This window comes from Vibrio inusitatus, assembly GCA_024346935.1.
Taxonomy (GTDB): Bacteria; Pseudomonadota; Gammaproteobacteria; order Enterobacterales; family Vibrionaceae; genus Vibrio; species Vibrio inusitatus.
This window is the reverse complement of the sequence record AP024878.1, coordinates 692,056-749,726: the sequence shown is the minus strand read 5'-3', so window position 1 is coordinate 749,726 and position 57,671 is coordinate 692,056. Positions and strand designations below refer to the sequence as shown.

Below are 57,671 nucleotides of genomic sequence, written 5' to 3'. Positions count from 1 at the left end.
GAGGGAACTCCGGCTCAAATGTGGCAGTCTCTACAAAAACTGGCTGCTCTACCCGTAGAAACCAAAGTGTATAGCGCTCATGAATACACTTCTAGCAATCTCTCATTTGCAATGGCCATTGAACCCGGTAACCCGCAGTTACAAATTTACAGAGAAAAAGTAAATCAGCTCAGAGCTCACCAAAAACCAACATTACCGACTACTATTGAACAGGAAAAATGGATTAACCCTTTTTTGAGGGTCGAAATACCAGAGGTTGTCAATTCTGTGTCACATCGTACAGAAGATCTTAGCCCACAAGGCGTGTTTACCGCCCTGCGTAAATGGAAAGATGGCTTCTAATTAAGTAAACTCGGACAAGTTTTTATATTCAGCACCAAAGGAAAGGCTTTTTAATGAGATTGAAACATAGTTGGATACTGGCTCTGCTCCTTGCAGGTTGTCAGGCTCCACAGCAGCCCACGGATAAGGACGTCTCAGAGCTTCCTCCTACTACAGAAGACAGTCAAGCTGAACAGACACAGCCCATTGAAGGCTCTACTGAAGCAGAAACGTTACCAGTAGAAGAAACTGAAAAAGCACCAGAGCTCACCGCCCAACAACAAGATGATCTTTGGAAGCGTATTGGCATGCAACTAGAGCTGCCTGTAGCTGACGATAAGATGGTTGAATACTACCGCAATTGGTATATCAAGCACCCTAGCCATTTAAGAACGGTATCTAAAAGAGCGGAGCCTTTTCTTTATCTGATCATCGAAAAGATTGAAGAGAGAAACATGCCACTAGAGCTGGCACTACTTCCTGTTGTAGAAAGCTCTTACGATGCCTTTGCATACTCTCATGGCAGCGCAGCGGGTCTATGGCAGTTCATTCCAGGGACAGGAAAAATGTACGGGCTTGAGCAAGACTATTGGTACGATGGTCGTCGTGACGTAGTTGCCTCAACCGATGCAGCTCTAAACTATCTGACTTACCTAAACGAAAGGTTTGATGGCAACTGGAATCACGCTATCGCGTCATATAACAGTGGCAGTGGTCGTGTTAGCAGTGCTATTCGCAAAAACCGCCGTGATGGCAAGCCAACTGACTTTTTCTCACTTCAATTACCAAAAGAAACCAGCGCTTATGTGCCTAAATTGATGGCAATTGCAGATATTGTGGCAAACCAAGAGAAATACGGTGTAAAAATCCCACCGATTGCCAACAAGCCAGTATTGGTCGAAGTAGATCCTAAAGAGCAACTTGATCTTGGCATCGCTGCGCAATATGCCGATATTCCAGTAAAGGAACTGCAAAGCTACAACCCAGCTTACAATCAATGGGCTACCGCTCCAGATGGGCCACAAAAGCTATTAATCCCTGCTGATCAGAAAGATCAATTCTTAGCCAAGGTCGAAGAAAATCGAGGCAAAGGTGTCAAACTGGTTCGCTACAAAATTCAGTCGGGTGACAACTTAGGCGCTATTGCTCAAAAGCATAACACCACCATAAAAGTCATTCAAAATGCCAATGGCATGTCAGACTCTAATATTAGAGCTGGACGCTACTTGTTAATTCCAACGTCTACGCAATCAGACAGTACTTATGCCCTAAGTGCAGATAACCGTCTAAAGCAAACCCAATCGCGTAACAGAGGTGACTACAAGGTCTCTCATACAGTAAAATCTGGTGAGAGTTTCTGGACTATAGCTAAAAACCATAACGTCTCTGTGCAATCATTAGCAAAGTGGAATGGCATGGCACCTAAAGATACACTACGTGTTGGCCAAAAATTGGTGGTATGGAAGCAAGGACAACAAGGCGCTGTAATGCGCACCGTTTACTACAATGTCCGCAGCGGAGACAGCATTAGCACTATCGCCAATCGCTTTAAAGTGAGCTCTAGCGATGTAATTAAATGGAACAACCTTAATGAGTCTAACTACCTACAGCCAGGACAAAAGCTCAAGCTGTATGTCGATGTAACTAAGGTTAGCGTTTAACCTCTACAATAGAAAAACTTGCTATCATAGGGTTATGATCGGAGGCGCCACTGATGGGCGCCTCTGCTTTCTTTAGCTCCAAGCCGCGGTAATAAAGATGGTCCAATACATGGCCACCCATAAATTGTGTTCGTTGATCGGGTTCAAATTGTACTTCTTCAAGATTTGCCGACGATACAATCTCTGTCAATTGTTCAAGCCTTGCATCACTCCACGTATTAAAGTCTCCGCCAAGAATGACTGGCCCATTATGTTGCTCAAGCTTACTCGCTAACAGTTTTAGCTGCTTTGAGTACGCCTTAGTACCTATGGTAAAGTTGATACCATGCAGGTTACCTACCGCAAGCACTTCCCCATTAGACAAAGGATAGGTAGCAAATAACGCTGACTTAGGGATCTGAATCCAAGGTTCTGCATCTAACTGAGCACAGACTCGGATGGGGTAAACTTGGGTAATATTGAACACACCCGCACTCACATCAAATGACTCAAACGCTTTCACTTGTTGCCCTACCCAATCCAGTTGATATAACCAGTCTTTAAATTCATCCGTAAAGCTGACTTCTTGTAGAAGCCCAAGTTGTTTTCCTTTAAGTAGCTTGGTCAATTCAGGTTGCCAAGTTTCTTTGTTTTGCTTGTAGATATTCCAAACCAATACATCAATGCGCCCTTCATCATCAATAGCTTGACCACTTTTCTCAAATACCGAACATTGAAAGACACTTTCCATCTCACTATCGGTGATCCCATCTGCGATAATCAGATGTTCGGAATCAGGCACACTAATGGGAAATTCAATCGCTAAAACGGCTGTCGTAAAGAGTACAGCAATAACGGGAGCAAGCAGCCACCTTGTTGAGCGTGATGTCATGTTGGAGATACCTAGCTAAGAGCCCATGAGTAGTTGAATTGTATAACCTTATACTATTTCCTGCCCCATAGAAAAGAAAAGCCCCCGCACAATGGCGAGGGCTTACAGTACTTTTGTAGCGAGATTAAATCGCGTCTTCGTCTTCTTCGCCGGTACGGATACGAACAACACGCTCTACGCCAGTCACGAAGATTTTGCCGTCGCCAATTTTACCTGTTTGAGCGGTTTCAACAATCGTATCAATGCATTGCGCTGCAACATCTTCTGATACAACAATTTCCAGCTTAACCTTAGGAAGAAAGTCGACCATATACTCAGCTCCACGATAAAGCTCAGTGTGGCCTTTTTGACGACCGAAGCCTTTCACTTCAGAAACCGTCATCCCTGTAATTCCAACTTCAGCTAGCGCCTCGCGCACATCATCAAGTTTAAAAGGTTTAATGATCGCTTCAATCTTTTTCATTCCTACTCCCTAATTTGGTCAAGCCTATGACAAGTCCAAGTATTATCAACGATTTCCACCAAATTACCATATAGGAATTGCGCATTCTTGAGCTTAAGAGAGTAAAAAGTGTTGCTATTATTTCATCGAAGAATAATAAGCCGCAAGATTCTCCATATCTTGATCGCTTAGCATCGACGCTTGCGCCTGCATCACGGCCGCCAGACCGCCATTGCGTTGCTTCGCCTTGTACGCTTTCAGAGAAGTCACGATATATTTAGCATTTTGACCATTCAAGTTAGGATAGCCATCAATAGCAGCCTTGCCGTCAGCACCATGACAAGCAGCGCAAATTTTCGCTTTTGCTTTACCTGCTTCAACATCAGCTGCCTGTGCTGTTACTCCTACCAACGACGTTAATAGAGCCGCAACAATGAGAGTCTTCTTCATAATTACTCCTTGTTAATTATGTTTCTTCCAATTAAAACGGTGACTTGAGCCAGTATAACCTCTGCATACAAATGAATCGCCGACCGCAACTACCTCTTCGTTATACATCAAAATCGGCGTCTGCGATCGTTTCCAAGGCGGAATTTGATACTCCTGAAACAGTTTTTTTAGTTTTCGACTCCCAGAGCGCTCTTCGGGGTGAGCCGTTAAACCTCCTGGATTAAACTGAACCCATACTTTTTCGTCTAGCTTCGGTGCTCGCACAAGCAAACCGCTATGACTATGACTATGACTATGACTACTAATCTCTACAAGACCTAAGCCGTTAGGCAACTCTATAGCTGTATCTATAACAATAGCGGATTGCCAATACGGTGCTTCCTTGCTCTGTTCAATAAGAAATAGGCTTTTTTGGAAGCGCCTTACGCTCACTTTACCGATAATTAATTTAGGATTGGCATCTTGTGACGCCTGTATTACCTCTTGGTAAATCAATCCTAGTTGTTTCTTGCCTGGCATAGGTAAGCCATATTGCGCAAACCAACGCCGCAACAGGCGATTGCGTATAGCATCGGATAGCTTGGATAAAACGTCCGCATTCAGGCTATCATCGATATTAAGAGCGCTTTGATAATGCGGTTCTAAAAGCTCATCTAATAGCTGCTCTTGTTCAAAACAAAGTTGTGCACTTCGCAATGCAGCAGCTTGTATTTCAGGCCAACGCGCAGATAGAACAGGAATGACTTGGTGTCGAAGAAAGTTTCGATCAAATTGCGTATCTTGGTTACTTTCATCTTCTACCCATTCAAGTTGTTGTTGCTTGGCAAAAGCTTCTAACGCCTCTCTCTTCAACGATAAAAAGGGTCGCACTAATACAGCTTCACCAAAGGCTGATTTCGCCCCCATTGCAGCCAAACCCCGGGGTCCACTGCCACGTTTAAGTGCCAACAGCAGAGTCTCTAACTGGTCATCTACATGCTGAGCCGTAAGAAGTAAGTCATTCTTGTTGAGGTGTTTAGACAACAAGGCATAGCGTGCTTCTCTCGCTTGAGCTTCAAGGCTTTGCTTGCTATTAACGTCTAGACTGGCAAATTCAACATAAAAAGAGATGTTGGCTTCTTCACACCATAACCGGCACTGTTCCACCCAATGGTCAGCGTTGTGACTCAATCCATGATGAACATGTACCGCACGAACTTCGAGTGTTGGATTCTGCAATTGATAATGAGATAAGCACTCTAGCATCACTCTAGAGTCTAAGCCGCCACTCAACGCCAGCACCAGTCGGCTAGCATCCTCAGTAAGACAAGCATTGGTCACATCTGAAAAGATTTCAATAACAGACTTCACGGTATTCCTTAGCAATACCCATCGTACTAAATAACGGGTCATTCTAGCTTGTTAAAATGTTCGATAACGACGTTAGAATTTTTGATTGTAGAATAACTATTTATCGAAAAATTCTGCCTTGTTCTCGAGCATTTTTCCTACGCTATTTCTGATCACTTACTTAGTGTAATTGGTATAAACACAATCAAAAAAGGTGAGCCAAGCTCACCTTTAACAATAAATCATTCGTTATCTAGTTGCCTAGATTAGCAATAACCGTAACTCATTAAACGGTCATAACGACGCTCTAGAAGCTCTTCATTATTTTTGCCTTCGAGCTCTTTAAGCTGAGCAATCAGTGTGCTCTTCACATTTTCAGCAGTATGAACAGGATCACGATGTGCACCACCTAGAGGCTCAGAAATGATCTCATCAATCAAACCTAGCTCTTTCAAGCGAGGAGCCACTAGGCCCATAGCTTCAGCAGCTTGTGGTGCTTTGTCTGAATCACGCCATAGAATTGAAGCACAGCCTTCAGGAGATATAACCGAGTAGGTTGAGTATTCAAGCATGTTGACATAGTCACCCACGCCAATAGCAAGAGCGCCACCAGAGCCCCCTTCACCAACAACGTTACAGATAACTGGTACTGTTAAGCCTGCCATCACTTTTAGGTTAGTTGCGATAGCTTCAGATTGACCACGCTCTTCTGCACCAACACCAGGGTATGCACCCGCGGTATCGATAAAAGTAATGATTGGCATTTTGAAGCGCTCAGCCATTTCCATCAGGCGCAATGCCTTGCGGTAGCCTTCTGGTTTAGGCATACCAAAGTTACGGATAACTTTCTCTTTGGTTTCACGACCTTTTTGATGACCGATTATCATCACAGGGCGGCCATCTAGACGAGCCATACCACCAACAATAGCCTTATCATCAGCAAACGTACGATCACCACACAGTTCATCGAACTCAGTGAACACGTTCTCAATGTAGTCATAAGTGTAAGGACGAAGCGGATGGCGAGCTAGCTGAGCTACTTGCCATGCACCTAAGTCACCAAAGATTTTTTTCTTCAGTTCTAGGCTCTTCTTTTCAAGAGAAATAATCTCCTTATCCAGATCAACTCCCTCTTCTCCACCGTGTAGACTTACATCGCGCAGGGCTTCAATCTTTGCTTCTAGCTCTGCAATTGGCTTTTCAAACTCTAGAAAGTTCAAACTCATCTAGCATTCCTTCATTCATTGAGCTGAAGACAGCGTGTTCTGTCATCAGTTAAATTCGAGTTCCACTTGGTCATTACCAAGCAACTGCTTTAAATCGTCAATCAACGTATCGGTTGGCGTAACTCTCCATTCCACTCCCAAAGAGAGCTTAGCTCTTGCGTCGCTACGTTGATAATAAATATTGACTGGAATAGTACCAGCGCGATGCGGTTCCAACACTCGACTAAAGCGTTCGAAGAACTGGGCATCGATTTGAGACTCAGATATCGAAATACTGAGTCCTGAGGCGTATTTTTCGCGAGCATGGCCAAGATCCATCAACTCACGCGCCGTCATTTTAAGGCCACCATTGAAATCATCAAAGCTGACCTGTCCAGAAACCACTACAATTCTATCTTTTTCTAGCAATTCTGCATACTTTTCTAACACATCTGAGAAAAGCATCACCTCCATTCGGCCTGAACGGTCATCAAGAGAGAGAATACCGATACGCGTTCCTCGCTTAGTTGTCATTACTTTAGCCGCAATAACAAGTCCCGCTAAGGTAACCGACTGATCTCGCCGTGTAGGCGTTGCATTGTTCAATCGGCAACTGGTGTATTTGGCCAACTCACGAAGATACAGATTTATTGGATGTCCCGTTAGATATAGGCCAAGGGTTTCGCGCTCCCCTTCTAGCCATACCTTTTCTGGCCACTCAGGTACTTGGGCGTATGCCTGCTCAACATCAGAGTGAGTATCGGTTAATACACCAAACATGTCACTTTGACCAAAAGCCTCAGCTTGATGGTATTGACCTGCAGCTTTCACTGCAGCATCCACCGAAGCCATCATAGCCGCTCTGTGTGGTCCTAATCGGTCGAGTGCACCAGCCTGTATAAGCTTTTCAATGACACGTTTATTACATTTTTTAAGATCGATACGAGCACAGAAATCGAACAGGTCTTTAAAGTGTCCGTCTTTATTACGAGCTTCGATGATACTTTCAATAGGACCTTCACCCACACCTTTGATAGCACCGATACCATATACAATGGCTCCAGTATCATCGACATTGAAGCGATAAAGGCCTGAGTTAACATCCGGAGGAAGCAGTTTGAGCCCCATACGAATACACTCATCGACAAGCCCAACGACTTTTTCGGTGTTGTCCATATCGGCAGTCATTACTGCGGCCATGAACTCTGCCGGATAATGGGTTTTCAGCCACAGAGTCTGATAAGACACCAGAGCGTAAGCGGCTGAGTGCGACTTGTTAAAGCCGTAGCCTGCAAACTTCTCTACCAAGTCGAAGATTTTCATCGACAACTCGCCATCAACACCGTTGTTCTCTGCACCTTCTTTGAAAATAGATCGTTGCTTCTCCATCTCCTCAGGTTTTTTCTTACCCATCGCACGACGAAGCATATCTGCTCCACCTAGCGTATAGCCTGACAAGATCTGTGCGATCTGCATGACCTGCTCTTGATAGAGAATGATGCCGTAAGTTGGATCAAGTGTTTCTTTTAGTGATTCATGTTGCCAAGTTTCATCTGGGTAAGAGATGGCCTCACGGCCGTGCTTACGATCGATAAAGTTATCTACCATTCCCGATTGCAGTGGACCGGGACGGAACAACGCCACCAATGCGATGATATCTTCAAAACAATCTGGTTGAAGACGCTTGATAAGGTCTTTCATACCTCTGGATTCTAGCTGGAATACCGCTGTTGTTTCGGAGTTCTGCAGCAGCCTAAACGAGGCCTGATCGTCTAATGGAATTGACTCTATACGAATAGGTTGTTGACCACTTTGCTCTAAGCGTGGGTTCACTAACCCAAGAGCCCAGTCGATAATAGTCAGTGTACGCAAACCCAAGAAGTCGAACTTCACCAAGCCTGCGGTTTCTACGTCATTCTTATCGAACTGAGTAACAGGGAACTGCCCCTCAGCATCTGCGTAGATAGGCGCAAAGTCAGTGATTGTGGTTGGTGAGATAACTACACCACCAGCGTGCTTACCGGCGTTACGAGTACAACCCTCAAGGATACGACACATGTCGATAAGGTCTTTTACCTCCTCATCCGCTTCGTACAATTCACCCATTTGCGGCTCAGCATCAAAAGCTTTAGCGAGTGTCATACCAGGATCTGGCGGTACCAACTTAGAGATTCTATCAACAAATCCATACGGGTGACCTAGCACACGACCTACATCGCGGATAACCGCTTTTGCAGCCATAGTACCAAAGGTAATAATCTGCGATACCGCATCTCGTCCATACAACTCAGCGACATGGTCAATTACCTGATCGCGTTTATCCATGCAGAAATCGATATCGAAATCAGGCATTGAGACACGCTCAGGGTTCAAGAATCGCTCAAACAGTAAGTCGTACTCCAAGGGATCAAGATCGGTGATCTTTAGAGCATAAGCCACCAATGAACCAGCACCTGAACCACGACCAGGACCGACAGGAATATCATTATCCTTAGACCATTGGATAAACTCCATTACGATCAAGAAATAACCAGGGAAACCCATCTGGTTGACAACGTCGAGTTCAATCTGCAGACGCTCATCATATTCCGGGCGCTTTTGTTGGCGGATAGTCGGGTCAGGAAATAGAAACTCTAGGCGCTCTTCAAGTCCTTCTTGGGACTTGTGAACCAAGAAGTCTTCAATGGTCAAATCACCCGTTGGAAAGTTCGGTAGGAAATACTCTCCAAGACGCACCGTAACGTTACAACGCTTGGCGATTTCCACACTATTTTGCAATGCTTCTGGAATGTCGGAGAAGAGTTCACACATCTCTTCTTCGGTACGAAGATATTGCTGAGCGCTGTAGTTTTTAGGGCGACGAGGGTCTTCTAGCGTATAACCATCATGAATAGCGACACGTATTTCATGAGCATCAAATTGGTCTTGATTAACAAAGACCACTTCATTGGTTGCTACAACAGGCAACTGATATTGATCTGCGCATTCAAGAGCAAAATGGAGGTAGCTTTCTTCATCAACGCGACCTGTTCGCGTCAATTCCAAATAAAATCGTTCTGGAAAATGCTGCTGATAAAAACCAACGCTTTGCTCAGCAAGGTCATGATTTCCCTTTAGTAATGCCTTACCCACTTCGCCACTTTTACCACCTGAAAGGATTATTAACCCTTCATTTAGTTCAGCAAGCCACGCCTTATCAATGACGGGTTGGTGCTGAATATGCCCTCTGAGATAAGCCTTTGATATCAACAAGGTCAGGTTTTTATAGCCTTGATTGTTAGTAGCAAGAACCGTTAGACGTGTGAGTTCATCACCAAACTCGTCCGACTGCATTGTGAAGTCAGCACCAATAATGGGTTTAACGCCAGAGCCATGCGCGGTGTTATAAAATTTCACCAAACCACAAAGGTTAGTGAAATCCGTAAGCGCCATTGCAGGCATGCCTAGTTCAGCTACCTTCTTGACCAAAGGTGGCACTTTAGACAAGCCATCTACCATGGAAAAGTCACTGTGGACGCGTAAATGTATAAACCTAGGCTCTGTCATAATTACTCTGTTGTTCCGTTAGTCCATTAATCTCTATTTGGGAGAAGGAATGCAAATTTTAGGATTAAGTTATGTTGAGTTGGGATTAATCTAAGCCCAAAGCTCGTTTAACGGGTTTAAAACTCTTTCTATGCTCTGCAATCACACCATGTTGCTCAATAGCATCAAAATGTGCCTTAGTCGGATAGCCTTTGTGCTTTGCAAAACCAAATTCAGGGTGCTTCTTATCAAGCTCGACCATTTCTTCATCGCGCACTACCTTAGCAAGGATAGAAGCGGCACTAATCTCAGCAACCCTTAAGTCACCTTTAACCACTGCCAGCCCTGGCATAGCCAGATCGGGAACCCTATTACCGTCAATCAAGGCAAAGTCAGGTTGCACAGAAAGACCTTCAATGGCTCGTGTCATGGCCAACATCGTCGCATGAAGAATATTGAGCTGGTCGATTTCTTCTGGCGAACAGCGACCAACAGACCAAGCTAATGCTTTTTCTTTTATCTCAGGAAAGAGCGCCAATCGTTTTTTCTCAGACAAGGCCTTTGAGTCGGTTAAACCTTGAATAGGGTTATTAGGGTCGAGGATCACGGCAGCGGTAACCACATCACCGACTAATGGCCCTCGCCCAACCTCATCCACACCAGCAAATAATTCATACCCTTGCGGATATTCAAACGCTGGTAATTCTACTTTTGCTTTAACCATATTACTTGCCTATCAAATTCAATACTGCGGTAGCTGCCTGAGTATCAGCATCACGCTTGATCCAAGAGTGCATCTCTGTAAATTTATCCGTCATGTAAGACGTATCACCATCAATAATATTCTGCATGGCCTCGAAGATGTTCTGCGCATTACACTCTTCCATGATCAATTCTTTCAGAAGCTCTTCATCAGCAAGAAGATTGGGCAAACTGTAGTACTTGTTAAGCATCATACGCTTGGCGATAAACCCACTAAGTTTGTTCACTTTATAAGCAGTCACCATTGGGCGATTGACCAGCATACCCTCGAGTACAGCAGTACCGCAGGCAAGTAAGATATAGTCAGCAGCGGCCATAATATTGCGAGCAGAATTCTCTTCTATGATTTGAAAATCCAGCTCAGGCGCTATCTGTTGCCAAATTTCTTCAAACTGCGCTCGTCTTGCTGGGTTTACAGCCGAAACAATAAAGCCTATGTCTGGGTACTTTTCTTGTAATAGTTTACAGCCACTAATAAAGTCTTCTGCCATTAGCTTAATCTCGCCGCGGCGACTTCCTGGCAAAACCGCTATCCAGCGCTTATCTTGTTGCAAACCAAAGCGTTCGCGAGCCTCTGATTTACTCGAATGTAAAGGAATCGCATCGGCTAATGTATGTCCAACAAACTCACAAGCTACATTGTATTTATCGTAGAAGGCCTTTTCAAAAGGCAAGAATGCTAAGACCAGATCTGTGGCTGCATCAATCTTAAATATACGCTTTGGTCGCCATGCCCAAACCGAAGGACTGACATAATGTACGGTTTTAAGGCCTGCATTTTTTAGTTCAAGTTCAAGGCGCAGATTAAAATCAGGGGCATCGATTCCGATGAAGACATCCGGTTGCCACTCTTTAAAGAATTTAGCCACTTCCTTCTTAATGTGCAAAATGCGACGTAATCGACCTAACACCTCAACCAAGCCCATGACTGAAAGCTCTTCCATATCAAACAAAGAACGACAACCTAAAGCTTGCATCTTAGGCCCAGCAATACCGACAAATTCTGCATCAGGGTAGCGTTGCTGGATCCCTTTAATAAGACCCTCGCCAAGAGTGTCTCCGGACAATTCTCCGACAACAACACCGATACGTAATGGTCGACTCATTCTAGGCTCTCCTGAAGTATTTCCTGAAATATATAAACAAAAAGACCGCCCATTACAGCGATCTTTTAGAGGGTCAACTAAACACTGATATCAGCGAATGATGCCACGGTTAACATCATTGGTTAGGTAATCCAAGAACTGCTTAACCGCTGGGTACTCCTCAGCAGATTGAGCAATCTCGACTTTAGCTTCATCTAACGTTAGACCTGAGCGATACAATGTTTTGAATGCACGACGCACAGCAAGAATGTCTTGCTTCTCAAAGCCACGACGCTTCATGCCCTCTGAGTTGATACCAATTGGGCTACAGTGGTTGCCTTGTGCCATTACAAATGGCGGTATGTCTTGTGCAACAGTAGAGCCACCACCAACAAAGGCATGTGCACCCAGAGTACAGAACTGATGTACAGGTACCAAGGCAGTCAAGATAACAAAATCTTGTACCTTCACGTGACCTGCCAGTGTCGCATTGTTACCCAAGATAACATTGTCACCAATCATACAGTCGTGTGCAATATGCGCGTTTACACAAAATAGATTATCACTACCTACTTGAGTAATGCCTTTATCTTGAATCGTACCGCGGTGCATTTGCACGCTTTCACGAATCACATTGCGGTCACCAACGATAAGTTGCGTGGCTTCGCCTTGGTATTTCTTATCTTGGTTTTCTTCACCCAAAATAGCAAAAGAAAACACGCGGTTTCCATTACCAATCTTGGTCAAACCCTTAATTACGACATGAGACATAATCTCATTGTCTTCACCAATCTCTACATCGCCACTGATGTATGTAAACGGGCCTACCGTTGTGTTGGCACCAATTTTTACATTACCTTCAATAACTGCAGTAGGGTGAATTTTTGCAGTAGGATCAATCATATTAGAATTCTCGACGAGCACATTTCAATTCTGCAGAACACACAACCTCACCATCTACTTTAGCAACACCGTTGAACATCGCGATACCACGACGGTTTTTCAACAGCTCTACTTCGATGATCATTTGGTCACCAGGGCTAACAGGTTTACGGAACTTCGCTTGATCAACACTAGCAAAGTAATACAATTCATTTTCCTTTGGCTCACCAAAGGTTTTAAACGCAAGTAGGCCCGTTGCTTGAGCCATTGCTTCTAGGATAAGAACCCCAGGAAAAACAGGTAATTGAGGGAAATGACCTTGAAACTGAGGCTCGTTAAAGCTTACGTTTTTTAAACCAATCAGGTACTTACCTTCTTCAAAATCAGTTACTCGGTCAAGAAGTAGAAACGGGTAACGGTGTGGAAGAAGAGATTGGATCTCCATTATATCCATGGTCTTTTTTTCAGAAGTCAAAGTTCAGTTCCTTTAATGTAACGCTTTAATTTATTTGAGAATTATAGACTAAAAAGACCTGCTTATTGCAGGCCTTGATGCTAACTTTATTCGCCAAGCCTTTTTTCAATCTCGCCAAGGCGATTCAGCATGTCTTCTAGCCTATTTAGGCGGGCAACAGATTTGCGCCACTCCCTATTAGGTTGTGCCGGCATGCCAGAGGAGTATACCCCTTTCTCAGTGATACTCTTAAGGATCATAGCTCGACCTGAGATCATTGTCCCGTCGGCTATTTCCAAGTGTCCTGAGATAGCGGCGCCGCCACCAATAATACAATATTTGCCGATATGGGTGCTACCACCAACAACAGTACCGCCAGCAATACAAGAGCCGTAATCAATACGCACGTTGTGGCCAATCTGAAGTTGGTTATCCAGAATCACATTACTTTCAATAATGGTGTCATCTAAGGCACCTCTATCTACGGTAGTGCTCGCTCCAATCTCAACTCGGTCGCCAATTTTTACAGAACCAACTTGCGGGATCTTAATCCACTCACCGCGTTCATTAGCGTAGCCAAAGCCATCAGCGCCGATAACAGAGCTTGAGTGGAATACACATCGCTCGCCCACCTCTACATGATGATAGAGAGTCGCGTTAGCCCAAAGCCACGTACCTGCACCGACCTTAGCGTTTTTGCCTACATAAGCACCTGCGCCAATGCAGACATTATCACCCAGTACTGCGCCCGACTCTACCGTGGCATTTGGACCGACAGAAACATTGCTTCCTAAAGTCACGTCATCAGCAATAGATGCCGACGCTGAGATCCCTATGGCAGGTACTTCGGGGTTATTTAATGCTTGAGCAACCTTGGCATAGGCTACATAAGGGTCGGCGACAACCAGAACATTGCCAGTGCAATGCTCTCGTTCACTTTCTTTTACCATGACCACTGACGCTTTACACTCTGGCAATTGCTTCTTGTAGCGAGGATTAGACAGGAAGGTAATTTGCCCCTCTTCTGCTTTATCCATCGCTGCTACCGAAGCTATTGTAGCATCTGGGTCACCATACAGTGTGCCACCCGTGATTGATTCAAGTTGTTTTAGCGTCAGTTTTGTCATAGTCGATTACTTAAGCTCGTCGATTACTTTTTGAGAAAGATCCAGTTCCGGTTTTGCGTATTGTAGAGCTTGTGCATCTACAACCATATCAACACCTTCACGCTCAGCAACTACACCGATTGCATCTTGAATAACTTTAAATAGTTTTTGCTTCTCTTGAGCTTCACGACGTTTACCATCACGCTCTAGAGATTGACCTTTAAGCTTGTATTCTGCTTCAAGACCTGCGATTTCGATTTGTAGCTTACGAACACCATCATCACCAAGCAGTTCGCCGTCACGACGAGCTTGGTCCATTTTACTTTTAATCTTATTTTCAATTTCTTTTAGCTCAGCAGACTTGTCCTTGAACTCATCTTGAAGAGTTTTAAGAACGGCTTCACGCTGAGGAAGCTCTTGGAAGATCTGAGCAGTATTCACGTATGCAACCTTCTGTGCAGCTTCGGCTGCATTCGCTACCAAAGATGTAGATAGAACTACAAGGCTAAGGCCAGCTGCTTTAATTAGTTTTTTCAAAATGTTTTCCTCAAAGATTAGAAGGTTCTACCAATTGTAAAGGTGAAGACCTCTTTATCGTCACCCTCATAAATTTCTACTGGAGTTGCCAATGAGAAGACTAAAGGCCCCATCGGTGACATCCATTGTAATGCTGCACCGACAGAAGCACGGAATGCAAACGGGTCTGAGTAGTCGTAGTAGTACTTAGAACCCGGTAGATTCTCATCAATAGCAACGTCAGTAAACTCTGTATCCCATACACTTGCGATATCAAAGAAGACACTGGTACGAATCTGATTGCGGAAGCTATCACCCGCAAACGGAGTCGGTACAATCAACTCTATACTACCTAGCATGGTTGCGTTACCACCCGCAGATTCGTCTGTTGCAGAGTAACATGGGTTGTTTCCACCACCATTACCTGAACAACCAGTTGGATCGTTATATACCGCTTTCGGTCCCGCTGAGTTAGATCCAAAACCACGTAGCGTAGTAAAGCCACCGGCGTAGAAGTTCTCGTAGAATGGGAACAGATTGTCGTTACCATCTGTCTGACCGTAGCCATTACCATAACCTAAGCGGCCACGTAGCAATAATGCAAAGGTCTGTTTCTGGTTCAACGGGAAGTACTGTCTCGCATCATACTGTAGCTTAAAGTACTGCGCGTCAGAACCCGGAACTGTCATTTTACCCGTTAAGCGTTGGTGGTTACCTGAAGTCGGGAAAATACCGCGGTTTAGATTATTACGCGTCCATGTCAGAGAAACATCAAAATCGTCAGTATCTAGCGTATTATTGAGCGGATCGTAGTTATCGCCTTGAGATTGAAGGAATTGTTCAATCTGAACATATGGGTCAAGGTTGGATAAACTGTTGTGCGTATAACCGATACCCACTTCAAAGAAGTTCAATTCATCAAATGGGAAACCCCAAGTCAATGAGCCGCCATAACTTTCGTTGGTATAGTCAACAATACCTGCTTCCGAAGCTTCAAATTTATTGTAGAAGACCTTACCGCCCAAACTCACACCATCAAGGTTCCAGTATGGGTCACGGTATTCTAAGCTAACGTTTTGCTGGTAATCATTCATCATTGCGTTGATGCCAACGCGATTACCTGTACCTAAGAAGTTATCTTGCTGAAGACCAACCTGGAAGCTGATACCTGATTCTGTACCATAGCCAACACCGAAGTTAACACTTCCTGAGTTTGCTTCTTTCACAGAGTACACCACGTCCACTTGGTCGGCAGTGCCTGGTACTCGAACGGTCTGAACATCAACGGTTTCAAAGAAGCCCAAGCGGTTCAAACGAGTCTTACCTGTCTCTAGGTTTCTCGAGTTCAGCCAGCTCCCTTCCATCTGACGCATCTCACGGCGCAGCACTTCGTCTTTGGTGATGTTATTACCAACAAAACGAATGTCACGAACATAGATGCGATTGCCCGCTTCTACGTTGACGACTAGAGATACGGTGTTGTTCTCATCATCAAATTCTGGGATGGTGCGTACGTTAGGGTAAGCATAACCTGCCTCCCCCAAAACTCGCTTAATGGACTCTTCCATCCCAGTAACAGCGCCGCCGCTATAGACATCGCCTTCCTCAAATGGGTTCATCGCTTCAAACTCATCGCGTTTACCGATCAGCTCACCACGCACCTCAACATTTTCAACCTTGTACTGCTCACCCTCATCCAAGAATAGAGTGATGTATACCCCTTTCTTATCCGGCGAAATAGCAACCTGGCTTGAGTCGACCTTAAATTTGAGATATCCCCGATCTAGGTAATACGATTTTAGTGCTTCCAGATCACCCGCTAGTACTTGCTTTTGGTATTTATCATCAGCCATAAAGTTCCACCATGGCACATTAACATTTAAGTTAAAGCGCGACAGCAGTTCACTATCTGTGTAGACGGTGTTACCGATGAAGTTGATCTGTTGTATCTTGGCTGAAACGCCCTCAGAAAAGACAAATTTCAAATCAGCACGATTACGTGGAAGAGGCGTTACAACAGCTTGTACAGACGCGTTGTATTTGCCCACGCTGTAGTAGAAGTCCTCAAGCCCTTTTTCTATGGTACTCAATGCAGTGCGGTCTAATGCCTCACCCACTTGAACACCAGATGAATTTAGGTTTTGTTGTAGTTGCTCTTCTTCGATGGCTTTGTTGCCAGAGAATGAAACGCTCGCAATAGTAGGACGCTCGGTAACGCGCACGACCAATACATCGCCATCGCGCAACACCTTCACATCCTCATAGTTACCTGAGCGGTATAAAGATTTAATGATGTCCGATACATCTTTTGAGGTGACGTCATCACCAACACGAACAGGCATCTCCAATAGTGCAGCACCTAATGCAACGCGCTGCAAACCTTCGATTCTTATATCTTCAACTACAAAATTTTCTGCACCGTGAACAGCACTACTTCCAAGTAGTAACGCGGTAAGCAGGATACGTTTTAGCGACATATCGACTTCTAACTTCCTATAAAAATACGCTGTTAGTCCCTTTGGACTACAGTCGCATAAAATCGTTTAAAATTGCGATAGACATCAGTGCAAACACAATTGCGCCACCGACGCGGTACCCCATTTCTTGAATTTTCTCTGGTACCGGGCGACGAATCACCGCTTCGACCGCAAAAAACAACAGATGTCCGCCATCCAATATAGGCAGTGGCATCAAGTTGATAATTCCTAGGTTAATACTTATTAATGCTAAAAAGCCAAGAAAATAAGCTAAACCATAATCTGCTGTCGCTCCAGCTCCCTTGGCTATGGATATTGGGCCACTAAGATTGTTCAATCCTACGTCACCCACGACTAATTTTTTCAACATACTAAGCGTTAGAGAGATCACCTGTTTAGTTTTCTCAATCGCTTTACCGACCGACTCTACAGGACCAAATCTCAAGTCAAATCGATACTCTTCAGGCCATTCACCAAATTTTGGTGATACGCCAGCAAACCCCATATCGCCCTCTCTGGTTTCTCGTACTCCAGGGGTAAGGGTAATTGGAACAGTCATACCATTGCGATTAACTTCTAACTGCAATGGTAGGCCGGGATTATCGCGGATAATAGAGGCAAAATCTTGCCACTCGCTCACAGAGTTACCATTCACTGATAAAACCGTATCTCCGACCTTAAGGCCTGCTTTGTCTGCAGCTCCGCCTTCTTGTACGTGAGCAAATGCCATGAAAATCTCAGGCGAATACGGTCTAAAGCCTAGCGTCGCCATAGCTGACTCTTTTTCTGGATCGAAATTCCATCCGTTAAGGTCAACTACTAAAGTTTGTTCTTGACCGACTTCTTCTGGCGAAGTCACCGTTACCGTCATTTGATCATCGCCAATACGCGAAATTAAACGCATGTTAACTGATTCCCAATCGGCGGTTTGGACGCCATCGATAGACTTAAGTTCCATACCTTGCTGAATCCCTGCCTGGGCAACGATAGAATTGGGAGTTACCTCACCAATTACCGGCTTAACCGCTGGGATACCAATCAGGAACACAAACCAATAGGCTAAGATAGCAAACAGAAAATTAGCAAAAGGTCCTGCTGCAACAATCGCGCTTCGCTGCCACAGCGTCTTTTTATCAAAGGCTTGGTTTCGCTCATGTTCGGCAACTTCTTCTACACGCCCGTCAAGCATCTTGACGTAGCCACCGAGGGGGATAACAGAAATAGAATACTCGGTTCCCGTCTTACCTATCTTTTTCCAGATAGATTTACCAAAACCGATAGAAAACTTATGAACCTTAACTCCACATCTACGGGCAACCCAAAAATGGCCATATTCATGAACTGCGACCAAAATGCCCAGCGCAACAATAAATGAAGCAAAATTCCATAATATGGAGGTCATTACGTCTATCCTTAACCTAGTTGCTCACGAGCGAGAATTCGCGCCATTCTATCTAGCTCTATCAAGCTTTCCAAGCTATCCAATTGGTTAGCTTGCTCAGTTGCACAAACCTTGCTCATTACGGCACCATTTACTCGTGCAATATCGGTAAATGCTATCTTGCGTTGCAAAAAAGCGTCCACTGCAATTTCATTTGCTGCATTTAGCGCCGTTGTCGCATGTTGCCCACTATAACAAGCTTCGATTGCCAGTTCCAAGCAAGGATATCTAGCAAAGTCAGGCTTGATAAAGGTCAACTCTCCCATCTCGGTGAAGTCGAGAGGCTTAACTCCTGCTTCTACGCGCCCTGGGTAAGAAAGCGTCAAGGCAATTGGCGTGCACATATCCGGCTCCCCCATTTGTGCAAGCGTAGAACCGTCAGCGTACTGCACCATTGAGTGAATCACAGATTGAGGATGAATAACCACTTGAAGATGCTCTTTGCTGGCATTAAACAACCAGCGAGCCTCAATGTATTCTAGGCCTTTATTCATCATGCTAGCAGAGTCTACGGAGATCTTTGGTCCCATAGACCAGTTAGGGTGAGCAATAGCTTGCTCTGGAGTCACTGCCACTAAGCTGTCTATATCGCTGTAGCGAAACGGTCCACCTGAGCCTGTTAGTAGGATCTTATGAACACCGGCGTCATCAAGGGCGCAGTGTCCTAGGTTAGTTTGAATGCTTTGAGGTAGACATTGAAAGATAGCATTGTGTTCACTATCGACAGGCATAAGCTCCGCACCATGCTCTTTCACTGCATCAACAAACAGTTGACCAGACATCACCAGTGCTTCTTTATTGGCTAAAAGAACTCGTTTACCTGCCTTGACTGCCGCCATAGTAGATAACAGACCAGCAGCACCAACAATTGCTGCCATAACCATATCAACTTCAGTTAGAGAGGCGATTTGGCAAAGCCCTTCTTCTCCAGCTAGAACTTCAGTTTTACAGCCAATAGCAGATAGCTCTTTGTGTAAGCGTAAAGCGGCAGTTTTATCCGCCATTGCGACATACTTAGGTTGCCATTGTTGGCATAAAGTAAACATTTGAGCATGGTTACTACCCGCACCAAGAGCAAATACGCGATATCGATGAGGATTTTGCGCTATAACCTTGAGGGTGCTACTACCGATTGAACCGGTAGCACCTAGAATAGTGATATTTTTCATGCTAATTGACCAATCAAGTGCCGTTTACTGCAACATGAAGTAAAGAACGGTAAACACCGGAAACGCGGCAGTTAAGCTATCGATACGATCCAATACCCCACCATGGCCCGGAATAATATTGCTGCTGTCTTTAATGCCAGCGACACGCTTAAACATACTCTCAACAAGATCACCTAGTACTGAAATAACCACAGTGACAAGGGTCAATAGCATCATTAACCAAGGAGTAGAAAACTCGAGACCAAACCAAATGGTCAAACCCCAGCCAATCAACATAGCGACAATGATGCCACCAATTAGTCCCTCAATCGTCTTATTCGGGCTTACGTTTGGTGCCATTTTATGCTTACCAAATTTACGACCGGCGAAGTATGCACCACTGTCTGCGGCCCATACTAAAGCACACACATACATCACCAACTTAGCACCGTAATAAAAATCGGTATCGATATCGATGGCGCGCAATGCTGCGATACTCCAAAAGAAAGGGACTAAGGTCAGAACGCCAAAAATGAAACGGAGTAAATGGGAGTCTTTCCACGAAGCCGTGTACTTAGGATGAGTAATCGCCAGAACACTAGCAATAAGCCACCAAATTGCACCGCCAACGACAACAACAAGCAACGCACCTGTTAGTTCAGATAATTTGAGGACGCTCTCTGGTATAAACAAAAATGGGATAAGAAAAGAGGCAAAAAGCAGTACCATTTTTTGAGCTCGAGTGCCCATTTCTACAAACTGGGTCCACTCCCACAATCCCAGTAGGGTAATAAAACCGAGCATGAGCATAAAGCCCGACAGCGGCAGCATGAACACCCCAAGGATGACTAGAGGGGCGAGAATCAGTGCCGTAATAATGCGTTGCTTCAAGGCGACTTCCTTATTTATTTTCCATGAGTGCTTTGATCTGCTCTCCAGTACAGCCAAATCGACGCTCGCGATTGACATACCAAGAGATAGCTTCGGCTAAACCGTCTTCGTCAAAGTCTGGCCAGTGCTTTTCGCAGAAGTAAAACTCTGCATAAGCTACTTGCCATAGTAAAAAGTTACTTAGGCGTGATTCACCACTAGTACGAATCAATAGATCAACTTCAGGCAAATCCGCTAGGCACACTTCTTGTGAGATGAGCTGCTCTGTAATATCCGCAGGCTGAATCTCACCACGCAACGCCTTCTCAGCAATGCGTTTAGTGGCCTGAGTGATATCCCATTTGCCACCATAGTTGGCAGCAACGTTGATCACTAAACCTGTATTATCTTGTGTCAGTTCTTCTGCTTCCGCTATTTTTTTCTGTAAACGAGAGTTAAAGCCACTTTTGTCACCAATAATTCTCAGTTTAAGATCGTTTTTATGTAAACGCTTCACTTCAGTGGTGAGCAAAGTGATAAATAGCTCCATTAGAAGACTGACTTCTTCCTCTGGACGACGCCAATTCTCACTACTAAATGCAAATAAGGTCACTGACTTCACACCAAGTTTCGCTGCGGCAGTTATCGTCTTACGTACTGCACCCACTCCTTTCTTGTGGCCATAAACTCTTGGCTTACCACGTGATTTTGCCCAGCGTCCGTTGCCATCCATGATGATAGCAATGTGCTGAGGAAGAGCGCTTGATGTTACAGAAGTGTCAGACATAAAAAGATTAAGTACATTTAACAGGAGGGAGATAATAGCAGAAAAAAACGCTGCACTGTAGGGTGCAGCGTTTGAGTAGTCAATCGATAGCCAGTTTAATTAAACTTCCATCAATTCTTTTTCTTTTGATGCTAGAACATCATCAACGTTCTTAACTGCAACATCAGTTAGCTTTTGAATCTCGTCTTGTGCTTTACGATCTTCATCTTCAGAGATTTCTTTATCTTTAAGAAGAGATTTAAAATCGCTGTTTGCATCACGACGGATGTTACGGATAGCAACACGAGCGCCTTCTGCTTCACCACGAACGATCTTAACGAGATCTTTACGACGTTCTTCTGTAAGCGGTGGAAGTGGTACTCGGATAACCGTACCCGCAGACATTGGGTTTAGGCCAAGGTCAGATTGCATGATAGCTTTCTCAACCTTAGGTGCCAGCTCCCTGTCAAATACAGTGATTGCTAGAGTACGCGCATCTTCAGCAACAACGTTTGCTACTTGATTAAGAGGCGTTGGAGCACCGTAATACTCAACTGAAAGACCAGATAGAAGGCTTGGGTGAGCACGACCTGTACGCACCTTTGAAAGAGTGTTCTTTAGCGCTTCAACGCTTTTTTCCATGCGCTGTTGCGCGTCTTGTTTGATTTCGTTAATCACGATTTCACCTTTGAAATTGTCGAGGCCTAATGACCTACCTAAGTTGTGCTTGGGCGATTATTCAGCGTTGCTGATAAGAGTACCTTCAGCTTCACCCATCACCACGCGACGAAGTGCGCCTGGCTTGTTCATATTAAATACGCGAATTGGCATGTTGTGGTCGCGTGCCAATGTGAACGCAGCTAGATCCATAACCTTAAGCTCTTTATCTAGTACTTCATTGTACGATAACTTACTGTAAAGTTCAGCGTCTGGGTTCTTTGCTGGGTCAGCATTGTATACGCCGTCAACTTTTGTTGCTTTAAGTACTAGATCCGCTTCGATCTCGATACCACGAAGACAAGCAGCAGAATCCGTTGTGAAGAATGGGTTACCTGTTCCTGCAGAGAAAATTACTACACGACCTTGGCGAAGTTCACGGATAGCATCTGCCCAGTTGTAATCGTCACACACACCTTTAAGTTGGATTGCTGACATTACGCGCGCATTAACGTATGCACGGTGCAGTGCATCACGCATTGCTAGGCCATTCATCACTGTTGCTAGCATACCCATATGGTCACCCACTACGCGGTTCATACCTGCTTCTGCAAGACCAGCACCACGGAACAAGTTACCACCACCGATAACGACACCTACTTCTACACCAAGCTCAACTAACTCTTTCACTTCCTGAGCCATACGCTCTAGGATAGTTGGGTCGATACCAAAGCCTTCTTCGCCTTGAAGAGCCTCACCACTCAGTTTTAACAGGATACGCTGATATGCTGGTTTAGGATTTGTAGTCATGAAGTATACCTTCTAAGAGAGTTATCGATTAACAGTTGAGGATGGAGACTCGGATAATAGCTTTAAGCTGAAAGCTAAAAGTTCATTACAAGTCACTATTCTCAACGGCTAGACTTAAACGTTTATTCGTAAAAAGACCGTAGCAATTGCCACGGTCTTTTTGGTATTCGCTAAGGCTAATGATTAACCTTTTTGAACTGCAGCTACTTCATCAGCAAAACTCATTTCTGCTGCTTTTTCGATGCCTTCACCAACTTCTAGACGAACAAAGCCAGTTACTGAAGAGTTACGCTCTTTAAGAACTTCACCAACAGATTTCTTTGGTTCCATTACGAACGCTTGACCCGTTAGAGAGATTTCGCCAGTGAATTTCTTCATACGGCCGATAACCATCTTCTCTGCGATCTCAGCAGGTTTGCCTTCGTTCATAGCGATTTCAACTTGAACCGCTTTTTCTTTCTCAACTACTTCAGCAGGTACGTCTGAAGGGTTAAGGAAGTCTGGACGAGAAGCAGCAACGTGCATAGCAACGTGCTTAAGTGTTTCTGCATCGCCTTCACCAGCAACAACAACACCGATTTTCTCACCGTGACGGTAAGAAGCGATTTCAGCACCTTCAACGTACTGTACGCGACGGATGTTAATGTTTTCACCGATTTTAGCAACTAGTGCAATACGAATTTCTTCGAATTGTGCTTGTAGCTCTTCAACAGAAGCTTTTGATGCTAGAGCAGCGTCAGCTACTTCGTTAGCGAATGCAGTGAAGTTTGCATCTTTAGCAACGAAGTCAGTTTGGCAGTTAACTTCAAGAAGAACAGCAACGCCGTTTGCATCTTTAACAATGATCGCGCCTTCAGCAGCTACATTGCCTGCTTTTTTAGCAGCTTTAGCAGCGCCAGATTTACGCATGTTTTCAATTGCTTGTTCGATGTCACCGTCAGTAGCAGTAAGAGCTTTCTTACAGTCCATCATACCTGCGCCAGTGCGGTCGCGCAGTTCTTTTACTAGAGCAGCAGTTACAGCCATTCTCTAATCCTCAAGTTGATTCAAAAGGTAAAATTCAGGGGCCTAAATTGGGGCCCCTGATGCATACTAGCACTTAGTTTATCTGCTGTTCGGTTTCCCGGCAAACAACTAAGTGTGACTTGGAACCGCTATTACTCAGCTTCTTCTACGAAACCGTCTTTGTCAGCAGCAGTAGCAACGTCTTTGTTACGACCTTCAGTCACAGATAGTGCTGCAGCGTTTAGGTAAAGCTGTACCGCGCGGATTGCATCGTCGTTACCAGGGATGATGTAATCAACACCGTCTGGATCAGAGTTAGTATCTACAACAGCGTATACAGGGATACCTAGGTTGTTCGCTTCTTTAACTGCGATGTGCTCGTGATCAGCGTCGATTACGAATAGAGCGTCTGGTAGGCCGCCCATGTCTTTGATACCACCAAGAGATTTCTCTAGCTTCTCCATTTCGCGAGTACGCATTAGAGCTTCTTTCTTAGTTAGTTTCTCAAAAGTACCGTCTTGAGCTTGAGCTTCAAGTTCTTTTAGACGCTTGATAGACTGACGAACAGTTTTGTAGTTTGTTAGCATACCGCCTAACCAGCGGTTGTTAACGTAGAATTGGTTGCTTGCGATAGCAGCTTCTTTAACAGCTTCAGATGCAGCGCGTTTAGTACCAACGAAAAGAACTTTACCTTTTTTCTCGCCAACTTTAGCAAGCTCAGTTAGAGCTTCGTTGAACATAGGTACAGTTTTTTCTAAGTTGATGATATGAACTTTGTTACGAGCACCAAAGATGAATGGCTTCATTTTTGGGTTCCAGTAACGAGTCTGGTGACCGAAGTGAACACCAGCTTTAAGCATATCGCGCATTGATACAGTTGCCATTTTAAAATCCTCTAAATTGGGGTTAGGCCTCCACATTCCCCATGGTTTCGACTCCCTCTTGTTTGCATTAGCAAACTGGAGCACCCCGAAACATGTGACGAAATGTGTGTGATTTAAGTAAAATTAAGTTAGTGACATAGAAAACCACTTCGCCCTATTCAAAATAGGAAGATAATGGAATCTATCTCGGCGCGGTTTATACCATATTTTCAGCCTCGATTACCAGAAATATCACGTTTATTTCACTTAAGAGACGAAAGACGTCCCTACTTGAGTTTTATTTTCATTTGCGAGCGTGCCCAGTGTTGTTAGAATAAAGAAAATTGAAGCAAGAGTTAACTGAGTACAGCATGTCGATAAAAATCAAAACTGAAGCAGAAATCGAAAAAATGCGCGTTGCCGGCAAATTAGCAGCCGACGTTTTAGAGATGATAGCCCCATACGTAAAAGAAGGGGTGTCTACGGAAGAACTGAACAAAATCTGTCACGAATTTACCCTAGAAAACGGTGCGTATTCTGCTCCGCTTGATTATCACGGGTTTCCTAAGTCTATCTGTACTTCAATCAACCATATCGTCTGCCATGGTATCCCAGCTGCAGAAGATGCAGTTGGCAGCAATGGCCAAAAGAAACCAGCGGTACTAAAGAGCGGTGACATCGTGAATATCGATATTACTGTTATTATTCCAGACGATGAAAACGCAGATCTTAGCACCCGCCCTCAAGGCTATCATGGTGATACCTCTAAGATGTTCTTGATTGGCGATGTAAGCCCAAGCGACAAGCGTCTTTGCATGGTAGCTCAAGAAGCGCTTTATCTAGGTATGAAGCAAGTTAAACCTGGCGCGACCGTAGGCCAAATTGGTACCGTTATCGAAAAACACATCAAAGAGAACAACAAAAAGAACCCTCGCAACAAGTTCTCTATTGTGAAAGATTTCTGCGGTCATGGTATTGGCAATGAATTCCACGAAGAACCACAAGTAGTGCACTACAAAAACTTTGATCGTCGCGTACTAAAAGAAGGTATGTGCTTTACCATCGAACCAATGATTAATGCAGGCAAATTTGGCTGTAGTATCGATGCGAACGATGATTGGACTGTATACACTGGTGATGGCAAAAACTCAGCGCAGTGGGAGCATACGATCGTCGTGACCAAAGACGGTTGTGAAGTTCTGACTCTGCGTAGTGAAGAATCAATACCTCGCGTTATGATAAACAAGTAACAAACAAGAGCCAGCATTATGCTGGCTTTTTTCTTGTGGAAGTAATCACATCTTGCGATTGATGTCCCTCATCGCTTAATGCTTTCGCTCATAGCCCCTACACCCAATATTCCTCGATGTTAACCTCATCAATCTGCTCTGGTTCTAAGTATTTTTCAGCATATACAAGATACGTTTCACTACTTAAGAACAATCGATATGTGTCTCGATCTAAGTGTTCATCTAACACCATAAATTTCATAATTTTTAACGATTCACTCAATTTTTTTGCGGTTTTATAAGGTCTATCTGCAGCTGTCAGAGCTTCAAATACATCCGCTAAAGCCATGATCCGCTCAGGTATACTCAGCGCCTCTCCCTTTAGTTGCCTTGGGTAACCCGTCCCCTTCATCGTTTCATGATGCGTAGAGGCATAACGGGGGACCTTAGACAAATCGTCTGGGAACGGCATCCTTTCGAGCATCTTGATAGTACTTATGATGTGCTCGTTAATCTTAAATCTATCTTCTTCAGTCAATGTCCCTTTGCGGACGGTCAGATTGTAAACCTCACCTTGATTTGCCAAAAGCTCAGGCACTTTCATTTTAATCTCATAACTAGGATCATATTCAATTAATGAAGGATGCTTAAATAGATGCTCTTCTTTGTCTGCGAGTAACGATTCCTTTGCCGGCGTTACAGAGCGAATTCCACGCGCTTCAAGTCGGCGCTGTTCTTCCGGCGATAAACCAATTTGGTCATCCAAGTAACGAGTCCAACTGCGAGTTGCGATCTGCTTGATTCTCTCAACCGAAGCGTCCTCCATAAATTCACCACCAACATTCGCTTTTGCGACATCGGCAAATTCAAGCTTTAGTTGCTCAATATCCGCTTGCAGCGCTTCATCTAAATCGGGGTCGATGTCTGGTGATTGTTGTTGATAGAAAGCGATGATTTGATCTCGAATCATTACCTCAAATCGAGTACGAATCTCATGAATTCTATTGTAATTCGCTTCTAGTTTTGAGCCTTTATCGACAATGTGCTCAGGGGTAGTGATCTTGCCGCAATCATGCAGCCAAGCAGCTATTCGAAATTCGCGTCGCTGGGCGTCAGTGGCAAATTGAAAATCAGCAAATGTGCCATCACTGGCTTTCTCTGCATGCTCCACCAGCATAATGGCAAGCTCAGGAACGCGATTACAATGTCCAGCCGTGTAAGGAGATTTATCATCAATGGCTTGCGCAATCAGTTTAATAAAAGCATCGACAAATTCTTGTTGTTGTTGCTCATATTTCGACAATTCGTTTGCCGTCGTACTTATAGATTCTGATAGCTGATGGATTTCAATGATTCTTGATGATACGGGATTTACACTAGCGTATTGACGCCCCCTTACCTTTTTTGTTTCTTCAATTAACGCCAATATCGGAACAACTATCGGGCGCGAAAACACTCTTGCCAATGGTATTAACAGCGCTAACAAGGCTGCGGAGCCTAGAGTCGCAGAAACAACATTGCTCAATGCCGCATCTAACAAAGACTCCACCGGAATCGTAATGCTCATATATTCTTCGCCTTTTTCGAACAGGTCGATTTGTCGAATATACGCATAGTGATTTTTCCCATCGGCTTCAAACTGATGTAAGGCATCACGCAAGCTTTCATCTTTAGTCGCGTCAATTAGAAACTCGTACGGCACTACGCCACTTGGGCTATTTTTCGAAAACCATTTTTCTTGAAGAAACTGGACTTCATCATCAGAAAAGCTCTCAATTGCTAAATTGAGTATGACTCTTACTTCCGGAGAAATATTCTTCGTAGCCATGTGAAAGGTATTCGCTGAATTCAATTCTTTTTTTGAATCCACAACACGTGTGGTCAGCCCTTTAAAAAAATGTTGCTTGATTGTACTTTCTAAAATCACTTGCAAGTCAATGACAGCATCAACCTCACCGCTGTATAAGGACAGTAGCCCCGTGTATAAGTTATCTAGCTCAATGATTTGTATGTCTGGATGATTGACTTCTATGTCCTCAATAATTGACCAACCTTTTAAGATGCCGAGTTTCTTACCTGACAATTGGTTAAGCTGGCTGTGTGAATCACCAAATACAGTTACGCCAAAATCAAACGTTGCAAGAGGTAAGCTAAGCTCTCCAGCCTGTCTATTGAAAACGTTGTCAGCAACAGGAGAAAGAATATCAATGTCTCCCTGTCTAAACTCTTCAACCAGTTCGGACCAGCTAACGCCATTGATAAACTTAAAGCTAACCCCCGTTTTCAAAGAAATTATTCTCATAACATCCACAAAATACCCAGCAGGGGCGCCTCGCACAGCAAAATCTAGGGGGGGCCAATCAGTTTGACTGGATACTTCAATGCTACCTGCTGAATCAACAAAACTTTTCTGTTCAGCCGTAAGTACTAAAGGGGTGACTTTAGGGAGAGGAAGTAGCTTTCGATCATTTGATGATGCCTTTAACGCTCCGGTTGCATCATAGACATGGAAGTCTGCACTCAACTGATTGATTGAATCACCCAATCGAGCCTTAATTCTCGCAGAAAGTGTCTCAGCCATCACGTCTATGCCGAGTACACTACCGTATGCTGAATTAGGGATTTTAGAGGCATAAGTTTGACCACTAACTTGAATGTTATGGAACAAATACGGCTCTGTTTTGTAAATCTTATTATTTTGAGCTCCTAAAAACCAAGGCCTGCGTACAGCATTAAATTTGCTGCCCTCAGTAACCTGATCTCTAAGTTGAAAATCTTTAGTAAAATATGACGTTGTTTTATTTTTCTCCAGAGAATGGACTTCAATCAATACCCAGCGATCCGATGCTATCGCATTTAGGTCTTGGCGTAGTTCTAAAGCCGAATCCAAATTGATGAGCTGATAAAAATGTCCATTATCTCTTGCTATATAAGCACTATAAAACAAGTTATCGTTTTGCATTAATCGAGCAAACGCATCCCTTGCAATCACGTTTTCGTCAAACCTTTCGAAATCCTGCTCTAAGCCTGACAGCAATAGTGTGAGTGTGCTAAATACAGTATCTAGACTCTTGACCTCTCGGCTAACCACTTCAGCAACATCTTTATATTTATGTTGAGCACTAATGAGCGCTTGCTGCTTGCTAAAGTAGTACTGCAAACCTATAGCAACGATGGCGGTAAGGCACGTTGTGATAATAAATAAGCTAATTACCGTAAATTTTATCGAAAAACGCCTTTTCATCCTGCCCTCATATCTATAATCCCTGCTCCTTTAGACTAGAACAACATAGATAAAGTAACTGAATATATTGGCTTTTTCTTAATTTTATCAATGTATTACTGTGTAACTGAGCAAGGTTTGCCTTGCTATCATTCACAAAATAGGGAAATATCAAAGGTAGTGAACTCAATGCATACAAGGATTTAGTGCGTGCCAAACCTAAATGCCCTCTCTCCCATCAAGCTCCCTAATGATCAGCTTGATATTCAAACCCTGCGAACTCTATTGCAAGATTTTAGCGAACAGCAGAAACGCTCCTTCTTTGAACGTCAACCTGTAACCGACTTAGTCAAAGAGCGCAGTGACTTCATGGACGCTCTATTAGAGCGACTGTGGAAACATTTCGGATTTCATCAGGTCGAGGGGGTATGCTTAGTCGCTGTTGGTGGTTACGGACGCAGTGAGCTTCACCCACTCTCTGATATCGATATTCTTATCCTGTCTAAGCGAACCCTCAAGGAAGAGTGGGTTCCAAAGATCAGTGAATTTGTCACCTTGCTTTGGGATCTAAGGCTAGAGGTAGGACACAGCGTACGAAGTGTCAAAGAGTGCCTACAGGTTGCAAGGGAAGACCTGACTGTCGCGACAAACCTTCAAGAGTCTCGCCTGATTTGTGGCAGCCAAGATTGTTTTCAAAACTTAAGAAATGAAATCGATTCTGATGAATTTTGGCCCAGTGAAACGTTTTATCGAGCCAAGCTAGAAGAGCAAAAAGAACGACATGCTCGCTACCACGATACGGGCTATAACTTAGAGCCAGACATAAAATCCAGCCCTGGCGGTTTACGTGACATTCACACCCTTAGTTGGGTTGCAAGACGCCACTTTGGCGCCACCTCGTTATTAGAGATGAGTCATCATGGGTTTCTTACCGATGCCGAGTACCGTGAACTGCAAGAGTGTCAGAACTTTCTTTGGCAAATCCGATTCGCGCTGCATATTGAATTAAAGCGCTATGATAACCGCCTCTCTTTCGCTTATCAGGCAAAAGTTGCGGAAAACCTCGGTTTTACGGGAGAAAGAAACCAGCCCGTAGAACGTATGATGAAAGAGTTCTACCGAACCCTTCGCCGTATTATTGAGCTCAATAAAATGTTGCTCAAGCTATTTGATCAGGCGATATTAAACCAAGGTAGATTAATCCCTGCAGAGATCATCAATGATGACTTTCAGCGTCGAGGCCACCTTATTGAAGCGAGAAAACCCGCTCTATTTCAGGCTCGTCCCGATACCATCTTAGATATGTTTATTCATATCGCGAATGACTCTACGATTACCGGTGTCTCGCCTCCTACACTGCGTCAATTGAGAACCGCTAGACGACGACTTAATCGATTTTTACATACCATTCCTGAAGCGCGTGAAAAATTCATGATATTGGTGCGACACCCTAATGCACTCACCAAGGCATTTAGGCTAATGCACCAGCTCGGCGTACTCTCTGCTTACCTTCCACAATGGAGTCAGATTGTCGGGCAAATGCAGTTTGATTTATTCCATGTCTACACCGTGGATGAACATAGTATGCGACTACTAAAGCATATCAATAAGTTTAGCTTTGCCAAAAACAGAGAAAGACACCCTATTTGTTGTGAGGTACTACCTCGAATTCAGAAACCAGAACTCCTCACGATTGCTGCCATTTTCCACGACATAGGTAAAGGTAGAGGTGGCGATCACTCAGTGATTGGCGAAAAAGAAGCGTACGATTTCTGTATTGAGCACGACCTCTCTAAACCTGAGGCCAAACTGGTTGCATGGCTAGTAAGAAACCACTTATTGATGTCCGTAACCGCACAGAAGCGCGATATTCAAGACCCTGATGTTATCGCGGAGTTTGCAAAAAAAGTAAAAACTGAAGAGTATTTAGAGTTTCTTGTTTGCCTGACCGTTGCCGATATTTGCGCTACCAACCCTGAGCTTTGGAACAGCTGGAAGCGCTCACTTTTAACTGAGCTATTCTACTCCACACAAAGAGCCTTGCGTCGTGGTCTGGAAAACCCAGTCGATGTCAGAGATAGAATTAGACACAATCAACAACAAGCTTCTGCCGTGCTTCGCAGCCAAGGTTTTACGCCACGTGAAATTGAGGTGCTATGGCAACGCTTTAAGGCGGACTATTTCCTGCGTCATACACCACAGCAACTTGCATGGCACGCTCAAGCAATCCTTAAGCAAGAAGACCCTGATGCACCATTGGTGTTGATTAACCCGCAGCCTACTCGCGGTGGCTCTGAGCTATTTGTCTATACCAAGGACCAACCGGTACTCTTTGCCAGTGTGGTGGCTGAGTTAGACAGACGAAACTTCAACGTCTACGACGCTCAAGTTATGGTTAGCCGTGATGGGTATATTCTCGACACCTTTATTGTGTTAGACCAAAACAACCAACCTATTGAAGAGCGCAGACACGAGGCGGTTATCAAACATCTACAACATGTCATCAAAGACGGACGTTTGACTAAAATTAAGATACGACGCACGCCGAGAAACCTCGTTCACTTTAAAGTAAAAACGCGAACTGAATTCATTGAGACCAAGAACGCAAAGCAAACGCTAATGGAGCTAGTTGCATTAGACACCCCTGGACTTTTAGCTGCAGTGGGAGCCACCTTTGCCGAAATGGATTTGCACCTCCATTCAGCCAAAATCACAACCATTGGCGAGCGAGCTGAAGATTTGTTTATCATCACTTCTCCAGAGGGAAAAAAGTTGGACCTTGCGCTTCAAGAAACCTTGCGTCAAAAGCTAATTGAAAACTTATCTGAACTGGCACCCAGTTAGAGTCTAAAGTGTGAATGAAAGCAGGGTTAAAGGGGATCTCGCTATCTAAGCACCTGATTCCCTGCTAGATTTACAATTAGGAATGAAAAGCTATATTCGCAGAGCTTTTATACCAATCACAGTAAATAAGTGATCAGAAATAGTGCAGGGAAAACGCTAGATAACAAAGCAGCATTTTTTGACAAGTAGTTCTTCTACAATCAAGAGTTATAACGTTGTTATCGAGTATTTTAACGAACTAAGGTAAGCCATTATTTACTGCAATGGGTATTATTAAGAAGTTCACCAAATTTGATTGCAGAGGTGCCTATGTATCCACACCTAACCGGGTTGGGAATTCACGAAACAAAGCAAATTGACCGCTACTCACTTCGCCAAGAAGCTCATAAAGATGTTCTTAAGATCTACTTTAAAAAGCAAAAAGGTGAGTTATTCGCAAAGAGCGTAAAGTTTAAGTACCCAAGGCAGGTAAAAAGTGTACTTATCGATGATGGTAGCGGGCAATACAGAAACAAAACAGAGATTAATCGCAATCTGACTTTGGTTATTGATGAGCTAAATACTCTGACTAAACCCGTTAAATCTCAAGATGTCGACGTGAAGCAAAAGATACTGTCCGATTTGCGCCACTTAGAAAAAGTAGTTTCGGGAAAAATTGCAGAAATTGAAGCCGATCTAGAAAAGCTAAAATAATAGCCCTACTATACAAAGCTCATACCTATGTATGAGCTTTTCTGTTCTAAGAGGCTTACTCGCCGTCAAATGCCTCTAGCCATTCAAAACGCTCAATGAGCTGTCGCCACGTTTCATCAAATCTAGCCTCAAGCACTAACTGTACACCGGTAAATGGATGCTCAAACTCAAGTCTTGATGCATGCAAAAGCAAGCGATCACTGGCTAAATTTTCTTTAAACAAGCGATTGTGTTTGCCATCCCCATGAGTGGTATCACCAACAATAGGATGACGCAAGTGCTTCATATGTCGACGCAGCTGATGCTTTCGTCCTGTCAGAGGCTGAAGCTCCATCAAGCAATATCGAGAAGTAGGAAAGCGCCCCGTAGAGAAAGGCACTTCAACCTTAGCTAAAGGGCGGTAATCTGTTATCGCTTGTTGCGCTTCTTTATCTTTATCCGCAAATTTATCTGCAATTTTATCCAGTTCTACTTTTAAGGCGTAATCCAGACGGTCACCTTCTTCAATCCAGCCGCGCACAATCGCATGATAGGTTTTCTGCATTTGATGCTCAGCAAACATAGGCATCATCTGTGAGGCGACTTCACTAGATAGAGCAAAGACAAGAACACCAGAAGTAGGGCGATCAAGACGGTGCAAAGGAAACACATGCTGACCAATCTGGTCACGCAGTGTCTGCATGACAAATTGTGTTTCATGTTTATCTAGCCAAGAGCGATGTACTAACATCCCTGCAGGCTTATTGACTGCAACGATAAATTCGTCCTGATAAATAATCTCCAACATTATGCACATACCTCATCAATCTCTTTCAGCACTTTAATTACCTTTACCCATTCAGGCTTACCCTGACACATCTGTTCGAAGTACGGAGAAATAGCCAATTTGACAGGTAAGGCGTGCTGCAGGCTTACAATCTGTTGCATTTTGGGAATAAAGATCCACTGCAGCCATTGCTCCGGGTGAAGGCTATCCACTGCAAACGGTTGTGAGCTCAATAGCGCCTCTGTTGAAGGCCTATTGGCTTCCCATAAACCAGATTGTTTAAGAGTGTATTCCGTATCGATGAGTAGTTTCAGCATCTTTTGGTGAACTGTATTCAAGCTATTTCTCTTCTTACTCTTGAAATTCGGCGCAAGATTACCATGTTATAGGGAGAGTATGGGTTATTTAGATGTAGGCAAATGGAAAATATTTCGACACTGACACAGATTTTACGAGACAGCGATTGTCAATTTAAGGTACATGACTTAGGTCGCCGTATCGAACTGATCCCTAACGATGAATTCGAAAGTATTGAACTAGGCCGACAAGCTTACCCTTACCCTATTCAGCGTCAGGCCCAATTTGCCATCACCTATTGGAACGAACAAAAACAGCCTTGGATTTGGTTTCTTAAGTTCGACCTAGATGAACGCGGTTTATTAAACTCAGCCGATATAGGCAACTTTATTAAGTTTGTCCTCGAGGCAATGGGTTCCAGACTGCAAAAAGAACTGAATGAAGAAGTGCAAGAGCAATTGGCTAGCAACCCGTACACCTTCAAGCCAAAAGAAGACAAATTAGCGGTATTTAACAGCCAAGTCAGTGCGGAGTTAGAACTGTCGCCAAGCCAATATTACGCCCATGCTTTGACCTATTTTAAGGGTGATTTAGGCTGGAATAATTGGCAAACTGTCGGCCTGCAAGGAATCACTGATATTTGTGCACGCCTAAAAGAATCGGACAATGAGTTAATGCTGAAAAAAAGCCTGACGCAATTGCCGACTCAGCCTCTATACGCCTTATTAGGGGCTCTAGAGCACTGCGAGATCAGTGACTCTCTCGCCACTCGATTATATGATCTAGCGCTGGACCAGTTGAATCACTCTGAGGGTGATCTATTCCTACTGTCTGCGCTCGCTCGCGCACTATCAGGAAACAAAGGGAATAAACTGACGTCACTTGTGACTGCTATTTTGTCAAAGAATAAGTATTGCCATCAAGAAGTATTGATCGCCATCGCGGGTCGTTGTTGGGAGCCATTACAGCAAAGTTCGCTTGCTGAGCAATTCTTGATCCGACTGGCACAAACCAATAACCAAGCGCTATTCAATCAACTATTTTCAGACCTTGTAATGCAGCCCAAACTTCGCATGGTGATATTACCAATGCTACACCAAGCACCGTCACAAGAATTGGCCAAGGCATTAATTGCCTTACAAAGTAGTACTAAGGGGCAGAGATAGATGGACAACCTGCTTGCCATACTCGGGTTAGCTATTTTTCTTACTCTGTTTTGGCAACACAGACGCCAAGCAGAGCTTGCTAAGGTTGCCATCATACGACACTGTAAAAAACTGGATCTGCAAATTGTCAGCATTTCTTCTGGGTCGCATAGAATACGCCGCCCCGACGGAAAATGGGGCTGGCACACTGTGTTTGCTTTTGAGTTTTCAGCCTTAGGTGATGATTGCTATCAAGGTAGGTTAACCATGGTAGGACTGCGGGTCGCGCATTTTCACACAGACCCTCATCGCATCTAATTCACGAAGCAATATAGAGAATAAGCACCATGCGCATCATAGTGTTTGAAAGCTTGTGTAAAACCAAGCTTCTCTATTAGCCTCTCTGCCAAACAAGTCTTGTCGGGGTCGCTCATAATAGGCATGGTTAATCCTGCGATGATAAGTTGCAGTATACTCATGATAGCGATTTAGATAGGATGACGATAAATCGTTAAATAAAAACTAATACTATGCTAACTAAAGAAGTTACCGACGAATTAAATCAAATCTTCCAAGCCCTTGAATCTGAAGGTAAAGAACCTACCATGGCTCTTGTCAAAGCACGCCTTGGTAGCAAGGTTCCTATGCCAGCGCTTATAGCTGCTATCAAGAACTGGAAAAGCACCAAGCGTGTTCCTAAGATCGAAGTCGCCGTTGCTAGCGAAAATTCTGATTCAAAGATCGAAGCACTAGAGAATAAGATCATCGAACTCACTCGCCGTATAGAAGCACTAGAAGGTAAGCAACAATGAAGATTTGGGTAGATGCAGATGCGTGTCCAAAGGTCATTAGAGAAACCTTGGTACGTGCCTCTGAGAGAACAGGAATCGAATGTATCTTCGTTGCTAATCATCCTGTTCCCCTGCCAAAACGCAATACCATTCGCTTCATGCAAGTCAGCCAAGGCTTCGATATTGCAGATGATGAGATAGCGCTGCGCGTGGAAGCGAACGATTTGGTGATTACCTCTGATATCCCTCTTGCTGATGAAGTGATCACCAAGGGTGGACAGGCGCTAAGCAGTCGTGGGGAGTTATTCACCAAAGAAAACATTAAGGCCCGCCTTAACGTACGTGACTTCATGGACACCATGCGCTCATCAGGCGTACAAACTGGTGGTCCAAGTGCATTGTCACAGACTGATAGAAGGGACTTTGCCAATGCGCTAGATAGGATTTTAGCGCGCGCAAAGAAGTAGAGCGGTAAAATTGATACAACGGTTCTGTTGCTCATAGCAACAGAACCGCACAGCAGGGTTACTTGCTTTCAGACTCAGCCACAATCGACAGAGCTAACGCCTCAGCTACCTTGATACCATCGATGCCTGCAGACAGGATACCACCAGCGTAGCCAGCCCCTTCACCCGCAGGGAAAAAGCCCTTCAGGTTAATACTTTGGTAGTCTTTACCGCGTTTGATACACAGTGGTGAAGAGGTACGTGTTTCCACACCAGTTAGCAGGCCATCTTCGGTTGCAAAGCCCTTAATTTTCTTATCAAAGGCTGGGATGGCTTCACGAATCGCTTCAATCGCGTAATCTGGCAGCGCCTTAGACACATCCGTTAACTTGATGCCAGGCGTAAATGAAGGCTCAACCTCACCTAATGCGCTTGGATCACGACCTTTCAAGAAATCACCAATCTTTTGCGCAGGAGCATCGTAGGTCTCACCACCAAGTTTAAATGCACCAGACTCTAGCTCACGTTGCAGACGAATACCTGCCAACGCATCACCTGGGTAATCTTGTTCTGGAGAAATCCCCACCACAATAGCACTATTGGCATTACGCTCTGCGCGTGAGTACTGACTCATGCCGTTGGTCACTACACGTCCTTCTTCAGAGGTTGCTGCTACCACAGTGCCACCAGGGCACATACAGAAACTGTAAACTGTGCGTCCGTTCTTACAATGGTGTACCAATTTGTAATCTGCTGCGCCAAGGATTGGGTTGCCTGCGTTTTTACCAAAACGAGCCTCATCAATCATGGATTGTTTATGCTCGATGCGGAAGCCAACAGAGAATGGTTTTGCCTCCATGTAAACACCACGTTCGTGCAGCATCTCAAAAGTATCACGCGCGCTATGGCCCACAGCTAAAACGACGTGGCGAGACTTAATAACCTCACCATTAGACAGTGTTAAGCCTGTTAATTGGCCATCTTCCATATGTAGGTCATCAACGCGTGTACTAAAGCGAATCTCACCACCCAACTCAATGATCGTTGCTCGCATTTTCTCGATCATCGTCACTAGCTTGAAGGTACCAATATGTGGCTTACTCACATACTTAATTTCAGCCGGTGCACCTGCATCAACAAACTCGTTTATCACCTTACGGCTATAAAACTTAGGATCTTTGATTTGGCTATATAGTTTACCGTCAGAAAAGGTTCCTGCTCCGCCTTCACCAAACTGCACGTTTGATTCTGGGTTCAGGTTACGCTTGCGCCAAAAACCGAAGGTGTCTTTAGTACGCTCACGAACTTCCTTTCCTCGCTCAACCACAATAGGCTTAAAGCCCATTTGCGCCAATACTAGCGCTGCGAACAAACCACAAGGACCAAATCCAACCACAACTGGACGTTCGGTGTAGTTCTCAGGAGCTTGTGCCACGAATTTATACTCCATATCTGGAGTTTCGCGGACATGCGGATCATCAGTAAACGCTTCAAGCAATTGCGTTTGGTTTGCTACTTCGACATCAAGAGTATAAATCAGTAGGATCTTTGATTTTTTACGAGCATCGTAGCCACGTTTAAACATACTAAAAGAAAGCACCTCCTCAGAAGTGATGCCCAGCTTTTTCGCTATTGCAGCTTGAATAGCTTCTTCCTTATGGTCTAAAGGAAGCTTAATTTCGGTCAAACGTATCATGTCGATATCTCGTAGTAGGTGTCTTAGCTAAAGGATAATGCGAATAGAGCCAACCATAAATCGGCGAATATTCACTCACACTTGCTCACAATGGCGGGGATTTTACGTTAACTTGAGAGAACTGTCATATTAATTAACCTTATCTCGAGACAATTAACTTTTTGGTGGGAGTGCTAAACTAGGCGGTAAGCGTGACAAACAAAAATATAATCCCTTGAATATTTTAAAGGACAAATATTGTGTTTTTGTTTGGTATCCGTATCATCGCCCATCCGAAAATAGACTAATGAGAGTTCATCACCATGGCGTTTGTCGTAACCGATAACTGTATAAAATGTAAATACACCGATTGTGTGGCGGTATGCCCTGCGGACGCATTTTATGAAGGGCCTAATTTTATGGTGATAAGCCCAATTGACTGCATTGATTGCGGCCTTTGTGTACCAGAATGTGATGCTGCTGCTATCTTTCAGGAAGATGAACTTGCCCCAGACCAAGCAGTTTTTATTCAGCTGAACGAAGAACTCGCTGAAGAATGGCCAAACATTACTGAAGTTAAGCCCGCCCTGCCAGATGCAGAAAAATGGAATGGCGTGCCTAACAAGTTGGATATGCTAGAGAGGTAACTCCCGTGTTGGCTAGATTTAATTAACTATGCTGACGGCGAAGGTTATCTAAGATAATGCCTGTTGCCATCGCAACATTCAGAGACTCTGCACCACCAAAAGCAGGAATAGTCACCTTATCAGTCACAAATTTTGCAGCCTCTTCACGAACACCATGAGACTCACTGCCCATCAGTAAGATGCCGTCCGCTAAAAAAGCTTTCTTGTGAACACTCTCCCCTTCCAGAAACGCACCATATACTGGTAGGTCGGCTTGTTCTAGGTAACTAGGTAGATCTAACTGATTAACAAAAACACGCCCAAAGCTTCCCATCGTCGCACTGATCGTCTTAGGATTATAAGGATCCGCACAATCCATACTTGCAACAATATGCTTGATGCCGTACCAATCTGCTACGCGGATAATGGTACCCAGATTACCAGGATCTGATACGCCATCTAGGGCAATCATCAGTCCTTCAGCCTTTGGCACATCTACTGTTGGGATTTCAACGATCGCAATAGCAGCATTGTTACTGACCAAAGTGCTCGCTTTGGTCAATTCATCAAGCGTTGCCTCTACGCACTCAAAGCCTTTCAGTGACTGACTATTTTCTGACAAGAAATCAGAGGTTGCAAAAACACTCTTAACCGTGAGTTGGCTGTTACTTAATTCAAGGACATTTTTCTCCCCTTGAACGAGGAATAATCCCTGTGCCTTGCGCTGTTTCTTTTGGCCTAGAGCTCGAATAAGTTTTAATTGGTTTTTAGAAATCATTCTTTTTCCAAAGGATTAGATTTAGGTTCACTACTTAAAAGCGCGTTACTTCAAGTGGTCCCAAGAAATGTTTGACAACAACCGACACGAATCACATTTGAAGTGGAACATATCATGCAGAGGTTCATCTAATAACCACTCACCACCACACTTAGGACATTGGCGTTGTTGTTCTTGCTTCAGGCTTTCGCCTCCCACTTGATAAAGATAATAATAGGTCGGTATCTTGGTGATGTACTCGATGCGTCCGCGTAAGTCCCAACCCCTGCGATAAATATCACTATCGACCGAGTTTAATTCACGCAAGGCCGCATGTTCAGCCTTGCACCCGCCCGCCATCTGCAGTTCATCACACGCCTGCCACTCCGTTTGCCATTTAACAATGGATTTATGATCGCCATTCAGTGTGGGTGGATTACGATATAAAGGAATCGGCATGAATGAATCACCACTTCTTAATGGCGAACAAGTGTGTACATAGGTGGTATAGAGAATCTGCCAACTAGGGGCATCCTCTGTGCATGTTTCTTCTGAATTAAGGTCCTGCCCTAATACTCTCAGCTTAGGCGCAAGTAACCCCGCTTCAGACAGCTTTACCATAGAAAATCGCACAAAGTCCGAGTGATTTTTGGGATGCAAGCTGTCTTTTTCTGGGCAAACACAACGTAGATTAAACGTCGCACCGTCGATAGCAAGAGGGAACTCCCGACCTAATACTTGGCCATTGAAGCGCAATGCCTCCATTAAACCATTAATGGATTTTTCAACCGCGGTAAATGTAGTGTTGTCATAGCACTCGAACTGCAATTCACAGACAAACATGCTAAACCTCTATATCCAGTTGTTGCAAAAACTCTAGCAAGCTTTCCGCAAGCACTTCACGCTTGTTGGTACCTAAAGATTCCAGCACCACATTACCGCTAATATTACATACAGAGATAACATCAAGGTCTGAATCAATAGCTGCGATAAACACCGTTGGTTTTAGCTTTAAGCGACGCTGAGTGACCAAGTGGCCGAGTATGTTTTCTTGCAGGCGCACGAAATCTTCATCGCTCCACACTTGCAGCAACGTAAGAGGCTTGCCTTTCCAACTCATGGTCAAATCAGCACTATAGTGGCTGCCATAGAATTCTTTAATATCAGAATGTAATAACAGTTCAATCCCCTGTTCCACATTGGTAAAGTCGGCACGCTCTTCGCGTTGAAATGGCTTCCAATATACCTCTCCTGATTTGCTATCTTGAATACATGGAGAAGCAACACCGACTAGCTCTGAACTAGTCGGTAGTGTGCCGTACTCTTGCTCAAAGGTTTGCAGGTACTGTTGATGAATTGAGTTAAGCGCATTGGCGATTGAATTGGACATAAATAACCCTACAGGCGTTCCGTTGATGACATCGAAGTATCTATTCAGTAAAATTCCTAACATTCTACTCTATAACGCAGTGTAAAATGAGCAAATATTCAGACGCAAAAGAGCTTGCCGGGCTAACCCTGGGACAAAAAACGCAATACGCCTCTCTCTATGATCCAGAGTTGTTACAGGCTGTACCTAGAAGCCTCAACCGAGATGATCTGGAGCTTGGTGATACATTGCCGTTTAAAGGGCAAGATATTTGGACCTTGTACGAGTTATCTTGGCTCAATGCCAATGGTTTGCCACAAGTAGCTGTTGGCGAGGTTTCAATACCGGCTAGCTCTCCGAACTTAATTGAATCTAAGTCCTTTAAGTTGTACCTAAACAGCTATAATCAAACGAAATTTAATAGTTGGGATGCAGTGCAGCAGCAACTAGTTCGAGATTTATCCGCTTGCGCAGGGGGCGAAGTTTCAGTGATTTTAAGTCGAGTTCAAGACTTCAATCAACAGCCCATTGTCGACATGCAAGGTACCTGCATTGACGATCAAGATATCTCAATTACCGAGTATGAATTCAGCACTGACTATCTTATAGGAAGCGTATCTGAAGAGTTTGTGGATGAGGTATTACACAGCCACCTTCTAAAATCTAATTGCTTAATTACCAACCAACCAGACTGGGGAAGTGTTGAGATTTGCTACAGCGGTAAGAAAATTAACCAAGAGTTTCTGCTGCGCTACCTAGTTTCTTTTAGAGAGCACAACGAATTTCATGAACAGTGTGTAGAACGCATTTTCACAGATATCACCCACTTTTGCCAACCGCAGTCCTTGTCTGTTTATGCTCGTTATACGCGTCGTGGTGGTCTAGATATCAACCCTTATCGTACCAGTTTAAACAGTGTATCGAACGCTCCAGACAGCACTTTGCGTTTAGCGAGACAATAATGATGGCTTCTTTGCTCAGGTTATTCACCCTCCCCCTATTCACCCTGTTGGTCATTGTTTTTGCATTACCAACAATCGCGAGTGAGGCCACCAACAGCCTGACAAAGGATCTAATTGACGCCAGACGCTTGGTTCACGTTACGCCTTTGCAATCAAAAAATAAGGCTAAGGTTTATCTTAATAATCAAGGTAACCTGAGAAATGAAGAAGATTTCTCAACCAATGCAGTCAAACGAAAAATGACACCGATTGCAAAGGCAACCAATCAAATTCATGCGTATCAAACTATAGGCATCGCTGATTTTATTCTTGGCAATTACCGTTCATCACTGTCTAGCTTAGAGCAAAGTATCTCAATCTCTGTCGCTAATCACTTGATCGTGCGAGAGATTGAATCTCGCGTGTTAAAAACGAGCTTATTATGGAGAATGACCGAAGACCTTCGTAAAATTGAGGCCCCTCTTGCACAAATCGAAGAGATAATGCAGTCATCGCATATTGAAGGCTTAACCAAGGATAGACTTGAGTATGAACTGAGTTTAGTGCATGCCAAAGTCTATTCAGATATTGGCGAAAACGAAAAAGCTGAAAATAGCTTTTTACGTGCAAAAAAATATGCAAAGGAACTGCCTAGTTACCAGCAAAGTCTCGAAGCGAGCCTTCAACTTGGTCAGCACTACTTGAAAGCCCATCGCTTAAACTCAGCATTAAAAGAGTTAATTGAAAGCTACTGGTTAGCCATTGGTAAGGACAACGCTCAATATATCGCCCGTGCCAATCACCTTTTGGCTGATCTCTATTTCGAGCGCCAGATATATTCAAAAGCCCAAGAGCACTTATCTCAAGCAGCGAGCTATTACGGAAACTACGACCAATCACCTCTCTTTGCGACTGTTTTGCGCAAACTAGCGGATGTCTATTTTATTCAAGGTCGTTATAACCTTGCTTTGGTTCACTACTTTAACGTGCTAGATCAGGAACTGGCAGAGAAGGATCTGGAAAGCATTATAGACTTGAGACTAAAGCTAACAGAAACCTATCTAAACCTGTTTAATTTCACTCTAGCAGAGCGCTATCTAAACCGAGCAACAGAGTTACTCGACTATACAGATATCAAAGCACAAAGAGTGAAATCGACACTGCTAACAGCAAAACTAGACTTCTTGCAAAATGAACCTAAACAAGCTGAAAAGCTAGGTAAAGAAGCGTTAGAAAAAGCGCAAAAAATGGGTGATCAAGCCATTCAGTTAAAAGCCTTATCGCTATTACATCGCGTGACTAAGTCCGTCAACAAAGACAAAGACTCACTAACTTACCTTGAAGAATACAATAGGCTTACAGCTATCAATCTCGAACAAAAAGATGAACTGATCAGCCGAACATTCCTCAATCAAGTTGCTTCTATTGAGCAGTCCTTACACTACAAGGACCAAGTAGATGAACTGAGTGATCTTAGTGTTGATTACGATAAGTCAAAAACACTAACCTTAGTGTTAGGTGTGGCGAGTACCATACTGTTCTTTTTAGTCGTACTAAATTCACGCCGTCTAGGGCGTAAACATAAGATCATTGCAGAGCTGAGTCAGGAGCTATACACGCACCCTCGCTCTGGCCTACGTAACATGAGAATGTTGAGCAGAAAGCTGCCTACCTCTCTCAACAAGTCCGTAACTAGCTATGAGCAATGGCGATTTGGACAGCTCATTGATGAACCTTTAAATGATCGTTTGAAGTTCGCTTTGATTAATGTGCCAATGATCTTCGATATCTATGCCAAACATGGCTATAAAGCAGGAAGGGCAACAGAGAAAGCCTTTGGTGACCACATCAGAAACCACCTCAAAGAAGGAACCCGTCTGTATCATTTATCAGATAGTTCATTCTTGTACATCGAACCAAATCCAGAGAAATTGCATCAGCCAGATCTTTTGTTTAGTCGGTTCCAACAGGTTATTGATAGTTTTGAAACCCAATATGAGGTCAATCGCATGTTTGGTGTAAGCATTGCCGATTACCCGTTCTTACCACGAGCCTATACCGCTATTAATGATGAAGACTTGATTGATCTTCTATTATTAGCCTCTGATATTTGTGATTCAGTGGTGCAACTTGAACAAGCAAGCCAATGGGTATCGTTTACGGCAATTCCTCTAGCACCAGCGGCGTGCTTTGCTCAAGATGATATGCGTCGTTCTATTTTGAATGCCATTCGAAACGGCTTAATAAAAGTCCATTCTTCATGCCACGAAGACAGTTTAACTCAAGCTTTAGAACAGCTACCCAAATATGAGGACGCTCAAAATTCAATCTAACGATCTTTTAAGCTACTAATTTTAGTCGAATTTTTATTGCAATTGTTAGTCTGACATCTACTGTTAAGGTTAGACTCAACATTCGGTTCATTACATCAATGTCCGTTTCGCTGCGTATAAAATGTGGGCTTATTCACCAGCCCACCGCTAAGCTTCTCTCATTTATCAGAGCTTAGTGTCACTAATAAGGAGCAGTTATGATTACGACAATCAATCCTGCAGGTAGCATGGATCTCCTCTCTCAGCTTGAAGTTGAACGTCTCAAAAAGACCGCTTCAAGTGATATCTACAACCTGTATCGAAATTGTACTCTTGCGGTACTGAATTCTGGCAGTCACACCGACGATAGCAAGAAACTCCTGGAGCAATACCAATCATTTGATGTGAATGTTCTTAGGCGAGAGCGTGGCATTAAACTCGAACTGAGTAATGCCCCAGAGCATGCTTTTGTCGACGGCACTATCATCAAGGGTATTCAAGAGCACTTATTTGCCGTACTCAGAGATATTGTGTTTGTTCACATGTATATGGCACAAAACGAAAAACTAAAATTAGACAATTCAGTGCATGTAACCAACCTAGTATTTGGCATCCTACGCAACGCTAAGGTGTTGATTCCGGGCATCGAACCGAATCTTGTCGTGTGCTGGGGTGGTCACTCTATCAACGAAACAGAATATCAATATACACGCCTTGTAGGGCACGAATTAGGGCTTCGGGAACTGAACATTTGCACAGGCTGTGGACCGGGCGCAATGGAAGGACCAATGAAGGGCGCAGCTATTGGTCACGCAAAGCAAAGACACAAACAATCACGCTACATTGGCCTAACCGAACCCTCTATCATTGCCGCAGAGCCTCCGAATCCAATAGTGAACGAACTGATCATCATGCCCGATATCGAAAAACGTCTTGAGGCATTTGTTCGTATCGCGCATGGCATTGTGATATTTCCTGGCGGGCCCGGTACGGCGGAAGAGTTACTGTATGTGTTGGGTATTATGATGCACCCAAAAAACCAGGGGCAACCACTGCCTATCGTTTTAACTGGGCCAAAAGAAAGTGAGGCCTACTTCCTTTCTATCGATAACTTCATTCGCGATACCCTTGGCGAAAAAGCGCAGAAATACTATCAGATTGTTATTGATGACCCAGCAAAGGCGGCTCGTATTGTCAAAGAGGCCATGCCTGCTGTCAAACAGCAACGCAAAGAAAATGAGGATGCCTACAGCTACAACTGGTCACTGCATATTGAGCCTGAATTCCAAATGCCGTTTGAGCCAAACCATGAGAATATGCACAACCTAGATCTGCACATGGATCAGCCCCCTGAAATACTCGCCGCGAACCTACGCAGAGCTTTCTCTGGAGTCGTAGCAGGAAACGTTAAAGCCGAGGGCATCCAAGAAATTGAAGAAAAAGGCCCTTTCATTATTGATGGCGATAAAGAACTAATGAAGAAAATGGACACACTTTTAGGGGATTTTGTTAAGCAGCAGCGGATGAAGCTTCCGGGTTCGGAATATACCCCTTGCTATAGAGTACAAACCTCCGATTAAGGTTAAACTCTTAATCTAATTTTAGTTACAATGGGGCTACGGCCCCTTTTTAGTTTGTTTTTATGTCTATACATCTGGTTATCATTGATGCTTTAAACCTCATTCGCCGAGTGCATTCTGCGCAGCCTGACGAAACGGATATCCAGAGGACTATAGAAACCACCACCCGCACCCTAAAGCGCATTCTAAGCGAAACTGAACCGAGTCATATCATTGCGGTATTTGACCATCACCAACAAGTGCGTGGGTGGCGAGAAGAGCGTTTTCCTGAATACAAACAAAATCGCAAGCCAATGCCAGAGGCTCTTGCCTTAGGGTTAGATTCAATTCAGCAAGCGTGGTGGGAGCTAGGCATCGATTCACTACTCTCTGATGGAGATGAAGCGGACGACCTAGTGGCAACCCTTGCAGCAAAATTGGCAAGCCAACAGCATCAAGTCACTATCATATCTACTGATAAAGGTTACTGTCAGCTGCTTTCTCCATCCTTACGCATCAGAGATTACTTCCAGCATCGCTGGCTGGATCAAGCCTTTGTAGAAAAAGAATTTGCAGTAGAGGTTTCTCAATTGAGTGATTACTGGGGACTTACTGGCATTAGTGGTACTGGCTTGAGCGGTATTCCGGGCATTGGCCCTAAAGCCGCTCGCGAGATACTCACTGACAATAAAAACCTAGAGCAAGCCTTTGCTGATGAAGACCTAGCGGATAAGTACAAAAAGAAGATTAAAGGAAATGAAGAGCACGCCCTTCTTTGCCGTGAATTGGCCTCATTAAAGACTGACTTGGAACTTGGTTTTAACTTACAGGATTTGCGTTGGACACCAGCGTCATCCTGAACTTGATTCAGGATGACAATAATGGAGTCAATTACCAGCCCAAGTTTGTATGCGACTGAACATGCACTGTGATCTCTTCACGGTCATGGTAAAGGTGCTTCGCCTGCAAGGTAAACTTGATGTCATTTTCTTTCAAGAAGATCTTCAAGTTCTCGATATCTTGAAGTACTTCGTCATAGCGCCCCTTCATAGGCAACTTAAGGTTAAAGAGCGCCTCTTTACACCACCCCTTGATGATCCACTCTCCCATCAATTGAGCAACACGTGATGGTTTTTCAATCATGTCACACACTAACCACGTAACATTCTTGCGTGGTGGCTCAAACTTAAAGCCATCCGCTTGGTGATGCTTCACTTGCCCTGTATCCATCAAGCTTTGTGCCATCATGCCGTTATCGATGGCATGAACGAACATTGAGCGCTTAACCAACTGATAAGTCCAACCACCTGGGCACGCACCTAAATCAACTGCCCACATGCCAGAAGCCAATCGTTCTTCCCACTCACTTTTAGGAATGAAGACATGAAATGCCTCTTCTAATTTTAGAGTTGAACGGCTTGGAGCATCTGAAGGGAATTTCAAACGTGGAATGCCCATAAAGAACTGTGAGTTGTTGTTGGCATAAGAATACCCAACATAGCATTTACCAGGTTCCACAAAGCACAGGTGCATCACAGGTTTTTTTAGATTGTCTTTCTTATACAGCAATCCTTTGCCACGCAAAGCCTGCCTTAGTGGCACGGTAAACTTGCGGCAAAACTTCAATAACTCTTTTGCTTCATTGGTATCTGGGGTCTCTACTCGTAGATCGCCACACGTCGGCACACCCTCTTGTTGCGCTAACGCATCTAAGATAGGTGAAATACGATCTGACTCAGGCAGGTCTTCCAAACTCGCTGCAACAGCAAACATTTGGCGAGCAAAAATAAGCGTTTTGAAATCAATCTCACGTACTAAGCGATCCGCATCCCCTTCTGTGTAACATTCAAATAGAACGTAGCCACTATTGCGCTTAACGCGGGGAAAACCAAACACCTCAAGGCTGTTTGCCTTGTCTTGAATCTCGCCAGCACAATCTTTCTCAAAGCCTGCACGGCAATATAAAATAACCTGTTTCAAGTTAAACCTCGTTTCAATGCGTTAAGAAGCTTCAACGCTCGACGCTATTGCGTCTAAAATATTTTCATCTTGGCTAATGGAAGGTACACCTTCGCTTGCCGCTATACTCAGCATCCAATCTCTAAATGTAGCAATTCGCCCAACGTCTGCTTGTTTCTCGTGACATACGACATAAAAGGCATTCTTGCTCACCAGTACTTCATCAAAAGGACTGATTAATCTACCTGCCTCAATCTCGGGTTGAGCTAGTACGTTATTTCCTAACGCAATACCTTGTCCGTGAACAGCCGCCTGCAATACCATAGTTGAGTGGCTAAAGATTGGACCGTGGTTTACATTGATCCCTTCTAGATGATGCTGGCGCGCAAACTGCTTCCAGTCCTTACGCGAAGTATCGTGTAACAAGGTGTGCTTGGACAGATCATTTAAAGAGCCTAATGGTTTAACACCATCTAGCAAACGCGGTGCACAAAGAGGGATTAAATACTCTTGATACAATTTGTCAGCTCGTAATCCATGCCAATTTCCTCGGCCATAATAAATAGCAACATCAACGTCATCGGTTAAAGAACCATCATCCATATCTACCGCTTTGATGCGAACGTCAATATCGGGCTCTTGCTCATTAAAATCCGCCAGCCTAGGCACTAGCCATTGAATCGCAAAGCTAGGCTGCAGGCTGATAGTCAACGAGCCTTTCTCACTGCGTTCTAGCACCTTATCTGTCGCCTCTGACAGAGAAGTAAAGATATCCTTGATATCAAGGAAATAGCTTTGCCCTTCTTCAGTCAACAATAAGGAGCGGTTGCGCCTTCTAAACAATTTTAAGCCTAAATATTCTTCAAGCGCTTTCACTTGATGGCTGACTGCTGCTTGAGTAACAAACAGCTCTTCCGCTGCCCTTGTAAAGCTCAAATGTCGTGCAGCTGCTTCAAAAACCTTCAGTGATTTTAGTGGGGGTAATCTTCTCGCCATTCTATCTTATCTAGCATTAGTTTTTTTTATCTGAAACATTATAAATTGTCCGTTGTTCAACAGCCAGAGAAAATCTATATTGCATCCCACGCGACAGGGATCTAAACGGCATGCCATTGGCATGGATCCCTACTTGCGATGTTGTGTTTGTGAGCTCATTTTGAGCACGGTAGTTTCTACCACTGCTTGGGTTTAACCGAAGCATACTTCCAATTTAATGAACTTGTCTGTCATTTTCGCACCGCTCCTCTGAGCGGTGTTTTTTTATGCCTAAAATAAAAATAAAGCCGAGTTCAGGTAGACTGACCTCGGCTAAAATTAACTTATGTGATGACTAAGGGCGATAAACTTTAATATTGCTAAAGCCTTGCTCTTGCAAGTACAACGCCTGCAAACGACTCATTACGCCACGATCACAATACAGAAGGTACGTTTTAGACTGGTCAAGATCACCGAACTTAGTCGCCAGCTTATAGAACGGCAGGTGCTCTACTTCCACACCGTCGATCTCAAGAGGGCTATCGTCTTCTTCTTCTGGACTACGAATATCAAGTACAATAGCGTGTTCTTGAACCGCCGTCACTTGCTCGACTTCAGGTGCTTGTTCTAGGCTTTCCTTTTCAATATCGCGAATATCCATAACTCGGCTCTCGCTAACCACTTTTTCTAGAACAGAAAAATCAAATTTTTCTTCTTGAGCTTCAAGCTTACCTTTAACCGCTTTAACTGTAGGTTTGCGAGAAATAACGCCGCAATACTCTGGCATTACCTTTGCAAAGTCTTCCGTACCGATAATACGAGACAAATCAATGATGTCTTCTTTATCCCAGTTAATCAGCGGACGAAGGATAAGTGTATCGGTTACACCGTCGATATGACGTAAGTTAGTCAGAGTCTGACTAGATACCTGACCTAGTGCCTCACCAGTAATCAAGGCTTCAATCTTAAAGCGATCGGCAATCATGCCACCAGCACGCATAAACATACGCTTGAGCACCACGCCCATTTGGCCATCTTCAACGTTCTCTAAGATCTCAGCAACCACAGGTTCAAAGTCTACAGAGATAAACTTCACCTTTGCAGAAGAGCCGTACTTGTTCCAAAGGTAGTGTGCTACTTGCTTAACACCAATCTCGTGCGCAGGGCCACCCAGATTAAAGAAGCAGTAATGCGTTTTAGAGCCGCGCTTAATATGTAGGTAACTAGAGACACCTGAATCGAAACCACCAGAAATAAGGCTCAATACGTCCTCTTGTGTACCAAGAGGGAAACCGCCCAAACCTTTGTGACGAGCCAGTACTTGGTTCAGCTTTTCACCAGCCACTTCGACGTTTACGGTAATGTCAGGACGAGTAAGCTTAACCTTCGCGCTCTCAACGGCTTGATTTAAGCCACCACCAACATAACGCTCTAGTTCGATTGAGGTAAAGTCGTGTTTACCGCGACGCTTAGCGCGTACAGAAAAGGTCTTGCCTTCAATGCGGTCGCGACTCAACTCAAGCACCTGCTCAAAGATGTCATGCAGATCAGCAAATTCTGTTTGTTTGACCTCTAACGAATGATGAATACCCGGAGTGTGAGTCAGAATCTCCAGCACTTCTTGGTAGTATTGATGACTATCAGAAGAAACCTCAATATGATCCCTACGATTGAATACTGCCACTGATTCTGTGCGACGCTTGATGATGTTCCTGATATTGCACTCCAGAATACGTATGAAGCGTTTCTTCACTGATTCGCTTTTTACAAAAATTTCTGGATGTGGTTTTACGATAAACTTCATAGGTAATTTCGCTTCTGATTAGTCGATGACTTGAGTCTAGCCTAAATTATTCTGCTGATAGTAAGTGCAAGGATAATTGAGGGCGACGAATTATATACCTATTTAAGTCAGAGTAAAAATAAAACAACCCACTTGTCTGTTCATTTAACTATCAGAAAATGAACTAAAGTTAGTGATATCGCAGGATTTTTAACTGCTAAAATTGACCATGACTCCTGCCTGAGTTACCTTTCCCAGATCCTAGCGTAGAAAAGAATGAACATGGCGACTAAAAAACCAGAGAATATGAGTTTTGAAGAGTCTCTTAAAGAGCTCGACAGCATAGTCAATCAGCTTGAACAAGGTGACCTCGAACTCGATTCTGCATTAAAGAATTTTGAACGCGGCATTGCACTCGCTCGTGCTGGTCAATCCAAGCTAGACCAAGCTGAACAACGTGTTTCAATCTTGATGGAAAATCAGGTTGAAGCGACTCCTCAAGATTTCAAATTTGAATCTGGCAATGACCCAATTTAAACAGCAACTTGAAAACTACCAAAAGCGCAATAACCAACAACTAGAGACGTGGTTAGACTCTTTACACTCTCAAGACAATAATCTGATTCAAGCTATGCGCTATGGGTTATTATTGGGTGGCAAGCGTGCTCGGCCTTTTCTTGTTTACGCCACCGGTTCTGTGTTTGGTCTGAACAATGAGTCTTTGGATACGCCAGCTTCAGCCATTGAGTGTATCCATGCTTACTCTTTGATTCATGATGACCTGCCTGCGATGGACGACGATGAATTACGTCGTGGCCAAGCTACGTGTCATATTGAATTTGATGAAGCGACCGCTATTTTAGCCGGAGATGCGCTACAGACACTAGCCTTTAGTATCTTGGCGGAAGGTAAACTTGCTCCTCAAGCAGAAAGTTATCGTATAAAAATGGTACAGAGCTTAGCTGGCGCTTCTGGAGCATCGGGCATGTGCCTCGGGCAATCCCTCGATTTAGAGGCGGAAAATCGTCAAGTCTCTCTAGATGAACTAAAACTGATTCATCGCAATAAAACAGGCGCGCTGATAAAATCAGCCATTCAATTGGGCGCATTATCCGCCGGCGATCAAGGTATCGAACAACTGCCTCGTCTTGATGCCTTTGCAGAGATGATAGGATTGGCTTTTCAAGTCCAAGATGACATTTTAGACATTACTAGTGATACAGAAACGTTAGGCAAGCCTCAAGGCTCAGACTTAGCATTGAACAAATCGACCTACCCTTCGCTACTCGGACTAGAGGGTGCGCAGGAAAAAGCGGCACTGTTGTTAGAGAAAGCCTTGTTAGAGCTGGAAGGCATTCCTTACAACACTGATCTTTTAGAGCAGTTTGCTCGCTATGTGGTCGAAAGAAAGAACTAATTACTCACTTATCAGCGCGAATACATATGACACTTGATATCTCGAAATACCCAACATTGGCATTGGCCAACACGCCTGATGAGTTGCGTTCTCTTCCTAAAGAAACGCTTCCAACACTTTGTGATGAACTGCGTACTTACCTACTAAACAGCGTAAGTCAATCCAGTGGTCACTTAGCCTCAGGCTTGGGTACGGTCGAGCTTACCGTTGCCCTGCACTACGTCTACCAGACCCCTTATGACCAACTTCTCTGGGACGTAGGTCATCAGGCTTATCCGCATAAAATCCTAACCGGTCGCCGCGAACAAATGCCAACCATTCGTCAAAAAGACGGTTTGCATCCTTTCCCTTGGCGAGGCGAAAGCGAATATGACGTACTTTCGGTAGGCCACTCTTCTACATCGATAAGCGCAGCTCTTGGCATCGCTATTGGCGCGCAAAAAGAAGCGAATAATCGCAAGGTAGTAAGCGTTATTGGTGATGGTGCTATCACTGCAGGCATGGCATTTGAAGCTATGAATCACGCGGGTGACATTCATCCTGATATGCTAGTGGTACTAAACGACAACGAGATGTCTATCTCTGAAAATGTCGGTGCATTGAACAATCACCTTGCTCAAGTGTTGTCAGGCAGTCTGTATACTTCTATCCGTGAGGGCGGTAAAAAAGTCCTATCCGGCGTACCTCCAATTAAAGAACTAGTTCGTCGTACCGAAGAGCACCTTAAAGGCATGGTTGTTCCAGGTACCATGTTTGAAGAGCTAGGATTTAACTACATTGGTCCTGTAGATGGGCACGATGTACTAGAGTTGGTTAAAACGCTGAAGAACATGCGCCACCTAAAAGGGCCTCAGTTCCTGCACATTATGACCAAGAAGGGCAAGGGCTATGAACCTGCTGAAAAAGACCCTATTGGCTATCACGGCGTACCTAAATTTGACCCTGCTGCAAGCTCACTACCTAAGAGCAAAGGCGGCAAGCCAACTTTCTCTAAAGTCTTTGGTGACTTCCTTTGCGATATGGCCGCGCAAGATCCAAAGCTAATGGCGATCACGCCAGCTATGCGTGAAGGATCAGGTATGGTGCGCTTCTCCAAGGAGTTTCCAAAACAATATTTTGATGTGGCAATTGCCGAGCAGCATGCTGTCACTCTGGCTACTGGATTGGCTATTTCAGGCAACAAGCCTATTGTGGCAATCTACTCCACTTTCTTACAACGTGGCTACGATCAGCTGATTCATGATGTTGCTATTATGAACCTACCCGTTTTGTTCGCTATTGACCGAGCTGGGCTTGTAGGCGCAGATGGCCAAACCCATCAGGGAGCCTTTGATCTTAGCTTTATGCGCTGTATCCCTAACATGATGATTATGGCGCCAAGCGACGAAGACGAATGTCGTCAAATGCTTTACACCGGTCATCAACATCAGGGGCCAGCAGCTGTTCGCTACCCTAGAGGCAGTGGCACTGGCGCTGAAATTCAGCAATCTTTCACCGCGCTTGAGATAGGCAAAGGTCGAGTTGTTCGCAAAGGCAGTAACGTTGCTATCTTGAGCTTTGGTACCTTCCTTGATAATGCACAGCAAGCAGCAGAGAAACTGGGTGCAACTGTTGCCGATATGCGCTTTGTTAAGCCTCTAGACGAAGAGTTAATACAACAGTTGGCAGCAGAACACGATGTGTTAGTGACTATCGAAGAGAACGTCGTTGCAGGCGGTGCGGGTAGCGGTGTTGTGGAATACCTAATGTCGCAAAAGATCGCGAAACCCGTCTTAAATCTAGGTCTTCCAGACCGATTTATTGCTCAAGGTACACAAGACGAGATGCATGTTGAACTAGGCTTAGATGCCAAAGGTATTCAGCGCCAGATTGAAGAGTATCTAGCAAAATAAAATCTGGCTCTAGTTCCTAGGAACTAGAGCCTAAAACATCTAAATCCAGCCCAGTCCCCAGCCAAATATAACCAAACTCAATCCAGCCATAACACCAGCTAAAATATCATCTATCATGATGCCAAAACCACCATGAACATGTTTATCCAAATAACTGATAGGCCATGGTTTTACCATGTCGAAGAAGCGGAATAAAACAAAGCCAGCAATCAACCAGCGCCACTCATTGGCCGGAATGCTCAATATTGGCACCACTAGCATAGTGATCCAAAACCCTGCGAACTCGTCCCATACAATAGAACCGTGATCGTGAACGCCCATATCCTTCGCTGTAACATCACAAATCTTAATGCCGATGATGCAACTGAGTAATACAACGACCATGTACGCACTCAATGGCAACTGTACTAATGCTAAATAGAGCGGAATAGAAGCTAAGGTGCCCATTGTGCCGGGGATGATAGGTGAGAGACCACTACCAAAACCTGTTGCGAATAGATGCCAAGGGTTATCTAACGAAATCTTATCAAGGGGATTGCTCATTGAGTGTCTCTAAGTCGTTGTAGTAAATAGATTCAAGAACGAAAGTGGTCAAAACCCGCCACATTCTCTTGTAAGGCTTTGTTATTACGAAACAGTTTTAACATTTTAGAATCAGTGATCTCTCCAATCTCTGTTATCTGAACGCTTTCATTTTCCGCTACCTGACGCACTGACTCTATCAGATGTTGTGGTACGGTAAAACAAAGCTCGTACTCTTCTCCGCTTTTTAATGCATAGTTCTGGGCGGTTTGCTTATCCTGACAAAACTCAACCAACTCTTGAGACACTGGAAGCTTATCGCAATGCAGATCTGCACCAACGTTAGATCGCGCCATGATGTGCTTTATATCCGAAATCAACCCATCAGATATGTCGATACAACTCGAGGCCTTGTCCCTTAATAGCATCCCAAAGTTCGCTCTAGAGCTTGCACAATAATGGCTTTTTTCAAGTACTGAGGCGTTGGGTAGAAGCCGCTTCTCTTTATCAAGTATAACCTCTAGGCCAGCATGACTGTTTCCAAGAGTTCCACTGACAAAGACCTTATCACCAATTTGAGCACCAGAACGCAAAAGGGCCTTTCCTATAGGCACAAAACCTTGAATGGTTAGCGTAATGCTTAGTGGCCCTCGAGTGGTATCCCCGCCAATCAATTGTAAATTATGGGCATCAGCAAGACTAAAGAACCCCTCACAAAACCCTTCAAGCCATTTTTCATCAGGTTCAGGGAGTGAGATCGCCATCGAAACCCAGGCAGGTTCCGCTCCCATGGCGGCTAAATCACTGATATTAGAGGCGAGCGCCTTATGTCCAATCCATTTAGAATTGGCGTTTTCAAGAAAGTGAGTACCGGCGACCAACGAATCAGTGCTGACGGCAATCTGAGTACCCGGAGGGGATATCAACAGTGCGCAATCATCACCCTGAGATAATTCAACATCACCTCGTGTTAGCTTCTGTTTAGCAAAGTACTTGCTAATCAGCTCAAACTCTCCAGCCACACCCTCTCCTAATAATTCACTCAATTAACACATACAAAAAAGGCCAGCAGATGCTGACCTTTATAACTATATGATTTTCAACAATCGGTTTCGACTATTATTTGTTTTTACGAAGTGAAGGTGCTGCTTTATCAAGCACACCATTAACGAACTTGTAGCTGTCTTCAGCTGCAAATACTTTCGCTAATTCAATCGCCTCGTTGATAACAACTTTATGAGGAACGTCTTCACGACGAGTCATCTCATAAACTGCTAGACGAAGTAGCGCTAGTTCCATCATGTCCAAGTCCTGCATAGGACGAGAAAGGAATGGACGTAGCTTGCTGTCGAGCTCTTGGTGAGACAGTGCAACACCAGTCAACAGGTCACGGAAGTATGCTACATCTGTCTCTTGTTCATTTAACGCTGGCTCGTCAGCATGGGTGTCTTCTTCACCATACTTTCCAGCGGACAAAAACTGTTCTTCTACAGTCGCGATATTCTCTTTAGTGATCTGCCAAGAATATATAGCTTGTAGAGCAAATTGACGTGCATTACGACGTGCGGCTGGTTTCACACTGGCCCCCATTAGGAATCGATTTCAGAAAGAACGTTGATCATCTCTAGCGCGCTCAGTGCAGCCTCTGCACCTTTGTTACCAGCCTTGGTTCCAGCACGCTCGATAGCTTGATCTATGGTATCAACAGTCAAAACACCAAATGCGACTGGTAAACTGTACTCCAGTGACACTTGAGCTAGACCTTTATTACACTCACTACAAACATAGTCGAAGTGTGGCGTTCCGCCACGAATTACCGTACCTAGAGAAACGATAGCATCGTATTTCTCAGTACGAGCAACACGTTGAGCAACAAGTGGTAATTCAACCGCACCTGGGCAACGTACTACTGTAATATTCTCTTCTGCAACCTGTCCGTGTCGCTTCAAGGTATCGATAGCACCAGACAACAAGCTTTCATTAATAAAGCTGTTAAAACGCGAAATTACTATAGCAATTTTTGCATTGGGTGCTGGAAATCCACCTTCGATGACTTTCATAAGTTTTCCTTCAACTATCTCATGAGCGAGAATCGCCGGATTCTAGCACAATAATGTGACTAGGATCTAATATCATTTCAGCTAATTCTCGAGTTATTGGTTAAACGGACCAAAACAATGGCCCGTTCATATTAATTGTTATTCACACACGTACTCTACTACGTCCAGCCCAAAGCCCGACAGAGAGTGATAGCGCTTGTTGCTTGATGACATCAGTTTCATCTTACTTACGCCCATGTCAGCTAAGATCTGGGAACCCACACCCACGCGACGTGAAGTCCCCTGCTTCTTAGCCATGGTAGGCGCTTCACCTTTATCTTGTTGCTCAAATGCTTTCAATTTATAAATGAGCTGCTCGCTAGTCTCTTCATGACCAAGTACTACAAGCACACCGCCCTCTTCACCAATGCGTTTCATCGCTTTGTCTAGAGACCAACTGCGATCTGAATCGCGGTTAGAGTGCAGTAAATCAGTAAAGGTATCTTGTAAGTGTACACGGACTAGGCAAGGCTCTTCAGAGACCTCACCCTTGCGCAGTGCATAGTGAATTTGGTTATCAATGGTGTCACGGTACGTCACCATATCAAAGTCGCCAAATTCAGTTGGCATTTTGCACTCAGCTACACGCTCAATCGTTGTCTCAGTGTTATTGCGGTACTCAATCAAATCTGCAATTGTGCCTAGCTTAACATCGTGCTTTTCAGCGAATATTTCTAGATCAGGACGACGTGCCATTTCACCGTCATCTTTTAGGATCTCTACGATAACTGATGCAGGTTCACAACCAGCTAGACGAGCTAAATCACAGCCAGCTTCTGTGTGTCCAGCACGTGTTAATACACCGCCATCTTGTGCAGATAGAGGGAAGATGTGTCCTGGTTGAACTAAGTCTGCAGCTTTTGCATCGGGCGCGACAGCCGCTTGTACCGTCACAGCGCGGTCAGCAGCAGAAATACCAGTAGTAACACCCTCAGCAGCCTCGATTGAAACGGTAAACGCAGTTGAATACTGAGCATTGTTATCTTGTACCATAGGAGGAAGACCAAGACGCGCACAACGCTCTTGAGTCATGGTCAGACAGATAAGACCTCGTCCGTAGGTTGCCATGAAATTGATGGCTTCAGGAGTAATGTGTTCCGCAGCCATAATAAGATCGCCTTCGTTTTCGCGGTCTTCATCATCCATTAGGATAACCATCTTACCTAAGCGAATATCTTCAATAATTTCTTGCGGTGAGCTGATAGGCATTTTTTCTTTCCTAGTTAAGTGTCTGTCGCACGCGTATAGAAACGACTATGCAAAGCCGTTTTGTTGTAAAAATTCCATCGTAATAGTAGAGGAACCTTGTTGCTGATTCGAGCCAATACCAAGCAGTCGCTCCATATAGCGAGCAAGGACATCGACTTCAAGATTAACTCTTCTGCCAACCTCAAATTCATCAATAATGGTTTGTTCCGACGTATGTGGCACTATAGTGAGTTTAAAACCATTCTTACGTAAGTCATTTACCGTCAGGCTAATACCATCAACGGTAATAGAGCCTTTTTGAGCCACGTAGCGTTCGAGATCAGATGGTATTTCAACCCAATACTCTACAGCGCGACCAACGGGGATTCTTTCAACTATGGTACCAACACCATCCACATGCCCTGAGACAATATGGCCACCAAATCGAGTGGTAGGTAACATCGCCTTTTCTAGATTTACTCTGTCGCCTGCCTGATATTGGCTAAAGCCTGTTTTA

54 protein-coding genes (2 of these 54 only partly in view) are annotated in these 57,671 nt (G+C 44.2%); 17 read left to right on the top strand and 37 right to left on the bottom strand.

The window, feature by feature from the left end; translation table 11 throughout:
- Together gloB and OCU48_RS03505 are read left to right on the top strand one after the other, a co-directional pair.
- Positions 1 to 342, top strand: the 3' portion of a protein-coding gene (gene gloB, locus OCU48_RS03510) for a hydroxyacylglutathione hydrolase (protein ID WP_141343737.1). The gene continues 417 nt to the left of window position 1, outside the view; 342 of the gene's 759 nt are visible here — the last part of the coding sequence; its start codon lies off the left edge, out of view; the stop codon is at positions 340 to 342.
- A 53-nt stretch (positions 343 to 395) separates the two neighbouring features.
- Positions 396 to 1,982 (top strand): lytic transglycosylase, encoded by a 1,587-nt coding sequence (locus tag OCU48_RS03505; RefSeq protein ID WP_141343736.1) that lies wholly within the window; start codon positions 396 to 398, stop codon positions 1,980 to 1,982.
- Here OCU48_RS03505 and OCU48_RS03500 read toward each other — a convergent pair.
- From OCU48_RS03500 to rpsB, 21 genes are all read right to left on the bottom strand, one after another.
- Positions 1,972 to 2,853 carry an endonuclease/exonuclease/phosphatase family protein gene (locus OCU48_RS03500; RefSeq protein WP_141343735.1) on the bottom strand — a complete coding sequence of 294 codons (882 nt, stop codon included), beginning with the start codon at positions 2,851 to 2,853 and terminating at the stop codon, positions 1,972 to 1,974. The genes OCU48_RS03505 and OCU48_RS03500 overlap by 11 nt on opposite strands.
- A gap of 124 nt (positions 2,854 to 2,977) precedes the next feature.
- Complete coding sequence (gene glnB / locus OCU48_RS03495) at positions 2,978 to 3,316, bottom strand: nitrogen regulatory protein P-II (RefSeq protein WP_141343734.1); 339 nt, start codon at positions 3,314 to 3,316, stop codon at positions 2,978 to 2,980.
- Positions 3,317 to 3,433: 117 nt separating this feature from the next.
- Positions 3,434 to 3,745 carry a c-type cytochrome gene (locus OCU48_RS03490; RefSeq protein ID WP_141343733.1) on the bottom strand — a complete coding sequence of 104 codons (312 nt, stop codon included), beginning with the start codon at positions 3,743 to 3,745 and terminating at the stop codon, positions 3,434 to 3,436.
- Between the two features lie 12 nt (positions 3,746 to 3,757).
- Positions 3,758 to 5,095, bottom strand: a complete 1,338-nt coding sequence (gene tilS, locus OCU48_RS03485) for a tRNA lysidine(34) synthetase TilS (RefSeq protein WP_141343732.1) — start codon at positions 5,093 to 5,095, stop codon at positions 3,758 to 3,760.
- Positions 5,096 to 5,340: 245 nt separating this feature from the next.
- Positions 5,341 to 6,300, bottom strand: coding sequence for an acetyl-CoA carboxylase carboxyl transferase subunit alpha (gene accA / locus OCU48_RS03480; RefSeq protein ID WP_141343731.1), 960 nt, complete (start codon positions 6,298 to 6,300; stop codon positions 5,341 to 5,343).
- A gap of 45 nt (positions 6,301 to 6,345) precedes the next feature.
- Positions 6,346 to 9,825 carry a DNA polymerase III subunit alpha gene (dnaE, locus tag OCU48_RS03475; RefSeq protein ID WP_141343730.1) on the bottom strand — a complete coding sequence of 1,160 codons (3,480 nt, stop codon included), beginning with the start codon at positions 9,823 to 9,825 and terminating at the stop codon, positions 6,346 to 6,348.
- An 85-nt stretch (positions 9,826 to 9,910) separates the two neighbouring features.
- Positions 9,911 to 10,528 (bottom strand): ribonuclease HII, encoded by a 618-nt coding sequence (gene rnhB, locus OCU48_RS03470; protein WP_141343729.1) that lies wholly within the window; start codon positions 10,526 to 10,528, stop codon positions 9,911 to 9,913.
- A 1-nt stretch (position 10,529) separates the two neighbouring features.
- Positions 10,530 to 11,672 carry a lipid-A-disaccharide synthase gene (lpxB, locus tag OCU48_RS03465; RefSeq protein ID WP_141343728.1) on the bottom strand — a complete coding sequence of 381 codons (1,143 nt, stop codon included), beginning with the start codon at positions 11,670 to 11,672 and terminating at the stop codon, positions 10,530 to 10,532.
- A 90-nt stretch (positions 11,673 to 11,762) separates the two neighbouring features.
- Complete coding sequence (gene lpxA / locus OCU48_RS03460; RefSeq protein ID WP_141343727.1) at positions 11,763 to 12,554, bottom strand: acyl-ACP--UDP-N-acetylglucosamine O-acyltransferase; 792 nt, start codon at positions 12,552 to 12,554, stop codon at positions 11,763 to 11,765.
- A gap of 1 nt (position 12,555) precedes the next feature.
- Positions 12,556 to 12,987 carry a 3-hydroxyacyl-ACP dehydratase FabZ gene (gene fabZ / locus OCU48_RS03455; RefSeq protein WP_186811078.1) on the bottom strand — a complete coding sequence of 144 codons (432 nt, stop codon included), beginning with the start codon at positions 12,985 to 12,987 and terminating at the stop codon, positions 12,556 to 12,558.
- A gap of 107 nt (positions 12,988 to 13,094) precedes the next feature.
- Positions 13,095 to 14,114, bottom strand: a complete 1,020-nt coding sequence (gene lpxD, locus OCU48_RS03450) for a UDP-3-O-(3-hydroxymyristoyl)glucosamine N-acyltransferase (protein ID WP_141343726.1) — start codon at positions 14,112 to 14,114, stop codon at positions 13,095 to 13,097.
- Between the two features lie 6 nt (positions 14,115 to 14,120).
- Positions 14,121 to 14,630, bottom strand: coding sequence for an OmpH family outer membrane protein (locus OCU48_RS03445; RefSeq protein ID WP_141343725.1), 510 nt, complete (start codon positions 14,628 to 14,630; stop codon positions 14,121 to 14,123).
- A gap of 17 nt (positions 14,631 to 14,647) precedes the next feature.
- Positions 14,648 to 17,086: an outer membrane protein assembly factor BamA gene (gene bamA / locus OCU48_RS03440; protein ID WP_141343724.1), complete on the bottom strand. Its 2,439-nt coding sequence runs from the start codon at positions 17,084 to 17,086 to the stop codon at positions 14,648 to 14,650.
- 46 nt (positions 17,087 to 17,132) lie between these two features.
- A complete protein-coding gene (gene rseP, locus OCU48_RS03435) occupies positions 17,133 to 18,488 on the bottom strand; it encodes a sigma E protease regulator RseP (protein ID WP_141343723.1) in 1,356 nt (451 codons plus the stop codon).
- A gap of 11 nt (positions 18,489 to 18,499) precedes the next feature.
- Positions 18,500 to 19,696, bottom strand: a complete 1,197-nt coding sequence (gene ispC, locus OCU48_RS03430; protein ID WP_141343722.1) for a 1-deoxy-D-xylulose-5-phosphate reductoisomerase — start codon at positions 19,694 to 19,696, stop codon at positions 18,500 to 18,502.
- Positions 19,697 to 19,720: 24 nt separating this feature from the next.
- Positions 19,721 to 20,566 (bottom strand): phosphatidate cytidylyltransferase, encoded by an 846-nt coding sequence (locus OCU48_RS03425; RefSeq protein ID WP_141343721.1) that lies wholly within the window; start codon positions 20,564 to 20,566, stop codon positions 19,721 to 19,723.
- A 10-nt stretch (positions 20,567 to 20,576) separates the two neighbouring features.
- Positions 20,577 to 21,332 carry an isoprenyl transferase gene (locus OCU48_RS03420; protein WP_141343720.1) on the bottom strand — a complete coding sequence of 252 codons (756 nt, stop codon included), beginning with the start codon at positions 21,330 to 21,332 and terminating at the stop codon, positions 20,577 to 20,579.
- Between the two features lie 99 nt (positions 21,333 to 21,431).
- Positions 21,432 to 21,989, bottom strand: a complete 558-nt coding sequence (gene frr, locus OCU48_RS03415) for a ribosome recycling factor (protein ID WP_017032657.1) — start codon at positions 21,987 to 21,989, stop codon at positions 21,432 to 21,434.
- A gap of 57 nt (positions 21,990 to 22,046) precedes the next feature.
- Positions 22,047 to 22,778, bottom strand: coding sequence for a UMP kinase (gene pyrH / locus OCU48_RS03410; protein ID WP_141343719.1), 732 nt, complete (start codon positions 22,776 to 22,778; stop codon positions 22,047 to 22,049).
- A 183-nt stretch (positions 22,779 to 22,961) separates the two neighbouring features.
- Positions 22,962 to 23,804, bottom strand: a complete 843-nt coding sequence (gene tsf, locus OCU48_RS03405) for a translation elongation factor Ts (RefSeq protein WP_141343718.1) — start codon at positions 23,802 to 23,804, stop codon at positions 22,962 to 22,964.
- A gap of 131 nt (positions 23,805 to 23,935) precedes the next feature.
- The gene (gene rpsB / locus OCU48_RS03400) at positions 23,936 to 24,667 is read right to left on the bottom strand and encodes a 30S ribosomal protein S2 (RefSeq protein ID WP_038133582.1); all 732 of its coding nucleotides are present in this window, start codon (positions 24,665 to 24,667) and stop codon (positions 23,936 to 23,938) included.
- Positions 24,668 to 25,017: 350 nt separating this feature from the next.
- Here rpsB and map point away from each other — a divergent pair, with 350 nt between their 5' ends.
- On the top strand, positions 25,018 to 25,896 hold the full coding sequence (gene map / locus OCU48_RS03395) for a type I methionyl aminopeptidase (protein ID WP_141343717.1): 879 nt from the start codon (positions 25,018 to 25,020) through the stop codon (positions 25,894 to 25,896).
- Positions 25,897 to 25,993: 97 nt separating this feature from the next.
- On the opposite strand, the gene OCU48_RS03390 is transcribed toward map, so the two are convergent.
- Positions 25,994 to 29,119 carry an HD domain-containing phosphohydrolase gene (locus OCU48_RS03390; protein WP_141343716.1) on the bottom strand — a complete coding sequence of 1,042 codons (3,126 nt, stop codon included), beginning with the start codon at positions 29,117 to 29,119 and terminating at the stop codon, positions 25,994 to 25,996.
- 216 nt (positions 29,120 to 29,335) lie between these two features.
- Between OCU48_RS03390 and glnD the strand changes: the two genes are divergently transcribed.
- Positions 29,336 to 31,942, top strand: coding sequence for a bifunctional uridylyltransferase/uridylyl-removing protein GlnD (glnD, locus tag OCU48_RS03385; RefSeq protein WP_371859067.1), 2,607 nt, complete (start codon positions 29,336 to 29,338; stop codon positions 31,940 to 31,942).
- A gap of 309 nt (positions 31,943 to 32,251) precedes the next feature.
- On the top strand, positions 32,252 to 32,635 hold the full coding sequence (locus tag OCU48_RS03380; protein WP_026012768.1) for a DUF3461 family protein: 384 nt from the start codon (positions 32,252 to 32,254) through the stop codon (positions 32,633 to 32,635).
- Between the two features lie 55 nt (positions 32,636 to 32,690).
- Here OCU48_RS03380 and truC read toward each other — a convergent pair whose 3' ends face one another.
- Both truC and OCU48_RS03370 read right to left on the bottom strand, forming a co-directional pair.
- A complete protein-coding gene (gene truC, locus OCU48_RS03375; protein ID WP_208727073.1) occupies positions 32,691 to 33,431 on the bottom strand; it encodes a tRNA pseudouridine(65) synthase TruC in 741 nt (246 codons plus the stop codon).
- Positions 33,422 to 33,739: a YqcC family protein gene (locus OCU48_RS03370; RefSeq protein ID WP_141343713.1), complete on the bottom strand. Its 318-nt coding sequence runs from the start codon at positions 33,737 to 33,739 to the stop codon at positions 33,422 to 33,424. The genes truC and OCU48_RS03370 overlap by 10 nt, the downstream gene beginning before the upstream one ends.
- Positions 33,740 to 33,820: 81 nt before the next feature.
- On the opposite strand from OCU48_RS03370, the gene OCU48_RS03365 reads away from it, so the two are divergent.
- The 4 genes from OCU48_RS03365 (at position 33,821) to OCU48_RS03350 (ending at position 36,101) form a co-directional block, all read left to right on the top strand.
- Complete coding sequence (locus OCU48_RS03365) at positions 33,821 to 34,864, top strand: DUF3549 family protein (protein WP_141343712.1); 1,044 nt, start codon at positions 33,821 to 33,823, stop codon at positions 34,862 to 34,864.
- Entirely contained in the window at positions 34,865 to 35,161 is a 297-nt protein-coding gene (locus tag OCU48_RS03360) for a DUF3301 domain-containing protein (RefSeq protein WP_141343711.1), read from the top strand.
- Between the two features lie 212 nt (positions 35,162 to 35,373).
- Entirely contained in the window at positions 35,374 to 35,655 is a 282-nt protein-coding gene (locus OCU48_RS03355; RefSeq protein ID WP_141343710.1) for a hypothetical protein, read from the top strand.
- Complete coding sequence (locus tag OCU48_RS03350) at positions 35,652 to 36,101, top strand: YaiI/YqxD family protein (RefSeq protein ID WP_141269479.1); 450 nt, start codon at positions 35,652 to 35,654, stop codon at positions 36,099 to 36,101. Before OCU48_RS03355 ends, OCU48_RS03350 begins: the two co-directional genes overlap by 4 nt.
- Positions 36,102 to 36,159: 58 nt before the next feature.
- Here the strand turns inward: OCU48_RS03350 and OCU48_RS03345 are convergent, their stop codons facing one another.
- Positions 36,160 to 37,776 (bottom strand): NAD(P)/FAD-dependent oxidoreductase, encoded by a 1,617-nt coding sequence (locus tag OCU48_RS03345; protein ID WP_141343709.1) that lies wholly within the window; start codon positions 37,774 to 37,776, stop codon positions 36,160 to 36,162.
- 302 nt (positions 37,777 to 38,078) lie between these two features.
- Here OCU48_RS03345 and fdxA point away from each other — a divergent pair, with 302 nt between their 5' ends.
- On the top strand, positions 38,079 to 38,402 hold the full coding sequence (gene fdxA, locus OCU48_RS03340) for a ferredoxin FdxA (protein WP_141343708.1): 324 nt from the start codon (positions 38,079 to 38,081) through the stop codon (positions 38,400 to 38,402).
- A gap of 22 nt (positions 38,403 to 38,424) precedes the next feature.
- Here fdxA and OCU48_RS03335 read toward each other — a convergent pair whose 3' ends face one another.
- From OCU48_RS03335 to syd, 3 genes are read right to left on the bottom strand one after another with little or no spacing between them, the layout of a single operon-like run.
- Complete coding sequence (locus OCU48_RS03335; protein WP_141343707.1) at positions 38,425 to 39,159, bottom strand: RNA methyltransferase; 735 nt, start codon at positions 39,157 to 39,159, stop codon at positions 38,425 to 38,427.
- A gap of 45 nt (positions 39,160 to 39,204) precedes the next feature.
- The gene (locus OCU48_RS03330) at positions 39,205 to 39,981 is read right to left on the bottom strand and encodes a Zn-ribbon-containing protein (protein ID WP_141343706.1); all 777 of its coding nucleotides are present in this window, start codon (positions 39,979 to 39,981) and stop codon (positions 39,205 to 39,207) included.
- A 1-nt stretch (position 39,982) separates the two neighbouring features.
- Positions 39,983 to 40,528, bottom strand: a complete 546-nt coding sequence (syd, locus tag OCU48_RS03325; RefSeq protein WP_141343960.1) for a SecY-interacting protein — start codon at positions 40,526 to 40,528, stop codon at positions 39,983 to 39,985.
- Positions 40,529 to 40,614: 86 nt separating this feature from the next.
- Here syd and queF point away from each other — a divergent pair, with 86 nt between their 5' ends.
- The 4 genes from queF (at position 40,615) to xni (ending at position 46,179) form a co-directional block, all read left to right on the top strand.
- Positions 40,615 to 41,469: an NADPH-dependent 7-cyano-7-deazaguanine reductase QueF gene (gene queF / locus OCU48_RS03320; RefSeq protein WP_141343705.1), complete on the top strand. Its 855-nt coding sequence runs from the start codon at positions 40,615 to 40,617 to the stop codon at positions 41,467 to 41,469.
- Entirely contained in the window at positions 41,469 to 43,781 is a 2,313-nt protein-coding gene (locus OCU48_RS03315; protein WP_141343704.1) for a tetratricopeptide repeat protein, read from the top strand. The genes queF and OCU48_RS03315 overlap by 1 nt, the downstream gene beginning before the upstream one ends.
- Before the next feature lie 197 nt (positions 43,782 to 43,978).
- Positions 43,979 to 45,340 (top strand): nucleotide 5'-monophosphate nucleosidase PpnN, encoded by a 1,362-nt coding sequence (gene ppnN / locus OCU48_RS03310; protein ID WP_141343703.1) that lies wholly within the window; start codon positions 43,979 to 43,981, stop codon positions 45,338 to 45,340.
- A gap of 62 nt (positions 45,341 to 45,402) precedes the next feature.
- Positions 45,403 to 46,179 (top strand): flap endonuclease Xni, encoded by a 777-nt coding sequence (gene xni, locus OCU48_RS03305; protein WP_141343702.1) that lies wholly within the window; start codon positions 45,403 to 45,405, stop codon positions 46,177 to 46,179.
- A gap of 31 nt (positions 46,180 to 46,210) precedes the next feature.
- Here xni and rlmM read toward each other — a convergent pair whose 3' ends face one another.
- From rlmM to thiI, 3 genes are all read right to left on the bottom strand, one after another.
- On the bottom strand, positions 46,211 to 47,299 hold the full coding sequence (gene rlmM / locus OCU48_RS03300) for a 23S rRNA (cytidine(2498)-2'-O)-methyltransferase RlmM (protein WP_141343701.1): 1,089 nt from the start codon (positions 47,297 to 47,299) through the stop codon (positions 46,211 to 46,213).
- Between the two features lie 21 nt (positions 47,300 to 47,320).
- Positions 47,321 to 48,274 (bottom strand): transcriptional regulator GcvA, encoded by a 954-nt coding sequence (locus tag OCU48_RS03295; RefSeq protein ID WP_141343700.1) that lies wholly within the window; start codon positions 48,272 to 48,274, stop codon positions 47,321 to 47,323.
- Positions 48,275 to 48,608: 334 nt separating this feature from the next.
- Complete coding sequence (gene thiI / locus OCU48_RS03290; RefSeq protein WP_141343699.1) at positions 48,609 to 50,057, bottom strand: tRNA uracil 4-sulfurtransferase ThiI; 1,449 nt, start codon at positions 50,055 to 50,057, stop codon at positions 48,609 to 48,611.
- Between the two features lie 261 nt (positions 50,058 to 50,318).
- Between thiI and xseB the strand changes: the two genes are divergently transcribed.
- The 3 genes from xseB to dxs are packed head-to-tail and all read left to right on the top strand — an operon-like array spanning position 50,319 to position 53,345.
- A complete protein-coding gene (gene xseB / locus OCU48_RS03285) occupies positions 50,319 to 50,573 on the top strand; it encodes an exodeoxyribonuclease VII small subunit (protein ID WP_141343698.1) in 255 nt (84 codons plus the stop codon).
- Entirely contained in the window at positions 50,560 to 51,453 is an 894-nt protein-coding gene (ispA, locus tag OCU48_RS03280; protein ID WP_141343697.1) for a (2E,6E)-farnesyl diphosphate synthase, read from the top strand. The genes xseB and ispA overlap by 14 nt, the downstream gene beginning before the upstream one ends.
- A gap of 26 nt (positions 51,454 to 51,479) precedes the next feature.
- Complete coding sequence (gene dxs, locus OCU48_RS03275; protein ID WP_141343696.1) at positions 51,480 to 53,345, top strand: 1-deoxy-D-xylulose-5-phosphate synthase; 1,866 nt, start codon at positions 51,480 to 51,482, stop codon at positions 53,343 to 53,345.
- Between the two features lie 39 nt (positions 53,346 to 53,384).
- On the opposite strand, the gene pgpA is transcribed toward dxs, so the two are convergent.
- The 6 genes from pgpA to OCU48_RS03245 form a co-directional block, all read right to left on the bottom strand.
- Positions 53,385 to 53,888: a phosphatidylglycerophosphatase A gene (gene pgpA / locus OCU48_RS03270; protein ID WP_141343695.1), complete on the bottom strand. Its 504-nt coding sequence runs from the start codon at positions 53,886 to 53,888 to the stop codon at positions 53,385 to 53,387.
- Between the two features lie 32 nt (positions 53,889 to 53,920).
- Complete coding sequence (gene thiL, locus OCU48_RS03265; RefSeq protein WP_141343959.1) at positions 53,921 to 54,889, bottom strand: thiamine-phosphate kinase; 969 nt, start codon at positions 54,887 to 54,889, stop codon at positions 53,921 to 53,923.
- Between the two features lie 97 nt (positions 54,890 to 54,986).
- Positions 54,987 to 55,457, bottom strand: coding sequence for a transcription antitermination factor NusB (gene nusB, locus OCU48_RS03260; RefSeq protein WP_141343694.1), 471 nt, complete (start codon positions 55,455 to 55,457; stop codon positions 54,987 to 54,989).
- The gene (gene ribH / locus OCU48_RS03255) at positions 55,457 to 55,927 is read right to left on the bottom strand and encodes a 6,7-dimethyl-8-ribityllumazine synthase (protein ID WP_017028263.1); all 471 of its coding nucleotides are present in this window, start codon (positions 55,925 to 55,927) and stop codon (positions 55,457 to 55,459) included. Before ribH ends, nusB begins: the two co-directional genes overlap by 1 nt.
- A gap of 138 nt (positions 55,928 to 56,065) precedes the next feature.
- Positions 56,066 to 57,175 (bottom strand): bifunctional 3,4-dihydroxy-2-butanone-4-phosphate synthase/GTP cyclohydrolase II, encoded by a 1,110-nt coding sequence (gene ribBA, locus OCU48_RS03250; RefSeq protein WP_141343693.1) that lies wholly within the window; start codon positions 57,173 to 57,175, stop codon positions 56,066 to 56,068.
- A gap of 45 nt (positions 57,176 to 57,220) precedes the next feature.
- Positions 57,221 to 57,671 carry the 3' portion of a riboflavin synthase gene (locus OCU48_RS03245; RefSeq protein ID WP_141343692.1) on the bottom strand. It continues 206 nt past the right edge of the window, so the window shows 451 of its 657 coding nt (coding positions 207-657); its start codon lies beyond the right edge, outside the window; it ends in the stop codon at positions 57,221 to 57,223.

Coding starts and splice junctions, on each gene's coding strand:
- OCU48_RS03505 (WP_141343736.1), top strand. CDS start 396: ATGAGATTGAAACATAGTTGGATACTGGCTCTGCTCCTTGCAGGTTGT.
- OCU48_RS03500 (WP_141343735.1), bottom strand. CDS start 2,853: ATGACATCACGCTCAACAAGGTGGCTGCTTGCTCCCGTTATTGCTGTA.
- glnB (WP_141343734.1), bottom strand. CDS start 3,316: ATGAAAAAGATTGAAGCGATCATTAAACCTTTTAAACTTGATGATGTG.
- OCU48_RS03490 (WP_141343733.1), bottom strand. CDS start 3,745: ATGAAGAAGACTCTCATTGTTGCGGCTCTATTAACGTCGTTGGTAGGA.
- accA (WP_141343731.1), bottom strand. CDS start 6,300: ATGAGTTTGAACTTTCTAGAGTTTGAAAAGCCAATTGCAGAGCTAGAA.
- dnaE (WP_141343730.1), bottom strand. CDS start 9,825: ATGACAGAGCCTAGGTTTATACATTTACGCGTCCACAGTGACTTTTCC.
- rnhB (WP_141343729.1), bottom strand. CDS start 10,528: ATGGTTAAAGCAAAAGTAGAATTACCAGCGTTTGAATATCCGCAAGGG.
- lpxB (WP_141343728.1), bottom strand. CDS start 11,672: ATGAGTCGACCATTACGTATCGGTGTTGTTGTCGGAGAATTGTCCGGA.
- lpxA (WP_141343727.1), bottom strand. CDS start 12,554: ATGATTGATCCTACTGCAAAAATTCACCCTACTGCAGTTATTGAAGGT.
- fabZ (WP_186811078.1), bottom strand. CDS start 12,987: ATGGATATAATGGAGATCCAATCTCTTCTTCCACACCGTTACCCGTTT.
- lpxD (WP_141343726.1), bottom strand. CDS start 14,114: ATGACAAAACTGACGCTAAAACAACTTGAATCAATCACGGGTGGCACA.
- bamA (WP_141343724.1), bottom strand. CDS start 17,086: ATGTCGCTAAAACGTATCCTGCTTACCGCGTTACTACTTGGAAGTAGT.
- rseP (WP_141343723.1), bottom strand. CDS start 18,488: ATGACCTCCATATTATGGAATTTTGCTTCATTTATTGTTGCGCTGGGC.
- ispC (WP_141343722.1), bottom strand. CDS start 19,696: ATGAAAAATATCACTATTCTAGGTGCTACCGGTTCAATCGGTAGTAGC.
- OCU48_RS03420 (WP_141343720.1), bottom strand. CDS start 21,332: ATGTCTGACACTTCTGTAACATCAAGCGCTCTTCCTCAGCACATTGCT.
- pyrH (WP_141343719.1), bottom strand. CDS start 22,778: ATGACTACAAATCCTAAACCAGCATATCAGCGTATCCTGTTAAAACTG.
- tsf (WP_141343718.1), bottom strand. CDS start 23,804: ATGGCTGTAACTGCTGCTCTAGTAAAAGAACTGCGCGACCGCACTGGC.
- rpsB (WP_038133582.1), bottom strand. CDS start 24,667: ATGGCAACTGTATCAATGCGCGATATGCTTAAAGCTGGTGTTCACTTC.
- map (WP_141343717.1), top strand. CDS start 25,018: ATGTCGATAAAAATCAAAACTGAAGCAGAAATCGAAAAAATGCGCGTT.
- OCU48_RS03390 (WP_141343716.1), bottom strand. CDS start 29,119: ATGAAAAGGCGTTTTTCGATAAAATTTACGGTAATTAGCTTATTTATT.
- OCU48_RS03380 (WP_026012768.1), top strand. CDS start 32,252: ATGTATCCACACCTAACCGGGTTGGGAATTCACGAAACAAAGCAAATT.
- truC (WP_208727073.1), bottom strand. CDS start 33,431: ATGTGCATAATGTTGGAGATTATTTATCAGGACGAATTTATCGTTGCA.
- OCU48_RS03365 (WP_141343712.1), top strand. CDS start 33,821: ATGGAAAATATTTCGACACTGACACAGATTTTACGAGACAGCGATTGT.
- OCU48_RS03360 (WP_141343711.1), top strand. CDS start 34,865: ATGGACAACCTGCTTGCCATACTCGGGTTAGCTATTTTTCTTACTCTG.
- OCU48_RS03355 (WP_141343710.1), top strand. CDS start 35,374: ATGCTAACTAAAGAAGTTACCGACGAATTAAATCAAATCTTCCAAGCC.
- OCU48_RS03350 (WP_141269479.1), top strand. CDS start 35,652: ATGAAGATTTGGGTAGATGCAGATGCGTGTCCAAAGGTCATTAGAGAA.
- OCU48_RS03345 (WP_141343709.1), bottom strand. CDS start 37,776: ATGATACGTTTGACCGAAATTAAGCTTCCTTTAGACCATAAGGAAGAA.
- fdxA (WP_141343708.1), top strand. CDS start 38,079: ATGGCGTTTGTCGTAACCGATAACTGTATAAAATGTAAATACACCGAT.
- OCU48_RS03335 (WP_141343707.1), bottom strand. CDS start 39,159: ATGATTTCTAAAAACCAATTAAAACTTATTCGAGCTCTAGGCCAAAAG.
- OCU48_RS03330 (WP_141343706.1), bottom strand. CDS start 39,981: ATGTTTGTCTGTGAATTGCAGTTCGAGTGCTATGACAACACTACATTT.
- syd (WP_141343960.1), bottom strand. CDS start 40,528: ATGTCCAATTCAATCGCCAATGCGCTTAACTCAATTCATCAACAGTAC.
- queF (WP_141343705.1), top strand. CDS start 40,615: ATGAGCAAATATTCAGACGCAAAAGAGCTTGCCGGGCTAACCCTGGGA.
- OCU48_RS03315 (WP_141343704.1), top strand. CDS start 41,469: ATGATGGCTTCTTTGCTCAGGTTATTCACCCTCCCCCTATTCACCCTG.
- ppnN (WP_141343703.1), top strand. CDS start 43,979: ATGATTACGACAATCAATCCTGCAGGTAGCATGGATCTCCTCTCTCAG.
- xni (WP_141343702.1), top strand. CDS start 45,403: ATGTCTATACATCTGGTTATCATTGATGCTTTAAACCTCATTCGCCGA.
- OCU48_RS03295 (WP_141343700.1), bottom strand. CDS start 48,274: ATGGCGAGAAGATTACCCCCACTAAAATCACTGAAGGTTTTTGAAGCA.
- thiI (WP_141343699.1), bottom strand. CDS start 50,057: ATGAAGTTTATCGTAAAACCACATCCAGAAATTTTTGTAAAAAGCGAA.
- xseB (WP_141343698.1), top strand. CDS start 50,319: ATGGCGACTAAAAAACCAGAGAATATGAGTTTTGAAGAGTCTCTTAAA.
- ispA (WP_141343697.1), top strand. CDS start 50,560: ATGACCCAATTTAAACAGCAACTTGAAAACTACCAAAAGCGCAATAAC.
- dxs (WP_141343696.1), top strand. CDS start 51,480: ATGACACTTGATATCTCGAAATACCCAACATTGGCATTGGCCAACACG.
- pgpA (WP_141343695.1), bottom strand. CDS start 53,888: ATGAGCAATCCCCTTGATAAGATTTCGTTAGATAACCCTTGGCATCTA.
- nusB (WP_141343694.1), bottom strand. CDS start 55,457: ATGGGGGCCAGTGTGAAACCAGCCGCACGTCGTAATGCACGTCAATTT.
- ribH (WP_017028263.1), bottom strand. CDS start 55,927: ATGAAAGTCATCGAAGGTGGATTTCCAGCACCCAATGCAAAAATTGCT.
- ribBA (WP_141343693.1), bottom strand. CDS start 57,175: ATGCCTATCAGCTCACCGCAAGAAATTATTGAAGATATTCGCTTAGGT.